46 protein-coding genes (2 of these 46 only partly in view) are annotated in these 57671 nt (G+C 72.2%); 25 read left to right on the top strand and 21 right to left on the bottom strand.

Annotated features, from left to right (window positions below; genetic code table 11):
- On the top strand, positions 1–429 hold the 3' portion of the coding sequence (locus ABZV42_RS01870; protein WP_355977575.1) for a copper homeostasis protein CutC. 276 nt of this gene lie to the left of the window's left edge; 429 of the gene's 705 nt are visible here — the last part of the coding sequence; its start codon lies beyond the left edge, outside the window; it ends in the stop codon at positions 427–429.
- 449 nt (positions 430–878) lie between these two features.
- The gene (locus ABZV42_RS01865; RefSeq protein WP_355977578.1) at positions 879–2093 is read left to right on the top strand and encodes a hypothetical protein; all 1215 of its coding nucleotides are present in this window, start codon (positions 879–881) and stop codon (positions 2091–2093) included.
- Positions 2094–2181: 88 nt separating this feature from the next.
- Here ABZV42_RS01865 and ABZV42_RS01860 read toward each other — a convergent pair whose 3' ends face one another.
- A complete protein-coding gene (locus ABZV42_RS01860) occupies positions 2182–4173 on the bottom strand; it encodes an ATP-binding domain-containing protein (protein WP_356050706.1) in 1992 nt (663 codons plus the stop codon).
- A 494-nt stretch (positions 4174–4667) separates the two neighbouring features.
- Between ABZV42_RS01860 and ABZV42_RS01855 the strand changes: the two genes are divergently transcribed.
- Positions 4668–4862 (top strand): hypothetical protein, encoded by a 195-nt coding sequence (locus tag ABZV42_RS01855; RefSeq protein WP_355977580.1) that lies wholly within the window; start codon positions 4668–4670, stop codon positions 4860–4862.
- Positions 4863–5035: 173 nt separating this feature from the next.
- Here ABZV42_RS01855 and ABZV42_RS01850 read toward each other — a convergent pair whose 3' ends face one another.
- Together ABZV42_RS01850 and ABZV42_RS01845 are read right to left on the bottom strand one after the other, a co-directional pair.
- Positions 5036–6673, bottom strand: a complete 1638-nt coding sequence (locus tag ABZV42_RS01850) for a DNA repair helicase XPB (protein WP_355977583.1) — start codon at positions 6671–6673, stop codon at positions 5036–5038.
- A 144-nt stretch (positions 6674–6817) separates the two neighbouring features.
- Positions 6818–9373 (bottom strand): helicase C-terminal domain-containing protein, encoded by a 2556-nt coding sequence (locus tag ABZV42_RS01845; RefSeq protein ID WP_356050645.1) that lies wholly within the window; start codon positions 9371–9373, stop codon positions 6818–6820.
- 196 nt (positions 9374–9569) lie between these two features.
- Here ABZV42_RS01845 and ABZV42_RS01840 point away from each other — a divergent pair, with 196 nt between their 5' ends.
- Positions 9570–10571, top strand: coding sequence for a hypothetical protein (locus ABZV42_RS01840; protein ID WP_356050643.1), 1002 nt, complete (start codon positions 9570–9572; stop codon positions 10569–10571).
- Between the two features lie 64 nt (positions 10572–10635).
- Entirely contained in the window at positions 10636–11259 is a 624-nt protein-coding gene (locus tag ABZV42_RS01835; RefSeq protein ID WP_356050705.1) for a haloacid dehalogenase-like hydrolase, read from the top strand.
- Between the two features lie 13 nt (positions 11260–11272).
- Here the strand turns inward: ABZV42_RS01835 and ABZV42_RS01830 are convergent, their stop codons facing one another.
- Positions 11273–11524, bottom strand: a complete 252-nt coding sequence (locus ABZV42_RS01830) for a hypothetical protein (RefSeq protein WP_355977591.1) — start codon at positions 11522–11524, stop codon at positions 11273–11275.
- A 198-nt stretch (positions 11525–11722) separates the two neighbouring features.
- Between ABZV42_RS01830 and ABZV42_RS01825 the strand changes: the two genes are divergently transcribed.
- Entirely contained in the window at positions 11723–12106 is a 384-nt protein-coding gene (locus ABZV42_RS01825) for a cold-shock protein (RefSeq protein WP_355977594.1), read from the top strand.
- Positions 12107–12130: 24 nt separating this feature from the next.
- Here ABZV42_RS01825 and ABZV42_RS01820 read toward each other — a convergent pair whose 3' ends face one another.
- The 4 genes from ABZV42_RS01820 to ABZV42_RS01805 form a co-directional block, all read right to left on the bottom strand.
- Positions 12131–12994 carry a 1,4-dihydroxy-6-naphthoate synthase gene (locus ABZV42_RS01820; protein WP_355977596.1) on the bottom strand — a complete coding sequence of 288 codons (864 nt, stop codon included), beginning with the start codon at positions 12992–12994 and terminating at the stop codon, positions 12131–12133.
- A complete protein-coding gene (locus ABZV42_RS01815) occupies positions 12978–13739 on the bottom strand; it encodes a futalosine hydrolase (protein WP_355977598.1) in 762 nt (253 codons plus the stop codon). The genes ABZV42_RS01820 and ABZV42_RS01815 overlap by 17 nt, the downstream gene beginning before the upstream one ends.
- Positions 13703–14209, bottom strand: coding sequence for a DUF2771 domain-containing protein (locus ABZV42_RS01810; RefSeq protein ID WP_355977601.1), 507 nt, complete (start codon positions 14207–14209; stop codon positions 13703–13705). Before ABZV42_RS01810 ends, ABZV42_RS01815 begins: the two co-directional genes overlap by 37 nt.
- Positions 14210–14284: 75 nt before the next feature.
- Positions 14285–15709, bottom strand: a complete 1425-nt coding sequence (locus ABZV42_RS01805) for an MFS transporter (protein ID WP_355977603.1) — start codon at positions 15707–15709, stop codon at positions 14285–14287.
- 414 nt (positions 15710–16123) lie between these two features.
- Between ABZV42_RS01805 and ABZV42_RS01800 the strand changes: the two genes are divergently transcribed.
- From ABZV42_RS01800 to ABZV42_RS01785, 4 genes are all read left to right on the top strand, one after another.
- Positions 16124–17050, top strand: a complete 927-nt coding sequence (locus ABZV42_RS01800) for a DUF3027 domain-containing protein (protein ID WP_355977605.1) — start codon at positions 16124–16126, stop codon at positions 17048–17050.
- A gap of 843 nt (positions 17051–17893) precedes the next feature.
- A complete protein-coding gene (locus ABZV42_RS01795; protein ID WP_356050642.1) occupies positions 17894–21055 on the top strand; it encodes a molecular chaperone Hsp90 in 3162 nt (1053 codons plus the stop codon).
- A gap of 303 nt (positions 21056–21358) precedes the next feature.
- Positions 21359–22168, top strand: coding sequence for a hypothetical protein (locus ABZV42_RS01790; RefSeq protein WP_355977609.1), 810 nt, complete (start codon positions 21359–21361; stop codon positions 22166–22168).
- 257 nt (positions 22169–22425) lie between these two features.
- On the top strand, positions 22426–23298 hold the full coding sequence (locus tag ABZV42_RS01785) for a hypothetical protein (RefSeq protein ID WP_355977611.1): 873 nt from the start codon (positions 22426–22428) through the stop codon (positions 23296–23298).
- Positions 23299–23313: 15 nt separating this feature from the next.
- On the opposite strand, the gene ABZV42_RS01780 is transcribed toward ABZV42_RS01785, so the two are convergent.
- Together ABZV42_RS01780 and ABZV42_RS01775 are read right to left on the bottom strand one after the other, a co-directional pair.
- Complete coding sequence (locus ABZV42_RS01780; protein WP_356050641.1) at positions 23314–25713, bottom strand: cation-translocating P-type ATPase; 2400 nt, start codon at positions 25711–25713, stop codon at positions 23314–23316.
- Positions 25714–25827: 114 nt separating this feature from the next.
- On the bottom strand, positions 25828–26103 hold the full coding sequence (locus tag ABZV42_RS01775; RefSeq protein ID WP_356050640.1) for a DUF2530 domain-containing protein: 276 nt from the start codon (positions 26101–26103) through the stop codon (positions 25828–25830).
- Positions 26104–26340: 237 nt separating this feature from the next.
- Here ABZV42_RS01775 and ABZV42_RS01770 point away from each other — a divergent pair, with 237 nt between their 5' ends.
- Positions 26341–27792, top strand: coding sequence for an NCS2 family permease (locus ABZV42_RS01770; RefSeq protein ID WP_356050639.1), 1452 nt, complete (start codon positions 26341–26343; stop codon positions 27790–27792).
- A gap of 52 nt (positions 27793–27844) precedes the next feature.
- Here the strand turns inward: ABZV42_RS01770 and ABZV42_RS01765 are convergent, their stop codons facing one another.
- On the bottom strand, positions 27845–28027 hold the full coding sequence (locus ABZV42_RS01765) for a hypothetical protein (protein WP_054235178.1): 183 nt from the start codon (positions 28025–28027) through the stop codon (positions 27845–27847).
- Positions 28028–28170: 143 nt separating this feature from the next.
- Between ABZV42_RS01765 and ABZV42_RS01760 the strand changes: the two genes are divergently transcribed.
- The 3 genes from ABZV42_RS01760 to thpR all read left to right on the top strand — a co-directional run bounded on the left by ABZV42_RS01760 (position 28171) and on the right by thpR (position 31231).
- Positions 28171–28608, top strand: coding sequence for a MarR family transcriptional regulator (locus ABZV42_RS01760; RefSeq protein ID WP_355977618.1), 438 nt, complete (start codon positions 28171–28173; stop codon positions 28606–28608).
- A gap of 436 nt (positions 28609–29044) precedes the next feature.
- Positions 29045–30409 (top strand): MFS transporter, encoded by a 1365-nt coding sequence (locus ABZV42_RS01755; RefSeq protein ID WP_355977620.1) that lies wholly within the window; start codon positions 29045–29047, stop codon positions 30407–30409.
- A 231-nt stretch (positions 30410–30640) separates the two neighbouring features.
- Positions 30641–31231 (top strand): RNA 2',3'-cyclic phosphodiesterase, encoded by a 591-nt coding sequence (gene thpR / locus ABZV42_RS01750; protein ID WP_355977622.1) that lies wholly within the window; start codon positions 30641–30643, stop codon positions 31229–31231.
- Positions 31232–31353: 122 nt separating this feature from the next.
- Here the strand turns inward: thpR and ABZV42_RS01745 are convergent, their stop codons facing one another.
- Complete coding sequence (locus ABZV42_RS01745; RefSeq protein ID WP_356050638.1) at positions 31354–32346, bottom strand: aldo/keto reductase; 993 nt, start codon at positions 32344–32346, stop codon at positions 31354–31356.
- Positions 32347–32426: 80 nt separating this feature from the next.
- The gene (locus tag ABZV42_RS01740; RefSeq protein ID WP_355977626.1) at positions 32427–33110 is read right to left on the bottom strand and encodes an SGNH/GDSL hydrolase family protein; all 684 of its coding nucleotides are present in this window, start codon (positions 33108–33110) and stop codon (positions 32427–32429) included.
- A 176-nt stretch (positions 33111–33286) separates the two neighbouring features.
- Here ABZV42_RS01740 and ABZV42_RS01735 point away from each other — a divergent pair, with 176 nt between their 5' ends.
- On the top strand, positions 33287–34285 hold the full coding sequence (locus tag ABZV42_RS01735) for a WD40 repeat domain-containing protein (protein ID WP_356050637.1): 999 nt from the start codon (positions 33287–33289) through the stop codon (positions 34283–34285).
- Positions 34286–34400: 115 nt separating this feature from the next.
- Here ABZV42_RS01735 and serC read toward each other — a convergent pair whose 3' ends face one another.
- The 7 genes from serC to ABZV42_RS01700 form a co-directional block, all read right to left on the bottom strand.
- Entirely contained in the window at positions 34401–35519 is a 1119-nt protein-coding gene (gene serC / locus ABZV42_RS01730; RefSeq protein WP_355977630.1) for a phosphoserine transaminase, read from the bottom strand.
- 174 nt (positions 35520–35693) lie between these two features.
- Entirely contained in the window at positions 35694–36917 is a 1224-nt protein-coding gene (locus ABZV42_RS01725) for a cytochrome P450 (protein WP_355977632.1), read from the bottom strand.
- A 110-nt stretch (positions 36918–37027) separates the two neighbouring features.
- Complete coding sequence (locus tag ABZV42_RS01720; RefSeq protein ID WP_355977634.1) at positions 37028–38248, bottom strand: cytochrome P450; 1221 nt, start codon at positions 38246–38248, stop codon at positions 37028–37030.
- Entirely contained in the window at positions 38245–38850 is a 606-nt protein-coding gene (locus ABZV42_RS01715) for an ATP/GTP-binding protein (RefSeq protein WP_356050704.1), read from the bottom strand. The genes ABZV42_RS01720 and ABZV42_RS01715 overlap by 4 nt, the downstream gene beginning before the upstream one ends.
- Positions 38851–38863: 13 nt before the next feature.
- A complete protein-coding gene (locus ABZV42_RS01710) occupies positions 38864–39220 on the bottom strand; it encodes a DUF742 domain-containing protein (RefSeq protein ID WP_355977638.1) in 357 nt (118 codons plus the stop codon).
- Positions 39217–39624 (bottom strand): roadblock/LC7 domain-containing protein, encoded by a 408-nt coding sequence (locus ABZV42_RS01705; RefSeq protein WP_355977640.1) that lies wholly within the window; start codon positions 39622–39624, stop codon positions 39217–39219. Before ABZV42_RS01705 ends, ABZV42_RS01710 begins: the two co-directional genes overlap by 4 nt.
- Positions 39621–41474 carry an ATP-binding protein gene (locus ABZV42_RS01700; RefSeq protein WP_355977642.1) on the bottom strand — a complete coding sequence of 618 codons (1854 nt, stop codon included), beginning with the start codon at positions 41472–41474 and terminating at the stop codon, positions 39621–39623. The genes ABZV42_RS01705 and ABZV42_RS01700 overlap by 4 nt, the downstream gene beginning before the upstream one ends.
- 439 nt (positions 41475–41913) lie before the next feature.
- On the opposite strand from ABZV42_RS01700, the gene ABZV42_RS01695 reads away from it, so the two are divergent.
- The 5 genes from ABZV42_RS01695 (at position 41914) to ABZV42_RS01675 (ending at position 49761) form a co-directional block, all read left to right on the top strand.
- A complete protein-coding gene (locus ABZV42_RS01695; protein ID WP_356050636.1) occupies positions 41914–44940 on the top strand; it encodes an FAD-linked oxidase C-terminal domain-containing protein in 3027 nt (1008 codons plus the stop codon).
- A gap of 47 nt (positions 44941–44987) precedes the next feature.
- Positions 44988–46112: a peptidoglycan bridge formation glycyltransferase FemA/FemB family protein gene (locus tag ABZV42_RS01690; RefSeq protein WP_355977646.1), complete on the top strand. Its 1125-nt coding sequence runs from the start codon at positions 44988–44990 to the stop codon at positions 46110–46112.
- A gap of 168 nt (positions 46113–46280) precedes the next feature.
- Positions 46281–46412 (top strand): hypothetical protein, encoded by a 132-nt coding sequence (locus tag ABZV42_RS01685; RefSeq protein WP_355977648.1) that lies wholly within the window; start codon positions 46281–46283, stop codon positions 46410–46412.
- Positions 46413–46523: 111 nt separating this feature from the next.
- Entirely contained in the window at positions 46524–48689 is a 2166-nt protein-coding gene (locus ABZV42_RS01680; RefSeq protein WP_356050635.1) for an ABC transporter ATP-binding protein, read from the top strand.
- 115 nt (positions 48690–48804) lie between these two features.
- On the top strand, positions 48805–49761 hold the full coding sequence (locus ABZV42_RS01675; protein ID WP_356050634.1) for an EamA family transporter: 957 nt from the start codon (positions 48805–48807) through the stop codon (positions 49759–49761).
- A 47-nt stretch (positions 49762–49808) separates the two neighbouring features.
- On the opposite strand, the gene ABZV42_RS01670 is transcribed toward ABZV42_RS01675, so the two are convergent.
- Complete coding sequence (locus tag ABZV42_RS01670; protein WP_356050633.1) at positions 49809–50579, bottom strand: NAD(P)H-binding protein; 771 nt, start codon at positions 50577–50579, stop codon at positions 49809–49811.
- A 307-nt stretch (positions 50580–50886) separates the two neighbouring features.
- Here ABZV42_RS01670 and ABZV42_RS01665 point away from each other — a divergent pair, with 307 nt between their 5' ends.
- The 5 genes from ABZV42_RS01665 to ABZV42_RS01645 form a co-directional block, all read left to right on the top strand.
- Positions 50887–51681, top strand: a complete 795-nt coding sequence (locus ABZV42_RS01665; RefSeq protein ID WP_356050632.1) for a TIGR03084 family metal-binding protein — start codon at positions 50887–50889, stop codon at positions 51679–51681.
- Positions 51678–53390 (top strand): acyclic terpene utilization AtuA family protein, encoded by a 1713-nt coding sequence (locus ABZV42_RS01660; RefSeq protein ID WP_356050631.1) that lies wholly within the window; start codon positions 51678–51680, stop codon positions 53388–53390. The genes ABZV42_RS01665 and ABZV42_RS01660 overlap by 4 nt, the downstream gene beginning before the upstream one ends.
- On the top strand, positions 53387–54985 hold the full coding sequence (locus tag ABZV42_RS01655) for a carboxyl transferase domain-containing protein (RefSeq protein ID WP_355977662.1): 1599 nt from the start codon (positions 53387–53389) through the stop codon (positions 54983–54985). The genes ABZV42_RS01660 and ABZV42_RS01655 overlap by 4 nt, the downstream gene beginning before the upstream one ends.
- Before the next feature lie 8 nt (positions 54986–54993).
- Positions 54994–56874, top strand: coding sequence for a biotin carboxylase N-terminal domain-containing protein (locus ABZV42_RS01650; RefSeq protein WP_356050630.1), 1881 nt, complete (start codon positions 54994–54996; stop codon positions 56872–56874).
- Between the two features lie 160 nt (positions 56875–57034).
- Positions 57035–57671, top strand: the 5' portion of a protein-coding gene (locus ABZV42_RS01645; protein ID WP_355977668.1) for an acyl-CoA dehydrogenase family protein. It continues 524 nt past the right edge of the window; 637 of the gene's 1161 nt are visible here — the first part of the coding sequence; it begins with the start codon at positions 57035–57037; the stop codon falls past the right edge of the window.

Below are 57671 nucleotides of genomic sequence, written 5' to 3'. Positions count from 1 at the left end.
GACGAGTTCGTGCTCGGTTTCCTCGACGAGCACGGTGGCCCCGACCTGGCCGCCGTCGAGCGGATCGTCGCCGAACTGGACGGCTGCCGCTGGACGTTCCACCGTGCGATCGACCGCGCCGCCGACCGTGACGCCCTGCGCAAGCAGCTTGCGGACCTGCCCGGCCTCGACGCCTATCTGACCGCCGGGTCCCCGGCGGGTGTCGACGACGGGCTCTCCGTCCTCGCGGCCGAGGCCGCTCGCGGGGCCGAACCGGGGTACGAGCCGAGGATCATGGTCGGCGGCGGTCTGCGCCTCGACCATCTGCCGGAGCTGCGCGCGGCGGGCCTCGACGCCTTCCACATCGGCGGTGCCGCCCGTCCCGAAGGCTGGGCCGGACCGGTCTCCGCCGAGTCGGTACGGGAGTGGCGGACCGCCGTCGACGCGTAGGGCGCCCGGGGCGACGCGAGGGCGCCCCTGGGGGATGCGCGGGACACCGTCCGCCTCGGGGGCTGCGGCGCGGTTCCCTCTTGAGGTGCGGCGGCTGTCGCCCTCTGTCGATGCGTCGTGGCGGCTGCCGTCACTCGGCGAGTGGCGGTTGTTGCCACCCGGCGTGCGGCTGCTGCTGTCCCTCCTGACGTGCGGCGGCCGATGTCCCCTGGCGCGTGGCGGTCGCCGTTCTCGTGGGGCCGTCTCGCTCGGTCGATCCGGTGCGGCAGGTCACGGATCCATCTCCGCAACGTAGTTGTTGTGTTGTGAGAGTCACGAGGCGATCAGCGGGCCGCTTTTTGCGTGCATATTTGATCGCGGCCCGATCGCCCGGGCCATGACAATCACACATGTGTGCGCGCCGGTGACAGCGGTGCGGCAGCACAGCAGCCTCAGGGGGACAGGGCTTCATGCCATCCATACGCAGCCGCACGCTCGCGGCAGCCGCGGCCGTGATCGCGGCCGTCATGATCACCACCACGGCCTGTGACAGCAAGAAGGACGACGCGGGGGCCTCCGCCCGGCCCTCGGCGTCCGCCCAGGCCGGCAAGGGTGTCGACACCGGTCAGGACGACGGCTCCGTCTCGATCGGCGGCTACAAGCTCCCCGACGGCATTCCCACCGAACTCAGCGGCGCCGCCCTGGACAAGTGGAAGAACGGGGGGTGGCAGGACTACAGCCACTGGGCCGCCAAGGCGGAGGACTTCGCCAACCCGTACATCAAGGACTTCTGGTCGCCGGAGAAGATGGCCGAGGCGAAGGCCAGCATCCCGGTCGCCCAGGCGGGCAGCACCAGTTCGGGCTCGGGCAGCGGTGCCACCTCCTACCTGCCCGACGGCAGGGTGACGAAGCAGACCGCCGCCAAGGTCAGGGGCACCTACCACCACTACGCGCCGCCCGTCGGCAAGATGTTCTTCTCCTCGCCCCAGGGCAACATGGTCTGCTCGGCCGCCGTCGTCACCGACCCGGCGCACCCCGGCAAGTCCAACCTGGTGTGGACCGCGGGCCACTGCGTGCACGCGGGCAAGGGCGGCGGCTGGTACCGCAACATCGCCTTCGTCCCCTCGTACAACAACAGCGCGAGCCTGAGCAGTCGTCAGATCACCGATCCGCGCGCCAAGTCGGTCTCCCCGTACGGCGTCTGGTGGGCCGACTGGGCCACGACCTCCTCCCAGTGGATGAAGGGCGGCGCACACACGGGCAACGCGGCCTCCGGGTACGACTACGCCGTGCTCCACGTCAAGCCCGAGAACGGCGGCAAGTCCCTTCAGGAGCAGCTCGGTTCGGCTCTGCCGGTGTGGTTCGGCGCGCCTGCCGCCAACAAGGTCAAGTCCATGAAGGTCCGCGGCTACCCGGCCGAGGCGCCCTACGACGGCTCGAAGATGTACGACTGCCACGGCGCCACCAAGCGGTTCGTGCTCGCGAGCAGCGTCCCCGCCCAGTTCATGATCGGCTGCACGATGAACGGCGGTGCGTCCGGCGGCCCTTGGTTCATGAGCCACAACGGCCGGACCTATCTGGTCTCCAACAACTCCCTGAGCGACCGCAAGACGTTCATCACCGGGCCGCACCTCGGCGACAACGCCAAGCAGGTCTACCTGGCGACCAGCAGGAAGTTCAACTAGGGCTCCACGCCCGACCGTCGACGGCCCCCGGCTTCAGCGCCGGGGGCCGTCGACGTCCGGGCAGGAAGCCGACGGCCCGGTGGGCCGGTCAGGCCGGTGAGCCCGGTCCGGCCGGCTCGGCCAGTTCGGCCGGGAGCGGCGCCGCGTGCGTCACGATCAGCCCCGACACCGCGCGGGTGAGCGCCACGTACAGGCGGCGCAGCCCGGTGCGCTCGTCCGGCTCGCCGTCCACGACCGCGTCCGGCTCGTCCAGGACCACGTAGTCGTACTCCAGGCCCTTGGCGAGCGAGGCCGGCACCAGGGTCAGCCGGGTCTCGGCCGTCGTCTCCTCGCCCGGACCGATATATGTCCGCCCGGCCGCCGTCAGTGCCTCGGCGAGCACGGGGATCCGGGCGTCGGCGGCGATCAGCCCGACCGATCCCTCGTGCCCCAGCAACTCCTCGACCGCGGCCACGACTTCGGCGTCCCCGGTGCTCGCGCGCACCTCGAAGAAGCCCGGGTTCTCCCGTACCGAGGCGACCGGCGCGAGACCGGGCGCGATGTGCGGCAGCAGCCGTGAGGCGTAGGTGATGACGTCCGTGGGGACGCGGAAGCCCGCCGTCAGCTCCTCGACGACCGCGTCGCCCTTGCCCAGATGGGCCAGCGCCTCCGCCCAGCTCCGGGTCGCCCACGGGGTCGTCCCCTGCGCCAGGTCGCCGAGCACCGTCGCCGAGCCCGTCGTGCAGCGCCGCCCCACCGCGCGGTACTGCATCGGCGACAGGTCCTGCGCCTCGTCGAGCACCACGTGCCCGAGCGAGTGCGTGCGCTGGACCAGGTCGGTCGCCTCGTCGATCAGCACGGCGTCGGCGGCCGACCACTTCGCGGACTTCACGCCGCGCACCGGCCTGTCCCAGAGGATCTCCTTCCGCTCGCCCTCGTCCAGCAGCCCCTCCGAGTGCGCGGCCAGGAACTCCGCGTCGGACAGCAGCCGGAGCACGAGCTTCGCGGGGTCGACCTGCGGCCAGATCGCCTTCACGGCGGCCTTCACGGCGGCGTTGCGGGCGACGGCGTCCTGCACCCGGTCGTCGGGCGCCTCCCCGGAGCGTTCCATCTGGACCAGCACGGCGTGCGCGATCCGCTGCGGAAGGGCCTGGTGGGCCGCGCCGTACCGGATGTCCCGGCCGAGCAGCTCCCGGACGATCTCCTCGAGTTCGTACGCCGGGACGCGCCAGCGGCGTGATCCCCTGACCACCACCACCGGCTCGGTCGGGATCGTCACGTGCGAGCGCAGGGCCCGGCGCAGCACCTGGGCCATCCGGGCGTCGCCCTTGAGCACGGCCGCGGTCGCGTCGTCGCCGCCGCGCACCTCGACATGGGCGACGAGATCGTCGACGGTGGCCTGCTTGACCTCCAGCTCACCGAGGGCGGGCAGAACCTGCTCGATGTAGTGCAGGAAGGACTTGTTCGGCCCGATCACCAGGGTGCCGGTGCGGGCGAGCCGCTCCCGGTGCGCGTACAGCAGATACGCGACCCGGTGCAGGCCGACGGCGGTCTTCCCGGTGCCGGGGCCTCCCTGCACACAGACCGAACCGGACAGGCCGGACCGTACGATCTCGTCCTGCTCCGGCTGGATGGTCGCGACGATGTCGCGCATCGGGCCGACGCGCGGGCGCTCGATCTCCTGCTGGAGCAGCTTGCTGGTGGCGGCGGTCTCGGCGGGGTCGGAGAGGTGCTCGTCCTCGTAGGCCGTGAGGTCGCCGCCGGTGTAGCCGAAGCGGCGGCGCAGCCCGATGTCCATCGGGTCCTTCTTCGAGGCCCGGTAGAACGGCTGGGACACCGGCGCGCGCCAGTCGATGACCATCGGGTCGCCGCCGGCGTCGTGGACATGCCGACGGCCGATGTAGAAGCGCTCGCCCTCGGCGCCCTCCGCCAGGTCGGAGCCCGGGGCGTGCAGATAGTCGAGCCGCCCGAAGAACAGCGGGGTGTGGCTGAGGTCGGCGAGGGCCTTGATGCGCTCGGTGATCTGCCGGTGCAGCACCTCGGCGTTCACCCAGTTCGCGGTGACGTCGCGGATGTCGAGGTTCTCGGCGTCCTCGCGCATCGCGCGCAGTGCCGAACGGGACTGGGTGAGGTGGGAGCGCTCTCGGGAGAGGGGATCGCCGGACTCGGACTGCGTGCCGGACGGACCGTCGGACAGGGTGGACACGGGGAATTGCCTCCGGGGAAACCTGCTGCGGGGTGTGCGGGAGTGCTGTGCGAGTGACGCAGAGCGTGACTCTCTGCGGATTTCGTTGGGAATCCGGCCGGAATCCGTGCGGAATCCGGTGTGACTCCAGATGCCGTCCGGTTTCCGTCCGGACGGCGGCACTCCGTGGAGGGAGGCGGGCAAGAGCGAAGATTCTAGGCCAGAGACAGATGCGGGGGCCAATGGTTTTCCGGTGCGGGCCCGCCGTATCGGGGTCGGGCCCGGGGAACCCTAGGGGTCGGTGTCCGCCGTGAGGCGTACGGCGGGGGGCCCGGAGCCGTACCTGAGAGGTGGCGAGGTTCGGTCCACAGACCGACGCCGTTCGAGGCGGAGGGTCGCACCATGGAGATATGAGCGCAGCCACTTTCACCCCAGGACCTGCCCATCCCGGGCCCGTCGCGCGCGGTGCGACGGCCGTCACCTCCACCCGCCACCGTCACCCTCTCGGCGACGCCCTGCGCGCCGTCAAGGTGTACGCCCGAGCCGCGGTCGGCGTCGTCATCCTCGGCGAATACGGCGAGGAAGCGGGCGTCCACCACCGCTGACGCGACGCCCGCCCTCTTCCATCGGGGACCGCCCCCGGTTCGGCGACCGCAGCCCGGCCCCGGCGACCGGACCGCCCCGGCGACCGCCGGCGGACGGCCCGGCCTCATCGGCCCTACCCGTACCCGGGGCTCCGCCCCGGAGCCCGCTCCTCACACGCCGGAGGGGCCGGCCTTCAGCTCAGCACCTCGTCGGCGTCCATGATCCGGTAGGCGTAGCCCTGTTCCGCCAGGAAGCGCTGGCGGTGGGCGGCGAAGTCCTGGTCGATCGTGTCGCGGGCGACGACCGAGTAGAAGTGGGCCTTGTGGCCGTCGGCCTTCGGGCGCAGCACGCGGCCCAGGCGCTGGGCCTCCTCCTGGCGGGAGCCGAAGGTGCCCGAGACCTGGATGGCCACCGTGGCCTCCGGCAGGTCGATCGAGAAGTTGGCGACCTTGGACACGACGAGCACGCTGATCTCGCCCTCCCGGAACGCGTCGAACAGCTTCTCCCGCTGGGCGTTGCTGGTCTCACCCTTGATGACGGGCGCGTTCAGGTGCTCGCCCAGCTCGTCGAGCTGGTCGATGTACTGGCCGATCACGAGGATCTGCTGCCCCGCGAACCTGCGCACCAGTGCCTCGGTCACCTTCCGCTTGGTCGCGGTCGTGGCGCAGAAGCGGTACTTCTCCTCGGCCTCGGCGGTGGCGTACGCGAGCCGCTCGGAGTCGGTGAGGTTCACCCGTACCTCGACACAGTCGGCCGGCGCGATGTAACCCTGCGCCTCGATCTCCTTCCAGGGCGCGTCGAACCGCTTGGGCCCGATGAGCGAGAAGACGTCCGACTCGCGCCCGTCCTCCCGGACCAGCGTGGCGGTCAGCCCCAGCCGGCGCCTGGCCTGGAGGTCGGCGGTGAACTTGAAGACCGGGGCGGGCAGCAGATGGACCTCGTCGTAGAGGATCAGGCCCCAGTCGCGGGAGTCGAAGAGCTCCAGGTGCGGGTAGACGCCCTTCCGCCGGGTCGTCAGCACCTGGTAGGTGGCGATGGTGACCGGGCGGATCTCCTTGCGGGTGCCGCTGTACTCGCCGATCTCGTCCTCGGTCAGCGAGGTCCGCTTGACCAGCTCGTGCTTCCACTGCCGGGCGGAGACGGTGTTGGTGACGAGGATGAGCGTGGTCGCCTTGGCCTGGGCCATGGCCCCGGCCCCGACGAGCGTCTTGCCGGCGCCGCAAGGCAGTACGACCACACCGGACCCGCCGTGCCAGAAGTTCTCCACGGCCTGCCGCTGGTAGGGCCGCAGCGCCCAGCCGTTCTCGTCCAGCTCGATGGCGTGCGCCTCGCCGTCCACGTACCCGGCGAGGTCCTCGGCGGGCCAGCCCAGCTTCAGCAGCGTCTGCTTGATCTGGCCGCGCTCGGAGGGGTGCACGGCCACGGTGTCGGGGTCGATCCGGTTGCCGACGAGCGGAGCGACGCGCTTGGAGCGCAGCACCTCTTCGAGGACGGGCCGGTCGGTGGTGGTCAGGACGAGCCCGTGGGTCGGATGCTTGCTCAGCGTCAGCCGGCCGTAGCGGTCCATCGTCTCGGCGATGTCCACCAGCAGTGCGTGCGGGACGGGATAGCGGCTGAACTCCACCAGCGCGTCCACGACCTGCTCGGCGTCGTGCCCGGCGGCCCGCGCGTTCCACAGGCCGAGCGGCGTCACTCGGTAGGTGTGGATGTGCTCGGGGGCCCGCTCCAGCTCGGCGAAGGGGGCGATGACCCGACGGCAGGCGTCGGCCAGCTCGTGATCGACTTCCAGCAGGAGTGTCTTGTCGGACTGGACGATTAGGGGTCCGTTCACGCTGTCCCTTTCTGCGTGGCGGCACCCGGCGCGGATGCTCGGCCAAACGTCCAGTGTGCACTACCGGCGGGCGATCACGGCGGGTCGCCGGTGAGGGATCACGACCGGCCGCCGGTGGGGATCACGGCTGGTCGCCGGCAGGCATCACGGCTGGTCGCCGGCGAGCTCCGCGACCCCCGTGACCCGGTGCAGCGGATAGGTGCGGACCTCGTCCGCCGTGTGGTCGTACGCCGTGACGAAGCCGCCCTCGACGCGGATCGGGGCGATGACGCGCTGGCTGGCCGCGCCCTCCGCGTTGACGTAGCCGATCCACACCGCCTCGCCCGTCATCACGGCCGCCTGCATGGTCGCGAGGGTCTCGGCGGAGCTGGTGCGGGGCAGCGCGCCGTTGCCGGGACGGCCGGTGGCCGAGTCGTCCTTGCGCGGGGCCGTGGACGCCAGGTCCCCGGCCCGGATCGCCCGGATCGCCGCGCCGAGGAGCGTGGCGTCGGGGACCGGCGGGCCGTCCGGGACGGGCTCGGGGGCGGTGCGCGGCGGGGTGCGGTGGGCGTGCGCCCGGCTGATCAGCACGTCACCCTCCGCCGACTCGGCGGCCGGCGCGAAGCCCATCGCCCTGAGGCCGGTGAGCAGGCCCGCCGGGTCGCTCCGCGCGACCAGCACCGTCGGCGCGATCCGCCGCAGGCGGAACTCCTGCGAACGCTTGTCCGCGAGGATCTCGTTGAGCACCGCCTCGTCGTCGCAGCGGACATACGCCGACGCCGCCCCGATCCGCAGATGGCCGTGCCGGCGCGCCATGTCGTCGATCAGATAGGCCAGCGGCTGCGGGACCGGCGTACGGGAATGGGCGGCGAGGAAGGCGTGCAGGTCGGAGGCCGAACGGCCCGCGTCGAGGGCCCGGCGCACCGAGGCCGGGGTGAAGCGGTACACCGTCGCCCCGCCCTTGGACTCGACGTCCGCGAGCACCCCCAGCGTGTCCGCCAGCGGCCGCTCCAGCGGGCCGGGTGCGACCGCCGTCAGATCCGCCTGGAGCAGGATGTGGTCGAGCGGCTCGGGCAGGAGCGGCGCGAGGAGCCTGGCCGCCCGGGCAGCCGCCGCGGCCTGCTCGGCGGGGGAGCGCGGTACGGGGGCGCTCACGGGAGGGGCCGCCGGGTGGCGCCGCCTGTGGTGGGCGGGAAGCTTGTCGCCCGGGCCCGACGGCTCCGGCGCCTTCGCGCCCGTCGCCGGCAGGCCCAGCAGCGCCCGCCCCTGCGCGGACAGCGCGCCCCGGCCGGTCACCCCGAGCAGCTCCGACTCGGACAGCGTCCAGCGGGCCAGCCGGGCCCGCAGGTCGTCCGGCGAGGGCCGGAGACCGCGCGAGGGGCGCTCCCAGTACAGCCGGGCCAGGAGCGAGTCCGTGTCGGGGGAGGCGCCCTCGGGAAGCTGGGCGAGCAGGGCGAGGACGCGGTGACGGACCTCGGGCGCCGCGGAGCGGTCGAGGCCGGGGCCGAGCGCGGAGAGCGTACGGTCCTTCGCGTCCCGGCCGCCGACCAGGCCGGCCGTGCGGGTCGCCGCGAGCCACGCCGAGGCGAGCCGCGCCCAGCGCTCCGCGGCGGGCAGCTCCAGCCAGGTGTCGTAGGCCGGAGTCGCCGCGAACCGTTCGTCCGCCTCCCCGTCCGACGCCACCAGGCCCGCCGCGTAGGCGAGTTCCACCCAGAAGGCGGCGATCGGTTCGGAGACGTCGAGCGCCACCGCCGTCCGCTTCAGGTCCCGCACGCTCAGGCCGCCCGCGCGCAGCACGGCGGGACCGCCCTCGTGCCAGTCCTTCAGCAGCTCCTCGACCGTCGCCAGCGTCGTGTAGGCCTGACCGGCCGCGGTGCTGTCCACAGCCTGTGGACTGTGCGCGGTCGCGGGCTCGACCGCCGGTGCCAGCGGTTCCGTCACCCGGTGCGCGCGGCCCGCCCGCAGATGCAGGGCGACCTCCCGGGGCAGGACGACCGTGCCCGGAGCGGTCGGGAGCAGCAGCCCCCGGCCGATCAGCCAGCGCAGATGCGACGCGGGCTCGGCCGTCACCTGCCCGTACGGCGGCCCCCACACCAGCCGGGACAGCACCTCCACCGCCTCCGCGGGGGCCTCGTCGAGCAGCGCCGACATCCGGTCACGGTCGGAGAACAGGGCACTGAGCGACGCCACCGCCGACACGGAGTCATGGGTGGACGTCAGTCCCGCCACGGCCACGATCTCCTGGATGCGCCCCGGCGACATGCCGGCCGTCGCCTCGCCGACCGTCGGCCCGAGCCCCGTGGGCGACGGGTGCTGCGGGGACGGGGCGAGCAGTTCACGTGCCGTGCGTACGAGCCGGAGCCGGTCGTCGGCCCCCCACAGGAGCGCCTGCTCGCGGAGCGTGGCGAGCGCGTGCGGGAAGGCCGCCGTGACCGCCGGGTCGCCGTCGTCACCCGCCAGCAGCCCGAGCAGTTCGTCGTACGTCGCCGGTTCCCGCGCCACCGCCAGCGCCTCCGCCGTCTGGAGCGTGAAACGGTCAAGACGCTCCAGGGCACGTACGGCCGACGCGCGGGTGCCCGCCCGTGTGGCCAGCTGGGTGAGGTCCGTGGGGACGGGGGTGATCAGGTCCGGCCGGGACCGCAGGAGGGCGGACAGCGAGGCGTCGTCCCGCGCGCGGAGTGCTTCCGCCAGGGACCGCGGGGCGGTCGTCTCGGGGCTCATCCTGTCAACGGTAGCGGGTGGCACCCTCCGCGGGCCCGGCCCCCGGCCGGTGAACCGCCCGGCGGCCGTACGACCCCGGGGCGCCGGCGGACGTCGTACGGCTGCCCGAGCCCCGGACCGGACGCTCCCGCGCACCGGAGAACCGGTACCTTCTTCACCACGGGGTATCCAACGCACCGGCCCCGGAGGGGACTTCGTGGGGATCGAGAGCGAGCAGCTGGTCCTGGACTATCTGAGCCGGGTCGGCGACCTGGCCCAGCGGCGGCAGTTGCCGTCGGCGACCCGTATGCGCCTGGTCACGGAACTGCGCGAGGAGATCGGGCGCCGCCGGGCCGGAACCGGCAACGACAGCCCCGCCGCCGTCCGCCGCATCCTCGACCGCCTCGGCACCCCCGACGAGATCGTCGCCGCCGCCGGACGGGGCACAGGCGCCCCCGACACCGGCGACCGGACCTGGGCCGCCGTGCCGTCCCAGCGCGCCGCCGCCGAACCGCAGGAGCGCCCCAAGAGGCTGCGCCGCGTCGTCCCGCGCCCCCGGCCGGCCCCGGAGCGGACCGCCGAGAGCGCCGGAGCCGACGCGCCGTCCCCGCCCCATCTGGCGAGCGCCTCCGAACTGGGCGACAGCGCGACCCGGCCCGACTGGTGGCGTGCCACCGACAGCCCCTTCGGACTCGGCGACAGCGTGCCCGGGTTCGTCGGCGGTGTGGAGATCCCCGAACTGCTCAAGCCGCCCCCGGGGGAGAAGGACCACGAAGAGGCGACGCCCGCCGAGGAGACGGCGGCACCGGACCCCGAGGACGAGCCGGCCGCCGAGGCCGCCGTCGCGCGCCGCCTGCCCCGGCGGCTCCTGCCGCGCCTCGGCGGCTGGACCAACCCGCTGCTCCTGATCGCCGCCGCCCTCCTCGTGGCCGGCGCGGTCCTCGGCAACTGGCTGGCCCTCGGCCTCGGCTGGCTGATCGCCTACGGCTCGCGCCGGCTGACCCGGGCGGAGTCGAAGTGGGCCGTCCTCGTCCTGCCGGGGCTGTCCGCCTCGGCCGGCATCGTCTGGCTCTGGGGGCGTTCGAACGGACGCTGGGGCACTCCCGTCGCCACGGGCCACATGAACGAGGCCATGGCCCAGACCTGGCCCTTCGTCGTCCGCGGCGCGGCGGTCGCCTCGGCCCTGTACCTGGTCTGGCGCTCCCAGCGCACGCGCTGAGGCCCGGCACGGGACCCTCCCCGTGCGAAAAGGCCTGGACCGGGGCCCCGGCGGCCTGGGCACAATGGCCCATATGACCTCACCAGCGCTGACCGTCGGATTCGACCTCGACATGACCCTGATCGACTCCCGGCCGGGGATCCACGCCTGCTTCGAGGCCATGTCGGCACGGACCGGGGCGTACATCGACTGCGATCTCGTGGTCACGCGGCTCGGGCCTCCGCTGGAGCAGGAACTGGCCCACTGGTTCCCGGCCGAGGAGATACCGGCGATGGCCGGTCTCTACCGCGAGATGTACCCCGAGCACGCGATCACCGGCACCCTCGCGATGCCCGGCGCGCGCGAGGCCGTCACGGCGGTGCGGGCGGCGGGCGGCCGCGCGGTCGTCGTGACCGCGAAGTGGGAGCCCAACGCCCGGCTGCACCTGGACCACCTGGGCATCGACGCGGACGAGGTCGTCGGCAACCTGTGGGCCGAGCAGAAGGCGGTCGCCCTGCGCGAGCACGGCGCGAGCGTGTACGTCGGCGACCACACCGGCGACGTACGCGGCGCGCGGACCGCGCGGGCGTACAGCGTGGCCGTGGCGACCGGACCGTGCGACGCCGACGAACTGCGCGCGGCCGGCGCGGACATCGTCCTTCGCGACCTCACGGAGTTCCCGGCGTGGCTGGAGAAGCACCGCCCGTAGGAGGCGCGAGCCGTCAGGAGCGGGCGCCGCGGGCTCTGCGGCGGCCCGCGGCGGCGGACTGGAGGACGCCCGCCGCGGCCAGCAGGAATCCCACGCCCATGAGCATGCTCAAGCCGAACATGTAGAACGGAAAAGGTTTCGTACCGAGCAGCAGTGGGGCCACGGTGACCAGTGTGGCCAACGCTCCGACGAAGAACACGATGGCACCGGCACGGATCAGCCGGTCACCGGCTTCCAGGGAATTCGCTTGGGTTTTGTCACGCACCCCACCAGGGTAGTTCCCAGCGCGAAGGAACAATCCAGCGACGTCTTGTCACGAGCCGACGGACCATTAGCCTTGGTACCGGCGGGTCGGCGGACCCGCTGTAGTGCTATCCAGAGGCGTTTCTCGGGCAGTTGCCGACGCGACCGTCCGGGCCCGTTCCCAGAGAAGTTTCCGACGAGTACGAGGACGAGGACAGACGTGCCCACCGGCAAAGTCAAGTGGTTCAATCCAGAGAAGGGCTTCGGCTTTCTCTCCCGCGACGACGGCGGCGACGTCTTCGTCCATTCCTCGGTCCTGCCCGCCGGAGTAGACGCCCTCAAGCCCGGCCAGCGTGTCGAGTTCGGCGTCGTCGCCGGTCAGCGCGGCGATCAGGCCCTCTCGGTGACCCTTCTGGACCCGACCCCCTCGGTCGCGGCCGCCCAGCGCCGCAAACCGGACGAACTGGCGTCCATCGTCCAGGACCTGACGACCCTCCTCGAGAACATCACGCCCACCCTGGAACAGGGCCGCTACCCCGAGAAGACCTCCGGCAAGCAGATCGCGGGCCTGCTGCGCGCGGTCGCCGACCAGCTCGACGTATGACGGGCCCTCAGAGCCTTTGACGGCTCAGGGAAACGCCAGTGCGTCCGGTCCGAGGGGCGGTACCAGCCCCTCGGCCGCCGCGCGGGTGAGCAGCCCGCGGACCGCCGCGTATCCGGGCTCGCCCAGATCGGCCGTGAACTCGTTGACGTACAGGCCGATGTGCTGGTCCGCGACGTTCGGGTCCATCTCCTGGGCGTGCTCCAGGACGTAGGGGCGGGAGGCCTCGGGGTCGTCCCAGGCGGCGCGGACCGAGGCGCGGGCGGCCTCGGCGAGCTCCAGGAGCCGCTCCGCTCCCAGCGACCGCCTGGCGATGATCGCGCCCAGCGGGATCGGCAGCCCGGTGGTCCGCTCCCAGTGCTCGCCCAGGTCGGCGAGCTTGTGCAGCCCGTAGTTCTGGTACGTGAAACGCGCCTCGTGGATGACGAGCCCCGCGTCGACCTTCCCGTCCCGCACCGCCGGCATGATCTCGTGGAACGGCATGACCACGATCTCGCCGACCCCGCCCGGAACCGTGTCCGCCGCCCACAGCCGGAACAGCAGATACGCCGTCGACCGGTCGCTCGGCACGGCGACGGTGCGGCCCGCGAGTCCGGTGCCGGCCTCCTTCGTCAGCACGAGGGGACCGCAGCCCCGCCCGAGCGCGCCGCCGCACGGCAGCAGCGCGTACCGGTCGAGGACGTACGGCAGCACGGCGTACGACACCTTCAGCACGTCGAACTCGCCGCGCTCGGCCATGCCGTTGGTGATGTCGATGTCCGCGAACGTCACGTCGAGGGAGGGCGCGCCCGGGACTCGGCCGTGCGCCCAGGCGTCGAAGACGAAGGTGTCGTTGGGGCAGGGCGAGTAGGCGATCCGCAGGGCCTCGGCGGATTCAGTCAGTGCGCTCATGAGGGTTCCAACTCTCCAGCAGGGGTCCGAGCTTCCCGAACGCCCCGGTGAGGGCCGCGAGGGCGGCGCCGATGTTCCACGCGGCGCGGTCGCGCGGGCCGACGGGATTGGACACCGCGCGGATCTCCAGCACCGGCACACCGTGCGCGCCGGCGGCCTCGGCGACCCCGAAGCCCTCCATCGCCTCGGCGAGGGCACGCGGGTGCCGGGCGCGCAGCTCGGCGGCGCGGGCGGCGCTGCCGGTCACGGTCGACACGGTGAGGACCGTTCCGACGCTGCCGCCGGTGGCCGCCGCGACCTCTCGTACGAGTGATTTCGGAGGCCGGTGGCTGACGGTCCCGAAGCCGAGTTCGGTGACCGGCAGGAACCCCTCCGGCGTCTCGGCGCCCAGGTCCGCCGCGACGATGTCGTCGGCGATCACGAGCGATCCCACGGGCGCGCCGGGCTGGAATCCGCCGGCGATCCCCGCGCAGACGACGAGGCGGTAGGGCGTGCCGTCGAGGGCGGCGGCGGTCAGCGCGGCGGAGACGGAGGCGGCGGCGAGGGCGGGGCCGACACCGGCGGCGAGCAGATCATGCCCACCGGCCCGGTGGAGGGTCGCCCCCGGAAGCCGTATCGCGTGCGCCGTGCCGGACGACGCCGCGGCCACCGCTTCCCTCTCCGCGGAGACGGCGGTGGCCACGAGCACCCTCGGCCCGGCGGCGGCGATCAGTTGTCCGAGTCCTTCTTGAACTTGAAGGACCACAGGCCGGTGACCGTCGTCTTGCCCTCCTTGATGGAGACAAGGGTCGAGTTGCCACTGGCGCCGTACTGCTGGTTGAAGAAGACGCTGCCCGGAATCGTCAGGTACGTCTTCTTGGTGCTCTCGGGCAGCAGCTGCTGCCCGTTCATCAGGATCGTCCAGCCTTTGTCCGCGATCTTCGGGTCCACGCCGAACCGGACGGTCGAGTCGGGGTCGACGTCGATGGACTTGATGTCCTTGGACCGCAGGCAGCTGGTCAGGTCCGCGGGCTTCAGGGCGTTGCCGTCGTTGTAGCAGTCGGCCTCGGAGCTCACCGACTTGTCGCCGACCGTGACGGTGGCCATGGGGGTCGGCTTGTCACAGGCGGACAGGGCGAGGAGTCCGGCGGAAACGGCGCCGACCGTGGCGACGGCGCGGCGACGGCGCGCAGCGCCTTGTCCATTAGCGGCTCTGCCGCGGGGCAGGGAGGTCATGACCGAAGGTTATCGGGCACGCCCACCCGTGCCCCCACGTGGGGTGCGGCGTGCCGTGGTTGGCCCCCGCGCGGCTCAGGAGACGCGGCCGCGGGCCGATCCGCCGCGCCGTGCCACCAGGAGCAGTCCGCGCGCGGTGGCGAGCCATCCCACGGCGACGATCCCGGCCGCCACGGAGAGGCCGAGCGGGCCGTTGAGCGGCATCGCGATACCGATGGCGCCGCCGAGGACCCAGGCCATCTGGAGCAGTGTCTCGGAGCGGGCGAAGGCCGAATTCCGGACAAGTTCGGGGACGTCGCGCTGGATCAGCGCGTCCAGGGACAGTTTGGCGAGGGCCTGCGCGAAACCGGCGATCGCGGCGAGGCAGGCGACCATCAGAGTGCCGAAGAAGAGCGCCGCCGTGACCGCGGCGGCCACCACCAGCGCCACCACGGTCACGATGATGATCTCCGGGGCGCGCTGCTGCAACCAGGCCCCCACGGCCGTGCCGAGCGCGTTGCCCACGCCCGCCGAGACGACCACCAGGCCGAGCGAGACCGCCGCGCTCTTGCCGGTGAGCGGGTGCTCGCGCAGCAGGAAGGCGAGGAAGAAGATCAGGAAGCCGGACAGGCAGCGCAGCGAGGCGTTGGCGCCCAGCGCGTGGGTGACGGCCGTCCCCACGGTCCGCAGTCCGGGGCGCGGGGGTTTCTTCAGATGGGGGCCGTGCAGATGGTCCTCGTCGGCGGCGAGCAGCGCCGTGTCCTCGCCCTTGGCGGAGTCGACCTTGGGCGGCAGGGAGAACGACAGGAACGTGCCCGCGATGAAGATCGTGAAGGCGCCGTAGAGCGGATAGCGGGCCCCCAGGGACTGGAGCACGGCGGCGATCGGCCCGGCCACACCGGTGGCCAGGAGTCCGCCGAGAGTGACCCGGGAATTGGCCTTGACCAGCGAGAACGTGGGTGGCAGGAGTCGCGGTACCACGGCGCTGCGCACCACGCCGTACGCCTTGGAGGCGACCAGCACGCCGAGCGCGGCGGGATACAGCTCGAAGGTGCCGGTGACGACCGCGCTCGCCAGCATCAGGGCGAGCATCGCCCGCGCGAGCATCGAACCCGCCATCGCGGCCCGCCGGCCGTGCGGCAGACGGTCGAGCAGCGGGCCGATCACGGGGGCGAGGACGGCGAAGGGCGCCATGGTGATGCCCAGGTAGAGGGCGACCCGGCCGCGGGCCTCGTCGGTCGGCACGGAGAAGAACACGGTGGAGGCCAGCGCCACCGTGATCATGACGTCGCCCGCGCCGTTCACGGCGTGCAGTTCGATCAGTTTCCCGAGGCCGGACTCGCCCGCCCCGTGCGCGTGCGTCGCCTTGCGGATTCCGCGCGCGGTCCGTGACACCGGGAAGTGCAGGGCACGCCCCACCGCACGGACGGACCCGGTCACCCGGCCCGATCCGCCACTTCGGTTGCTCCCCTTGGCGCCACCGACACCGGTTGCTCCCTGGGGTGACCTCGCGGACGCCACTCCGTCATAGTGCCCCGAGTTCGGGGTGTGTAGTGCGGTTACCGCGCGTACGGGGGCCGAGTGGGGCCACGTCGGGACCACCGGACTGGGCGAGACGGGTGGGTGGCCGGGAACTTCCGGTCCGGATCGGCCGGATCGGCCGGATCGGGCCGGGGAGCCGCAAAGATCCCGGCGCGGAGCACCGAAGACGGCTGCCGGTGTGGGCCCAGGCGCCAGGAGAAGGTAGCGTGCCTAACGCGCCTGCGGCGATTGTTCTCGGCCGCGCGCCTCTCGGCCATCCCGCAGAATGGATGGCGTAGGTGCGCCCGAGTGCGATCGGGCGCGGACGTCGACGCGGCCCAACGGTCCGCTCCGTCCGCACCCCCGCCGAGGACTGGCGCACCCGTGAGACGGCGTAGGAGAGAAGCGATACCTGTGAGCGCAGCGACAACGCGAAGCCGCACCCCAGACCGTTTGTGCGCCGAGGCCGTCGACCTCGCCCGCGCGGCCGCCGAGGAGGCCGCCTACCCCGGCGTCGTCGGCGAGCACCTCGGACTGGTCTCCGAGGGGGACCGCGTTGTCACGCACTATTTCGAGTGCAAGGAACCCGGGTACCGCGGCTGGCGCTGGGCGTCGACCGTGGCCCGCGCCTCCCGGGCGAAGATCGTCACCCTCGACGAGACGGTGCTGCTGCCCGGCACGGACGCGTTGCTCGCCCCGGAGTGGCTGCCGTGGAGCGAGCGGCTCCGCCCCGGCGACATGGGTCCCGGGGACCTGCTGCCCACGGACGCCGAGGATCTCCGGCTGGAGCCGGGCTGGTCCGGCGAGGACGAGCCCGCGCCGAACTCCGCGGTCTCCGAGGACATGGCCGAGCTGGTGGAGGCGGAGGACGCGGAGCTGACCGCGGGGGTGCCCGCCGACCTGCCGATGGCTCCGCGCCGGGGTTCGATCGCCGCCGTGGCCGAGGAGCTGGGGCTCCGCCGGGCCCGGGTGCTCTCGCGGTACGGGCTGCATGTCGCGGCCGACCGCTGGGAGGACTCGTACGGGGCCAAGACGGCGATGGCGCAGGCCGCGCCGGCGACGTGCGTCAGCTGTGGGTTCCTGAACCGTATCGGGGGCTCGCTCGGACAGGCGTTCGGTGTCTGCGCGAATGAGTTCTCGCCGGCGGACGGGCGTGTCGTTTCCCTCGCGTACGGGTGCGGAGGGCATTCGGAGGCCGCCGTCATGCCGACGCCTCCGCGGCCGCCGCTTCCGGTGATCGACGAGACCCAGGTGGACCCCTTCCCGCTCCGGCCGTCCCCCGACTCGGGCTCGGTCCCGGCGACCGAGGACGACTCCCAGGCGGAACTGGGCCACTCGTAGCTTTTCTCTGGCCCCGGGGCCCTTCACGGGTCCCGGCGCCGGGACCGGGGCTGCCACCGTCCCCGGCACGGGTGCGAGCCCCCGCACCGTCCCCGGCACGGGTGCGAGCCCCCGCACCGTCCCCGGCACGGGTGCGCCGCCTGTTCTCGCCCCCTCCGCCCCTACCCTCCCCCAAGGTCTCGGCTTCGCTCGACCAGGGGGGACCCCCATCACCCCTGGGGCTCCGCCCCAGACCCCGCTCCTCAAACGCCGGAGGGGCTGATTTTCCCCCGGCCAGGACGGAAATGCGCCCCACAGTCGAAGGACGGGCCGAAGGCCCCGAAGGCCACGCCCGTCAGGCGCTGCACCCAAGCCACGACGCACCCGCAGTCGGCATCCGGCGGGAGGGGCCGCACCCAAGCCGCCGCACACCCGCGGCCGGGATTCGGCGGGAGGGGCCGCACCCAAGCCGCCGCACACCCGCAGCCGGCATCCGGCGGGAGGGGCCGCACCCGAGCCACCGCACACCCGCAGCCGGCATCCGGCGGGAGGGGCCGCACCCGAGCCACCGCACACCCGCAGTCGGGATTCGGCGGGAGGGGACGGGCCGGTACATCAAATGCCCGCAGGCCGGACGGATCATCATCCACCCGCACTTCGCAACACCGGTGGGATCCGTTCGGATGCGGGCGGATGTACCGGCGCGGCCCCGACCCACCCACCGGACCCGAACCGGAAGCGGAGCCGAACCGCGAACGCCGGCGCGAGCGACCCCGCCGAATGCGGGAGAGCGCGCGCGGTACCTTCATGCCGCGACCCGGTGCAGCATTCGCGGTCGCGTCAGGCGAGAGGGAGAGTGAACCCGTGAGTAAGTTCGTGCGGCCGGCTGCCGAGGGCGCGGACCCGTTCGGCACGGCGCGCCTGCGCCGCGGAGTGCTGGACGCCTGGGCGACCAGCCCGGCCAGGTTCCGCGAGGACGCCAACGCCGAGGAGGACCTCGTCCTCGGCGGCTACCGCGACCGCCTCGTCGTGGAACTGGCCCAGAACGCAGCCGACGCCTCGGCCCGCGCAGGCACCCCGGGCCGCCTGCGTCTCACGCTCCGCGACGGAGTCCTCGTGGCGGCCAACACCGGCGCCCCCCTCGACGCGGCCGGTGTCGAGTCCCTCGCCACCCTCAGGGCCTCCGCGAAGCGGGACGCCCCCGACACGGCCGTGGGCCGTTTCGGCGTCGGCTTCGCCGCGGTGCTCGCCGTCACCGACGAGCCCGCCGTCGTCGGCCGCGGCGGCGGCGTCCGCTGGTCGCTCGCCGAGGCCCGCGACCTCGCCGCAGGCACCGCCGAGGACAGCCATGGCCTCGGGGACGAGATCCGCCGCCGGGACGGCCATGTGCCGCTGCTGAGGCTGCCGTTCGCGGCCGAGGGCACCGCCCCGGCCCCGTACGACACCGCCGTGATCCTGCCGCTGCGCGACACCGCCGCCGAGGATCTCGCCGAGCGACTCCTGCGCACCATCGACGACGCCCTCCTGCTGGCCCTTCCCGGCCTGGAGGAAGTGGTCGTGGAGATCGGCGACGCCGAGGTCCGCACCCTGCGCCGTACGGCCGCCGAGCACGGCACCGTCATCGACGACTCCCGCGACGGCACGACCGGCTACCGCACCGTCGCCGCGCACGGCCCCCTCGACCCTGCCCTGCTCGCCGACCGCCCGGTCGAGGAACGGCTGCGTCCGCAGTGGTCGGTGACCTGGGCCGTCCCGGTCGGCGCCGAGGGCGCCCCGGCCCGCCCCCGTACCAACCCCGTCGTGCACGCGCCGACGCCGAGCGACGAGGCCCTCGGCGTGCCCGCGCTCCTCATCGCCTCCTTCCCGCTCGACCCCACCCGCCGCCACGCCGCCCCCGGTCCGCTGACGGACTTCCTGGTGGAGCGCGCGGCGGACGCCTACGCCGAACTCCTCGCCTCCTGGCGGCCGGTGGACACCGGGATCATCGACCTGGTGCCCGGCCCGCTCGGCAAGGGCGGGCTCGACGGAGCGCTGCGCCAGGCGATCCTGGACCGGCTGCCGCGCACCGCGTTCCTGCCGCCCGCCGCGCCGCCGGAACGGCTGCCGACGGTCGACGCCCCCGAGGACTGGCCCGGGAGCAGTGCCGCGGAGAACCCCGCCGCCCTGCGGCCGCGAGACGCCGAGGTGGTGGAGGGCGCGGGCGCCGAGACCGTCCGGGTGCTCGCCGAGGTGCTGACCGGCCTGCTGCCCGCCGGGCTCGAACGGCGGGTCGAACTGCGCACGCTGGGCGTCGCCCGGGTTCCGCTCACCGAGGCCGTGGACCGGCTGGCCGGCCTGGAGAAGGACCCGGAGTGGTGGCACCGCCTGTACGACAGCCTCGCCGGGGTCGACCCGGACCGGCTGTCCGGGCTGCCGGTGCCGCTCGCCGACGGCCGTACGACGATCGGGCCCCGCCAGATCCTGCTGCCCACCGCGGAGGGGTCCCTGGTGGCCCTCGGCACGCTCGCCCGGCTCGGCCTGAAGGTCGCGCACCCGGACGCGGCCCACCCGCTCCTGGAGAAGCTGGGCGCTCTCCCCGCCTCGCCCCGGGCGGTGCTCACCACTCCGCAGGTGCGGGTCGCGGTGGCCGCCTCCCTCGACGACGAGGGCGGGGCCTGGGACGAGGACACCCTGGACGCGGAGGAGCTCGCGGACACCGTCCTCGCGCTGGTCCGTGACGCCGCGCTCGAACCGGGCGACGAACCCTGGCTCGGCGCGCTCGCCCTCCCGGACGAGGAGGGCGAGCTCGTGCCCGCCGGTGAACTCGTGCTGCCCGGCAGCCCGTTCGCCCATGTCATGCGCGAGGACGAACTCGCCTTCGTCGACGCCGAACTGGCTGACCGCTGGGGCGAACAGCCGCTTGCCGCCTGCGGGGTGCTCGCGGGCTTCGCCCTGGTGCGCGCCACCGACGTCGTCCTCGACCCGGACGAACTGGAGCCGCGCGAGGGGGACTTCGCCGAACCCGACGACGCGGGCCTGCTGGACGCGGTCGACGTGTGGTGCGAGGACGTCCTGGACCGGCTGCCCGACTCTCCGGTGCCGCCCGTCGCCACCGAGATCGTCGCCGTACGGGATCTGGACCTGGTGGACGACGACCGGTGGCCCGAGGCCCTCGCGCTGCTCGCCCGGCCGCCGCTGCGGGACGCGATCACCCAGCAGGTGCGCATCCTGCTGCCCGACGGCACGCACGAGGTCGTCCGGCCGTACACGGCGTGGTGGCTGCGCGGGCATCCGGTGCTCGACGGTCGCCGTCCGGCCGGTCTGCTCGCCGCCGGCGGCGATCCGCTGCTGCGCGGCCTGTACGACGAGGCCGACGCGACCGGCTTCGACGACGAGCAGGTCCTGCGGGCGCTCGGTGTCCGTACGTCCGTGGCCGCCCTGCTCGACGAGCCCGGCGGCGCCGCCGAGCTCCTCGACCGGCTCGCCGACCCCGAGCGCCGCGTCTCCGGATCCCAACTGCACGCCCTTTACGGGGCGCTGGCCGATCTCGACCCCGAGCGGGTGACGCTGCCCGACGAGCTGCGGGCGGTCGTGGACGGCGAGGTGCGGGTCGTGGACGCGGCCGACGCGGTGGTCGTGGACTCACCGGATCTGCTGGCCTTCACCGGCGGGATGCCGCTGCTGCCGGTGCCGCCGGCGCGGGCCGCCGAGCTCGCCGACCTGTTCCAGGTGCGGCGGCTCAGCGAGTCCGTCACCGGCGAGGTCACCTCCGAGGGCACCGAGCACGACGTACCGGAGTCCGTACGGGTCCTGCTGGGCCCCGCGACCCCCGCCTCGTACGTCGAGCACGAGGAGCTGGTGGTCGACGGCACCGAACTCGACTGGCGCCGCACCCGGGACGGGGTGCTGCACGCCGCCACGCTGGAGGGTGTCGCCGCCGGACTCGCCTGGTCGGCGGGCCAGTGGCCGCGCCGCTTCGAGGTCGCCGCGCTGCTGGAGGACCCGTCCCGCACGGAGGAGCTGGCCCGGGACCGCTGGTTCGACTGACAGGGCCGCCCGTCCGACCGGAACGCACGCCAGGAGCGCCTGCGCCCGCTCAGCGGGGACGCACGCTCGGAGCGCCTTCGCCCGGCCCTGGATTCCCGGGGCCGGGCTTCTCTCCGTCCTGCGCCGTCCCCGCGTAACGCGAACCTAAAAAAACGACTCCCCCGCCCCACCCGTACAACCAATCGCACCCCTCACTGATCTCACCCCTCGAGTCAGCAGACTCACCGATCACTTGGGTCCCGCGCAGACGACGAGCCGTGAGGAACGACCAGCGCCGGGACCCCTCTCTCCACCTGGGGAACCATGCGTATACGAGCCACTGTGGCCGCTGTCACCGGCGCCCTGGCCCTTTCCGCTCTCGCCGTGCCGGCCGCGCAGGCCGCGGGCAACCCGCTGTCCGGCGTCACCTTCTCCAACGTCGTGATCAACAGCGGCAAGAACATCGTGGTCGGCGCCTCCGCGCAGGTCACGGTCAGCGCGACCTACACGGTGACGCACCCGGCGAGTGTCAGTGCGAGCTCGTTCGACAGTGGTCCGGTGCTCTACCGCGGCACCACGATCACCGCGCCGTCCGACCTCATCGGCGGCGACGACCCCGGCACCTGCACCGCCTCCTCCTCCACCGTGCTCAAGTGCACGGCCAAGATCCAGTTCCGTCCGGCCTCGTCCGACGACAGTCAGGACCTGTTCAGCGCCGAGGCCGGCGCCTGGAAGGTCGGTGCGGTCGCCGTCGACGCCAGCGGCACCAGCAACAACATCAAGTGGCAGGGCGACCTGGGCACCAAGAACGTCCAGCGCTACTCCAAACTGACGGTCGACGCCGCGCCGGAGCCGGTCAAGAAGGGCAAGATTGTCACGGTCACCGGCGCGCTGACCCGCGCGAACTGGGACACCGGCAAGTACGCGGGGTACACCGTCCAGCCGGTGAAGCTTCAGTTCCGCAAGAAGACCAGCACCACGTACACCACGATCAAGACGATCAAGACGGACAGCTCCGGCAAGCTGAAGACGACCACGACGGCCACCGTCGACGGTTACTTCCGCTACAGCTTCGCGGGCACCTCGACCACCCCGGCCGTCAGCGCCGCGGGTGACTACGTCGACGTTCAGTAACACCTGACGCGACCAGAGTTCCCCGGCCCTCTTCAGGGCCGGGGATTTTTCGTGCGGCTCGCTGCCCGGTGGCGCCGCTCGCCCCGTCGCGCCCGGGTCACGCCCGCACAAAGATTTAATCTCGCGTACAACCATTCGTGCGTGTCGGTGATCAGATCATCCGAGTCAACAGACTCAACGATCACTTTGGGCCCCCTGCGACGACGAGCCGTAAGGAACGACCACAGTCGGGGCCCCTTTCTCCACTTGGGGATCGCATGCGTATACGTGCCACTGTGGCCGCCGTCTCCGGCGCCCTGGCTCTCTCCGCCGTTCTCATGCCTGTAGCGCACGCAGACGGTGCGGACTCGTCCTACCGCGCCTCGGCCGGGAAGGTGCTCGGCACCTCCGGCAGGACCACGTTCACCGGCTCCGCCCCCGTGGGGGACCTGGACGTCAGCTTCTCGAACTTCAAGATCGCCAGCGCGATCAAGGTCGGCACGACGAACCACGTCTCCACGACGGTCACCTACACGCTGACCCACGGCCCGAGCGTCGACATCACCTCGGACGACTTCGCCAACGGCCCCCTCATCTACAAGGGCTCGATCGAAAGCCCGGACAACGCGCTGCTCGGCAACGACCCGGCCACCTGCACCGCCACCTCGGCGACCACCGCCAGCTGCACGGGCCTCATCGACATCTACCCGGGCCCGGGGGACAACGAACTGCTCAACGCCGAAGCCGGCACCTGGTCGGGCGGCGGCCTGGCGCTCAACTACGCCACCGAAGGCAGCACGGTGCAGGGCGACCTCGGCACCACCAAGGTCCAGCGCTACTCCAAGCTGACCGTCAACGCCGCGCCGGAGCCCGTCAAGAAGGGCAAGACCGTCACGGTCACCGGCAAGCTGTCGCGCGCCAACTGGGAGGACAACCTCTACCACGGCTACACCGGCCAGTCGGTGCAGCTCCAGTTCCGCAAGAAGACCAGCACCACGTACACCACGATCAAGACGATCAAGACGGACAGCACCGGCAACCTGAAGACGACCACGACGGCCACCGTCGACGGTTACTTCCGCTACAGCTTCGCGGGCACCACGACCACCCCGGCCGTCAACGCCACGGGTGACTACGTCGACGTGCAGTAACCCATGAAGTAGCCCCTACGCGGGAACGCGGCGGTCGACCCACCTCCAGAGGAACTCCAGGACGGCCGCCGCCACCACCGAGATCAGGACCGCGATCCACGGCATCGTCGTGCCGACCAGCTTCAGCGCGAAGAAGTGCTGAAGCCCCGGCACCACGAGCACCAGCAGGAACGCCCCGCCCATCGAGGCGACGAGGCAGATCCGCCACCAGGTGTAGGGCCGGGCGATGATCGCGAGCACCCACATCGAGACCAGGAACAGCGTCAGCGTCGCGGCGCTCGTCTCCGCCTCCAGCGAGCCCGCGCCCGTGTAGTGGTGGCGCGCGATCAGATACATCAGGAAGGTCGCCGTTCCCGCCACGACCCCGCCCGGGATCGAGTACCGCATCACCCGCCGCACGAAGTGGGGCTGGGCCCGCTCCTTGTTGGGGGCGAGGGCGAGGAAGAACGCCGGGATGCCGATCGTCAGGGTGGACAACAGGGTCAGGTGACGTGGCAGGAAGGGGTATTCGACCTGCCAGCACACCACCAGCACGGCCAGCAGCACCGAGTAGACCGTCTTCACCAGGAACAGGGTGGCGACCCGGGTGATGTTCCCGATGACCCGGCGGCCCTCCCCGACCACCGAGGGCAGCGTCGAGAAGCTGTTGTTCAGCAGCACGATCTGGGCCACGGCGCGGGTCGCCTCGGAGCCCGAGCCCATGCTCACCCCGATGTCCGCGTCCTTCAGGGCCAGGACGTCGTTCACACCGTCACCGGTCATCGCCACCGTGTGCCCGTGGGACTGGAGGGCGCCGACCATGTCCCGCTTCTGCTGCGGGGTGACCCGCCCGAAGACCGTGGCCTTCTCCAGGGACTCCGCCATCTCCGCGGGTTCGGCCGGCAGCTCGCGTGCGTCCACGACCTCGCCGGTGAGGCCCAGTTTCCCGGCGACCGCGCTCACCGACACCGCGTTGTCGCCCGAGATGACCTTGGCCTTGACGTCCTGCTCGGCGAAGTAGCGCAGGGTGTCGGCCGCGTCCGGGCGCAGCCGCTGCTCCAGCACGACCAGCGCGGCGGGCCGGGCGGTCTCGGCGACGTCGGGGTCGTCGAGATCCTTGGTGGTCCTGGCGAGCAGCAGCACCCGAAGTCCCGCCTCGTTGAGCCGTGCGGTGTCGGTGAGCGCCGCGTCCCCGGCGGGCAGCAGGACATCGGGAGCGCCGAGCAGCCAGGTGCTCGACTCGCCGTTGCCCTCGCTGAAGCCGGCGCCGCTGTACTTGCGGGCGGAGGAGAAGGGCAGGGACTGGGTGCAGCGCCACTCCTCGCTGTCCGGGTAGGCGGCGATGATCGCCTGGAGGGAGGCGTTCGGCCGGGGATCGGAGTCGCCGAGCGCGCCGAGGACCGTACGCAGATACGACTCGTCGGTGCCGTTCAGCGGCCGCAGCTCGGTGACGTCCATGCCTCCCTCGGTGAGGGTGCCGGTCTTGTCGAGGCAGACGGTGTCGATGCGGGCGAGGCCCTCGATGGCGGGAAGTTCCTGCACGAGGCACTGTTTCCGGCCAAGGCGGATGACGCCGATCGCGAAGGCGACGGAGGTGAGCAGGACCAGCCCCTCCGGGACCATCGGCACGATCCCGCCGACGGTCCGCGCGACGGAGTCCTTGAAGCCGTGCTGCTTGACGACGAGCTGGCTGATGATCAAGCCGATGGCGGTCGGGATCATCATCCACGTCACGTACTTGAGGATCGTGGAGATACCGGTGCGCAGTTCGGAGTGGACCAGCGTGAACCGCGAGGCCTCCTCGGCCAGCTGTGCCGCGTACGCCTCCCGGCCCACCTTCGTCGCCGTGAAGGCGCCGCTGCCCGCGACCACGAAGCTGCCCGACATCACCGCGTCCCCGGCGTGCTTGACCACGGGGTCGGCCTCGCCGGTCAGCAGCGACTCGTCGATCTCCAGACCGTCGGCCTCGGCGCAGGTGCCGTCGACGGCGACCTTGTCGCCCGGCCCGATCTCGATGAGGTCCCCGAGCACGATCTGCGACGAACGGACCTCGGCGGCGACCCCGTCCCTGCGGACGGTCGGTCTCACCTCGCCGATCACCGCGAGCGAGTCCAGCGTCTTCTTGGCCCGCCATTCCTGGATGATGCCGATCCCGGTGTTGGCGATGATCACGTAGCCGAACAGGCTGTCCTGGAACGGCGCCACGAACAGCATGATCAGCCACAGGACGCCGATGATCGCGTTGAACCGGGTGAACACGTTCGCCTTGACGATCTCGCCCACGGAGCGGCTGCTGCGCACCGGGACGTCGTTCACCTCGCCGCGCGCGACCCGCTCGGCCACCTCGGCGGCCGACAGTCCCTCGGCCCGTCTGGAGACGGGTATGGGCACGGGGTGAACGGGATCGAGTCCGGCGCCCGCGTCGGTGTGGCTCATGCCATCGACGGTACGTGCGGATATGCGGCTTCACCCGCCGAGTGGGCCGAAGTTCCGACTTGGGGAGGAGCGGAAGCGGCGGGGAATGCTGCCGTGGGTGGAGAAGGCGGGCCCTTACTCCGTCACGGGGGCTACCGGGGAACCGTCCGCCAGGGCGCGCCTGATCGCCGCGTCGCGCTTGCGGACGTACCAGATGCCGATCAGCCCGAGGCCCGCGCCGGCCAGGCAGGTCCACAGCCACCACAGGTGCCCGTGGTCGTCGAACCAGCCGTAGAACGGCAGCTGCACCAGGAAGAGGACGAACCAGAGGATCGTGCCGCCCGTGATGGTGGCGACGACGGGGCCCTCCAGGGGCTCCGGCGCCTCGTGCTTGGGGGTCCACTTCGCCATGTGCACAGCTTACGAGGGTCGGCGACCGGTTGTGTTCGCACCCTGACGACCCTTGTGCAGCACGGGTCTACGCGCGGAGATAGCGATTTCGGACTCATATGTTCATACTGAAACCGTCCGAGTCTGGCCAGTTGTATTCGTAGAAAACACCAACAGCGACCTGGGGGAACCTGCTGGTGAGCGACCACTGACCGGGCTCGATCACGTCCCCGTCCCCCCGCACGTTTGAGGACCCGCATGTCCACCTCGGCCGCCACCAAGGCCCCCGCCCCGCAGGAGCCGGAGTCCCGGCCCGCGCAGAGCGCCCTCGACCGCTACTTCAAGATCTCCGAGCGGGGCTCCAGCCTCCCGCGCGAGATCCGCGGCGGTTTCGCCACCTTCTTCGCGATGGCGTACATCATCGTGCTGAACCCGATCATCCTGGGCAGCGCGAAGGACATGTACGGGCACCACCTCGACAACGGGCAGCTGGTCACCGCGACCGCGCTGACCGCGGCCTTCACCACGCTCCTCATGGGCGTCATCGGCAACGTGCCGATCGCGCTCGCCGCGGGCCTCGGTGTGAACACGGTCGTCGCCCTCCAGCTCGCGCCCCGGATGTCCTGGCCGGACGCCATGGGCATGGTGGTCCTCGCGGGCTTCGTCGTGATGCTGCTGGTCGCCACCGGTCTGCGCGAGCGCGTCATGAACGCGGTGCCGCTCGGCCTGCGCAAGGGCATCGCGATCGGCATCGGCCTGTTCATCATGCTGATCGGCCTGGTCGACTCCGGCTTCGTCACGCGCATCCCGGACATCGCCCAGACGACGGTCCCGCTCCAGCTCGGCACCGACGGTCACCTGCACGGCTGGCCCGTGCTGATCTTCATCCTCGGCACCCTGCTGACCCTCGCGCTGATGGTGCGCAAGGTGCCCGGCGCCATCCTCATCTCGATCGTCACCATGACGATCGCCGCGGTGATCATCAACGCCGTCACCACCGTCCCGTCCTGGGGCCTGACCACCCCGAAGTGGCCCGGCAACCCGGTCGCCAGCCCCGACTTCGGGCTCGTCGGCCAGTTCAGCCTCTTCGGCGGGTTCAGCAAGGTCGGCGTGCTGACCGGCATCCTCTTCGTCTTCACCGTGCTGCTGTCGTGCTTCTTCGACGCGATGGGCACGATCATGGGCATCAGCGACGAGGCCAAGCTGACGGACGCGCAGGGCAACATGCCCGGCATCAACAAGGTCCTCTTCGTCGACGGCATCGCCGTCGCCGCGGGCGGTGCCAGCTCCTCCTCGGCCACCACGTGCTTCGTGGAGTCCACGGCAGGCGTCGGCGAGGGTGCCCGCACGGGCTTCGCGAACGTGGTCACCGGCGCGCTGTTCGCCGTCGCCCTGTTCCTGACCCCCGTCGCCACGATGGTCCCGTCCCAGGCGGCCACCCCCGCACTGATCGCGGTCGGCTTCCTGATCATGTCCCACTCGGTCAAGGAGATCGACTGGGCGGACTACACGATCGCCATCCCGGCCTTCGTGACCATGATGATGATGCCGTTCACCTACTCGATCACCAACGGCATCGGGATGGGCTTCATCACCTTCGTCGTGCTGCGCCTGGCGGCGGGCCGCGGCCGTGACATCCCGGTCGCCATGTACGTGGTGTCGGCCGTGTTCACCTTCTACTACCTCATGCCGGCCCTCGGCCTGACCTGAGCCGAACCAGCCGTGACGGCGCCCGCCGCGGCGGCATCGGCCGTACGGGGTCTCACGTGACCCCGTAGAACTTCTCCGTCTCCTCGACGGCGGTCTGGAACCGCTCGTCGAAGTCGTCGCGAATGAGCGTCCGGACCACATAGTCCTGGACGCTCATTCCGCGTTTTGCGGCATGGTGGCGGAGCCGGTCGAGCAGCTCCCCGTCGATACGCAGGCTGAGCACGCTGGTCCCCATGCCGTCGAGGGTCGCCGCTTCCCGACCGGATTCGGGTCACTTTCCGGTGCTATCTCACTCGTATGAGTGATCCGCGTGGCCGATGGCGCGTTTCACAGGGGCCCCATTGTTCTTTAGCGAGGGTAATGAGTTACGCTAAAGACATGCCTGACCTCACCCATGGCGACGACGAGGCCGCCGTGAACGCCTTGCGCTCCGCAGTGATGCGGTTGTCGCGTCGACTCAAGCACCAGCGGGTCGACGAGTCGCTGAGCCCCACCGAGATGTCGGTGCTCGGCACCCTCGCCCGTTGCGGCAGCGCCACGCCCGGCGAACTCGCCCGCAAGGAACACGTACAGCCGCCGTCGATGACCCGCATCGTCGCGCTGCTTGAGGCCAAGGAGCTCGTCAGGCTGGAGCCGCATCCGGAGGACCGGCGCCAGAAGGTGGTGACGCAGACCGACAAGGCGGAGGCGATGCTCGAGGAGAGCCGCCGCAAGCGGAACGCGTTCCTGGCCGGACTGGCCGAGGTACTCGACGAGGACGAATGGGCCAAGCTGCGCGAGGCCGCCCCCGTCCTCGAAAAACTCGCGCACATCTGACCATTGGCGGCCCTCTTCCGATCCCCGAGCCTCGGCGCCCGATCCGAGGCGCCCGAAATGGGATCACCGATCTCGGTTCGGATCAGTGATCTCGGTCTGGATCACCGATCTCGATTCGGATCAGCGATCGCAGTCCGGATCACTGATCCCGGTGGCCCGGTGGCCCGGTCGCCCGGTCCGAGTCGGACATCGGGTGCGGTCCAGATCACCGATCTCGGTCCAGATCACCGGTCACAATCCGGATCACTGGTCTCGACTCGGATCACCGATCTCGGTCCGGAGCACTGGTCTCGACACTCGGATCGCCGATCTCGACTCGGATCACCGGTCGCAGCCCGGATCACCGATCTCGGATCACCGAGGGTCCGCCCTCTCCCCGTCAACGCCGGCGCCCTCATGGCGCCGACGTCCCCTACAGCCCTGGAGGCGAGCCCTTTTGAGTACGGGACCCGGAGCACACTCCGCCCCCGCACCAGCCACCCACGACCCCACAGCCCCCCGCGACTCCCCCCGCTCCTCCTCGATGTTCAGCTCGCTGAAGATCCGGAACTACCGCCTGTTCTTCCTGGGCCAGGTCGTCTCCAACACCGGCACCTGGATGCAGCGCATCGCCCAGGACTGGCTGGTGCTCAGCCTGACCGGCTCCTCCGCCGCGGTCGGCATCACCACCGCGCTCCAGTTCCTGCCGATGCTGCTCTTCGGCCTGTACGGCGGTGTTCTCGTCGACCGGCTGCCCAAGCGGCCCACGCTGCTCGTGACCCAGACGGCGATGGCCCTCACCGGCCTCGCGCTCGCCTTCCTCACCCTCTCCGGCCATGTCCAGGTCTGGCACGTCTACCTCGTCGCCTTCGCCGTCGGTATGGCCACCGTCGTCGACAACCCGGCACGCCAGTCCTTCGTCTCCGAGATGGTCGGCCCCGGCCAGCTCCAGAACGCGGTCAGCCTGAACTCGGCCAACTTCCAGTCCGCGCGACTGGTCGGGCCCGCCGTCGCGGGTCTGCTGATCACGGGCGTGGGAACCGGCTGGGCCTTCCTGCTGAACGGCCTGTCCTTCGTGGCCCCGCTGGCGAGCCTGCTGCTGATGCGGTCCCGTGAACTGCACGTCGTCCAGCGGGCGCCGCGCGCCAAGGGCCAGCTCCGCGAAGGCCTCCACTACGTCGCCGGCCGCCCCGAACTGATCTGGCCGATCGTGCTCGTCGGCTTCATCGGCACGTTCGGGTTCAACTTCCCCGTCTGGCTGTCGGCGTACGCGGACGACATCTTCCACTCGGGGGCCGGCGCCTACAGCCTCTTCAACACGCTGATGGCGCTGGGTTCGCTGACCGGAGCGCTGCTCGCCGCCCGGCGCGGCACGGCCCGGCTGCGCGTGCTGATCGCGGCCGCGATCGCCTTCGGCGCGCTGGAGGTGGTGGCCTCCACGGCACCCACGCTCTGGCTGTTCTCCCTCCTGATGGTCCCGATCGGCATCTTCGGGCTGACGGTGAACGTCACCGCGAACACCTCGGTCCAGATGGCCACCGACCCGGCCATGCGCGGCCGCGTCATGGCGCTGTTCATGATGGTGTTCGTGGGCGGCTCACCTCTGGGCGCGCCGCTCATCGGCTGGGTCACCGACGTCTACGGTCCCCGGGTGGGCTTCGCGCTCGGCGGACTGGTGTCGATGGCCGCCGCGACGGCGATCGGTCTGGTCCTGGCCCGCCTCGGCGGCCTTCGGGTCTCCCTGGGGTGGCATCACGGCCACCCCACGGTCCGCTTCGTCCCGCGCGTGCGTGCCGAGGAGCAGCTGGCCACCGCGGTGTGACCGGAAGCTCCTGAGGCGGTCGGCCCGCTCACGCGGCCGGCCGCCTCTCGCGTACCCGCGGGCCCATCCGCCGCGGGCCCGTCCGCCGCGGTACTCCCGTACCCCCGTTACTCCCGTACCCCCGTTACTCCCCTACCCCCGTTACTCCCGTACCCCGGTTACTCCCGTACTCCGTACCCCCGTACTCCGTACTCCCGTGTGCCGATCGCCGTTCCCTGGAAGGCTGGCCGGATGAGACTCTTCGCGGCGGTACTGCCCCCTGCCGATGCGGTGCTTGAACTCGCTCCGGAAGTGGACGCGTTGCGGCGGATGCCGGGTGCGGACGCCTTGCGCTGGACGGGCCGCCCCGGCTGGCACTTCACCCTCGCGTTCTACGGAGAGGTGGCCGACGACCTCGTCCCGGACCTCGCGGAACGGCTGCTGCGGGCCGCCCGTCGCACCGACCCGTTCCCGATGTCCCTGCGCGGCGGCGGCCACTTCGGCGACCGCGCCCTGTGGGTCGGCGCGGCCGGGGACGTGGGGACCATGCGGCTGCTGGCGGACCGGGCGGAGGCCGCGGGCCGCAAGGCGGGCGTCACGATGGAGGAGCACCGCCACTACCGTCCGCATCTGACGGTGGCCCGCAGCCGCGACTCCACGGACTTCAAGCCGTACGTCGCCGCCCTGGACGCGTTCGCAGGGAAGCCCTGGACGGTGGGTGAGCTGTGTCTCGTCCGCAGCAACCTGCCGACGTCCGGAGTGCCCCGTGAGCAGCCCCGATACGAAACGGTGGCGAGCCGGCCGCTGGGGGCGGGCGACGGGAACGCGCGAACGGCCGGTTAACCTCGATGACGTGAACCCGAAGACCCGTAACCGGATCATGGCCGGTGTGCTCGTGCTGATGTTCCTCGTCGTCGCCATGGCGGCGGCGGTCAGGTAACGACCGCCACCGCCGGACGGTCCCGCTACCAGGCGAAAGCCTCGGGGGAGGGGCCCGGGCCCGGGAAGATCTCGTCGAGACCCTCCAGGACCTCCTGGGACAGCTCCAGCTCCACCGCGCGCAGCGCCGATTCGAGCTGCTCCGCGGTGCGCGGGCCAACGATGGGTCCGGTGACCCCCGGACGGGTCAGCAGCCAGGCCAGCGCGGCCTCTCCGGGCTCCAGACCGTGCTTCTCCAGCAGATCCTCGTAGGCCTGGATCTGGGCGCGTACGGCCGTGTTGGCGAGGGCGTCGGCGGACCGGCCGCTCGCCCGGCGGCCGCCCTCGACCTCCTTCTTGATCACACCGCCCAGCAGTCCGCCGTTCAGCGGCGACCAGGGGATGACGCCGAGCCCGTACTCCTCGGCGGCCGGGATGACCTCCATCTCGGCGCGGCGTTCGGCGAGGTTGTAGAGGCACTGCTCGCTGACCAGCCCGATGGTCCCGCCCCGGCGGGCGGCGATCTCGTTGGCCTGGGCGATCTTGTAGCCGGGGAAGTTGCTGGATCCGACGTAGAGGATCTTCCCCTGCCGCACCAGGACGTCGATCGCCTGCCAGATCTCCTCGAAGGGGGTGGACCGGTCGACGTGGTGGAACTGGTAGACGTCGATGTAGTCGGTCCGGAGCCGCTTGAGGCTCGCCTCGGCCGCCCGCCGGATGTTCAGGGCGGAGAGCTTGTCCTGGTTGGGCCACGGAGCACCCTCGGCGCCCATGTTCCCGTACACCTTGGTGGCGAGGACCGTCCGGTCCCGGCGGTCGCCGCCCTTGGCGAACCAGTTGCCGATGATCGATTCCGTACGGCCCTTGTTCTCGCCCCAGCCATACACGTTCGCGGTGTCGAAATAGTTGATTCCGGCGTCCAGCGCCGCGTCCATGATGGCGTGGCTGTCGGCCTCGTCCGTCTGCGGTCCGAAGTTCATCGTGCCGAGGACGAGCCGGCTGACCTTGAGCCCCGTGCGTCCGAGCTGTGTGTACTTCATGGTTCACCAGCCAACGGCGTGGAGTGCGCTCTAGGCAAGAGCGGCCCGGCCGGCGGCCGCCGGGCAGCGTCCGGGATCCGTCAGGCGGACACGGCCGTGTACGGCTCGCCCAGGTCCCACGCCTGGTACATCGCCTCCGCGAAACCCTCCGCGATCTTGTGCTCGCCGCTCGCGTTCGGGTGGGTGCCGTCGTAGGTGTCGAAGTCGAGGTCGTACGAAGGGGGCGTGGACGCGAGCAGCAGCGGGGAGCGCGGCTCGTCGAGGTCGGCGGCCGTCTTGGCGAGGAGCTCGTTGAACGCGGCCACCTCGGCGGCGAAGGGGGCGTCGTTCCGGGCCCGGACGTTCGGTATCACCGGGAGGAGGACCATACGGACGCGCGGGTTCGCGGCGCGGGCCTCCTCGACGAAGGCGCGCGCGTTGTCCGCGGTCTGGACGGCGTTCGTGTAGAAGCCGAGGTCGATGAGCCCGAGCGAGACCAGCAGGACGTCGGCGCGCTGCGCGCGGACCGCCTCGCGGATCAGCGGGACCATGTGCAGCCAGCCCTCGCCCCAGCCGGCCAGATGGGCGCGGGGGAACTCCGGGTCCGCGTACTCGTAGGAGTCGGGGGACTCCGTCGCCTTGTCGTACAGCGTCTCGCGCGGGCCGACGATCTTGAACGGGCCCCCGTGCGTCGCGCGCAGGTGCTGCCACATCCGGTAACGCCACGTGTGTTCGCCCGCGCTACCGATCGTCATGGAGTCGCCGACGGGCATGAACCTGAGCATCCGATCATCATGGACGATCGGCCCAGGTGCCATGAGCCGGTGCGGTGTGAAGCTGGACACGCCGGCGCGCGGTCCGGCGCGGCTCACGCGGCCGGGCGGGCGCCGGTGGTCAGGTGGTACGGGTCCGGGTGGGCCGCGCCGACGTGAACGGGCCGGTGGGATGGCAGGCTTGGGGCATGCGCCGATCGCACTCGTTCGTGTCCGGAGCCGCCGCCGGAGCCCTCGCCGGAGCGGCCCTCGTCCTCGCCCTGGGGGCGCCCGCCCTCGCCGACGGAGGCGACGGGGGATTCACCATCAAGGACCCCCGGATCAAGGAGTCCAGCGGCCTCGCCGCCTCGCGCATCCACCCGGGCATCTACTGGACCCACAACGACAGCGACGACGGTCCCTATCTGTACGCGGTCGACAGCAGGACGGGCCGCACCGTCGCCACGATCACCATGAGCGGGGTCGGCGCGCCCCGGGACGTCGAGGCGATCTCCATCGGCCCCGACGGCGATCTCTACGCCGGTGACATCGGCGACAACCTCGGCGGCAAGTGGGACCACGTGTGGATCTACAAGCTTCCCGAGCCGAAGGTGCTCAAGGACCAGACCGTCCGCGCCACCCAGTACGTCGTGAAGTACTCGGACGGTCCCCGCAACGCGGAGGCGCTGATGGTGCATCCCAAGACGGGGCGCGTGTACATCGCCGACAAGAACGAGGACGGCGGCCACCTCTACGAAGGCCCCGCCGAGCTCTCCGCCACCACGACCAACGTCTTCAAGCCCGTCGCCACCATCGACCTGTGGGTCACGGACGGCGCGTTCTCCCCCGACGGCCGCCAGCTCGCCGTGCGCGGGTATTTCGGCGGGATCGCCTACGCCTGGAACGACGGCCGGATCAAGCGCCAGGAGCGCCTGAACGTGCCCCTCCAGGGCCAGGGGGAGTCGATCACCTACACCCCCGACGGATCGAAGCTCATGTACGGCAGCGAGGGCGCGGACAGCCCCGTACAGCCGGAGGACGCGCCGGGCGCCGCGGGGTCCGGGTCCAACTCGTCCTCCAAGGGCGGCGGTTCGGCCGCGGGGGAGGGGAGCGGCAGCGGAATGAGCGGCGGGGCGAAGGTCGGCGCCGTCGCGGTCGCGGCCCTCTTCGCCGTGGTCTTCGCCTTCAAGCGCCTGCGCCGCCGCTGACCGGAGGCCGGGGGCCCGAAAACGGCACGGGACCTGGAAACAGCCGAGGGTCTGGAAACGACCGAGGGGCGCCCCGCGCGCTCGCGCGCCGGACGCCCCTCGCTCGTAGGAACGGTTACAGCTTCTCGATCACGTAGTCGATGCAGTGCGTCAGCGCCTCGACGTCCGCCGGGTCGATCGCCGGGAACATGGCGACGCGCAGCTGGTTGCGGCCGAGCTTGCGGTAGGGCTCGGTGTCGACGATGCCGTTGGCGCGCAGCACCTTGGCGACGGCGGCGGCGTCGATCTCGTCGGCGAAGTCGATCGTGCCGATGACCTGCGAGCGCTTGGCCGCGTCGGTCACGAACGGGGTCGCGTACTTGCTGTCCTCGGCCCAGCGGTACAGACGGGTCGAGGAGTCCTTCGTACGGGCCGAGGACCAGGCGAGACCGCCCTGGCCGTTGATCCACTCCAGCTGCTCGTTGAGCAGGAAGATCGTGGCCAGCGCCGGGGTGTTGTACGTCTGGTTCTTGCGGGAGTTGTCGATCGCGGTGGGCAGCGAGAAGAACTCCGGGATGTGCCGGCCGGAGGCGTGGATCCGCTCGGCGCGCTCGATCGCGGCCGGGGAGAACACGCCGATCCACAGGCCGCCGTCGGAGGCGAAGGACTTCTGCGGGGCGAAGTAGTAGACGTCGGTCTCGGCGATGTCGACGGGCAGGCCGCCGGCGCCGGAGGTGGCGTCCACCAGGACGAGGGAGCCCTCGTCGGCGCCCGCTACCCGCTTGATGGGGGCGGCGACACCGGTGGAGGTCTCGTTGTGGGTGAAGGCGTAGACGTCGGCGCCCGCCTCGGCGACCGGCTCGGGGTGGGTGCCCGGGTCGGAGGAGACCACGGTCGGCGCGGCGAGCCACGGGGCGAGCTTGGCCGCCTTCGCGAACTTGGAGGAGAACTCGCCGAACGTGAGGTGCTGCGACTTGTTCTCGATCAGGCCGTGCGTCGCGACGTCCCAGAACGCGGTGGAGCCGCCGTTGCCGAGGACGACCTCGTACCCGTCGGGCAGGGAGAACAGCTCGCGCACGCCCTCGCGCACCTTGCCGACCAGGTTCTTGACCGGGGCCTGGCGGTGGGATGTGCCGAGCAGAGAGTCACCGGTCGCGGCCAGCGCGTCCAGTGCCTCCGTCCGCACCTTGGAGGGGCCGGCGCCGAATCGTCCGTCGGCGGGCTTGAGGTCAGCGGGGATCTGGATATCAGCCACGCCAGGAGCCTAGCCGTTCGGGGAAACACCGGTGAAACGTCGTCCGTCGGCTGAGACGGGGTGTTGACGGCGGCGACGGCCGGAGGCCCGTCACGGGTCCTCCGGCCGTCGCCGGGCCGGTCGGTTCAGCTCACCCAGCTCACCCAGCTCACCCGGCTCACTGGCTCGTTCGGCTCACTTGGCGGTGAGCCGGACCGGCAGCTCGAACAGGTCGTTCTGCGTCACCACCGGCTTGTTGCGGAGTTCCGGCACCGGGACGGCGAGGTCGAGGGACGGGAAGCGCTCGTACAGGGCGGGCAGCGCTACGCCCGCCTCCAGGCGGGACAGGGCCGCGCCGGGGCACACGTGCGGCCCGTGGCCGAAGGAGATGTGCCGGTTCTGGCTGGTGCGGCTGATGTCGAACTCGCCCGCGGTGGGCCCGTGGGCGTTCTCGTCGCGGCCGATCGCGCCGTACGACACGATGAGCGCGTCGCCCGCCGGGATCACCTTGTCGCCGACCGGGACGTCCTCCGTGGCGAACCGGATGAGGACGTGGGAGGTCGGGGTGGAGTGGCGCAGGGTCTCCTCGACGACCGCGGACCACTCGACCTCGCCGGACAGGACGAGGGCGCGCTGGTCGGGGTGGGCGGAGAGGCCGACGACGGCGTTGACGATGAGGGAGATCGTCGTCTCGTGGCCGGCCGCGACCATCAGCTGGAGGGTGGAGACGATCTCGGCGTCGGTGAGGTGGTCGCCGTCCTCCGAGGCCAGGATCAGCGCGCTGGTCAGGTCGTCGCCGGGCTCGGCGCGCTTGGCGGCCACGGTCTCCGCCATGATCCCCGCCAGTTCGGTGAGGGTCGCGATGACCTCGGCGGGCGGGGTCTGCGTCGAGAAGAACTTCTCGAACAGCTCCTTCAGCCGCGGCAGCCGGGACTCCTCGATGCCCATGAGGTCGGCGATGACGTACATGGGCAGCGGGTAGGCGAAGTCGGCCTTCAGGTCGACGACGTCCCCGGTGAGGTTGTCGAGCAGGCCCTCCGTCAGCTTCGCGATCCGCTCCCGCATCTGCTCCACCCGGCGCGGGGTCAGCGCCTGCGCCACCAGGGTGCGCATCCGCCGGTGGTCCGCGCCGTCCACGGTGAGCATGGAGCGGCCGGGGTTGGCGAGTCCGATCAGCGGCCAGTCGGGGGCGATCTCACCGCGCCGCCAGGCGCCCCACACGTTGATGTCCTTCACCAGACGGGGGTCCGTCAGCAGGGCGCGCGCCTCGGCGTGGTGGGTGACCGCCCAGACGGGCACACCGCCGGGCAGTTCGACGGCGGCGAGCGGCCCCGCGGCACGCAGCGCGGCGCTCTCGCCGTCCAGGTCGGTGACGAAGGGGTCCAGGGCTATGCGGGTCTCTTCGGTACCGGTGGTCATGCGGGGGTGCCTCCAAGGGCTGGGTGGGGTGACGCGTCTTCCCGAGTGCATGGGGACAGCCCCGGGCCCCGGCCGGCGACGGGGTGTGCCGGCCGGGCGCAATCGGTGTCTCAGAGGACGGGTACGGGCGTGAACCGTACGGGCAGTTCGCTCAGGCCCCGCAGCCACGGGGAGGGGCGCCGGGTGAGCGACTCGGCGGGTGCCGCGAGGTCGATGTCGGGCAGCCGGTCGAGGACGACCTCGATCCCGGTCCGCGCGATGACCTCGGCGACCTCCTGGGCCGGGAAGGGGCAGCGGTGCTCCCCGTGGCCGAAGGAGAAGTGGGCGTTGTTGCCGCCGGTGAGCGCGGAACTGTCGGTGCGGACCTGGGGGTCGGAGTTGGCGCCCTGGAGACCGAGCAGCAGCAGGTCGCCGCCGCGGATCCGGCGGCCGCCGAGCTGGGTGTCGCGCGAGGCCCAGCGCCCGGCCACGTTCTGGGTGGGGGTGTCCTCCCACAGCACTTCGTTCATGGCCTCGGCGACACTGTGCCGGCCGCCGAACAGCGAGGCCGCGAACCGCTCGTCGGTGAGCATCAGGCGCAGCGAGTTGCCGATCCAGTCGGCCGTCGGCTGGTGGCCGGCGGCCATCATGACCATCAGGTCCTGGACGATCTCCATGTCGTCGAAGCCCGAGGTGTTCGCGAGCATCCGGGAGACGACGTCGTCGGCCGGCGTCTCCTTGCGGGCGGCGATCAACCCGGCCATGGAGGAGGCGAGATGCTGCTGTCCGGCCAGCGCGCCCTCGCGTCCGTTGATCATGTCGTTCAGGGCGGTGACCAGGCCGGGGCCCTGTTCGTCGGCGAAGCCGTAGAGCGTCGCGAGGACCCGTACGGGCAGCAGGGCCGCGTAGTCGCCGATGAGGTCCGTCTCGCCCTTGGGGCAGATCGAGTCGATCAGTTCGTCGGCGAACTTCTCGGCCTGGGAGCGCAGTTCGAAGGGGTCGACGGCTTCGAGGGCGTCGCTGATCATCGCGGCGCGCTCGCGGTGGCGCTCGCCGACGGTGTAGAGGATGGAGGGCTGTCTGCGGCCGATCATCGGCAGCAGCGGCCAGTCGTCGGGGATGCGGTCCCACTGGCTCCACAGTTCCGAGTCCCGGCTGAACAGCTGCGGATCTCCGGTGACCTGGTGCAGTTCGCGGTAGCCGAGCACGAGCCAGGCCGGGATGCCGCCGTCGAGGACGACCGGCACGACGGAACCGTGGTCGCGTCTCATCTCCCGGTAAAGCTCGGCGGGTTCGGTCTGGAACCGCGGCCCGCCGAGGGGGACGGGCGCGGATGCGGAGGCGGGGGTCACAGCGCGGGCTCCGGTGATTGAAGGGCGCCTTCCGCGGCTGCGGCGCCGTGACGGGCGTAGAGGGACTGGAGGTGCTCGACCAGCGTGATCAGCACCTGCTTGCTGGACTCCCGGGAGCGGGCGTCGCAGTCGAGCAGCGGTACGTGCGGGTCGAGGTCGAGGGCCTCGCGGATCTGGGCGGGGGTGTGCGTGGGGCCGCCGAAGTCGTTGCAGGCCACGATGAACGGCGTGCCGTGGTGCTCCAGCCGGTCGATGGCGTACCAGGACTCGTCGATACGACGGGTGTCGACGAGGACGATCGCGCCGAGCGTGCCGGAGAACAGGCGGTCCCACAGGAACCAGAACCGCTCCTGCCCGGGTGCGCCGAACAGGTACAGGATGTTGCGGGTGTCCAGCGTGATGCGCCCGAAGTCGAAGGCGACGGTGGTCGCGGACTTGCCGCGGACCTCGCTGATGTCGTCGACGGCCTCGCCGGCCTGCGTCATCGTCTCCTCGGTGTTGAGGGGACGTATCTCGCTGACCGAGCGGACGAGGGTCGTCTTGCCGACACCGAAGCCGCCCACGATCACGATCTTGAGGCCGTTGTCGGCGGACGCGGACAGCGGCGCACGAGCGTCAGAGGTTACGGAGTCCAACGAGCACCTGCTCCAGGATGTCGGGATCGGGAAGACCGGAGGGAACAGTGGTGTGCGGGTGACGGGCGCTGACCCGGCCCGTGGAGAGCAGGTCGGAGAGCAGGACACGGGTGATCGACACCGGCAGCCTCAGCTCCGCCGCGATCTCCACGACCGCCGTCGGCCGCTCGCACATCCGCAGGATCGCGGAGTGCTCGGACTGCATGCCCGCCACCGGATCGCACTCGGCGACCACCAGTGTCACGAGGTCGAAGGGGGTGTCGGGGCCGGACCGGGTGCGCCCCCCGGTGAGGGTGTACAGCCGGTCGGGCGCGTCGTCCCTGCCAGGACGGCTCATGACGACCGGGGCGGCGAGGTCAGGTGCTCGCCGAGTTGTTCCACCAGTTCGCTCATGTTGTGTCCCACCAGTCCGGCGTCGGCGTCCTCGGCGGTGACGACGGCGAGGTGCGCGCCGTCGCCGGCCTCCACGATGAACAGCACCCCTCCGTAGAACTCGGCCATCGCCGAGCGCACGCCTCCGCTGCCGTCGCCGAACTCCACGGAGGCGCCGTGGGACAGCGACTGGATGCCGGCGGCGATGGCGGCGAGCTGGTCGGCCTGGTCGACCGACAGTTCCGGGGTGCGGCACAGCTTCAGTCCGTCGCGGGAGAGCACGAGCGCGTGCCGTGCGCCCGGGGTGCGCTCAAGGAGGCTCTCGATGAGCCAGGTGAGCTTCTCGTCGGCGGTGAGGGTGCCGGTCATGGGGTGGTGTCGCCTTCCGGGAGCGAGTGCGCGGCGGGGGTCGTGGGGGTGGGTGAGGAACTGGTGGCTGCGGGTGTGTGGTCCTCGGGCCGTGCCGGGCCCTCGGCCTCGGGCGGACCGTCGGCCGCCGGGGCCCCGGGAGTGTCCGTCGCGGTGCCGCGAACCGCCTGGCGGAAGGTGCCGAAGCGGGCGGCCGACCGGTTCTTGGGGTCGTCGCCGGTACGGGGTTCGGAGGCGGCCGGGGGCGTGGCGTGCGAGCGGCTGCGCTCGGCGTGGGCGAGGGTGCGTCCGCGGCGGCGCTTGGGGAGGCCGCCGGTGGGCGCGAGGCCCTGCTCGTGCCGGGGCGAGTCGTGGGTCGGGACGGGGTCCGGGTCGAGGTCGCCGGCCGCGCGGGCGGCGGCGTACGACGCGCCGGATGCCGGAGACGCGGGGTGTGTGTGGGACCCGGGAGACGCGAGGGATTCAGGAGATGTGAGGGACCCAGCTGATTCCTGGGGTGCGAGGGAGTCGTGCGAACCCGGCGCTCCCTCGGGCTCCGCCGGTTCCCGGCCGTCCGCGGACCTCGGCGCCGACGTGTGGCCGTCGACGCCGGTCGGGGCCGAGGAGACGGGCTCGGGGCCTGTCGTCAGCGGCGCCGCGACATGGGGAAGGCTCGGCTGGGTGAGGATGTCCTGCGGGATCAGGACCAGGACACCGGTGCCGCCGCGGGCGGAGGGCCGGAAGGACACCTTCAGGCCGTGCTTGCGGGCCAGCCGGCCGACCACGGAGAGGCCGAGGCGGGTGCCGGTCAGGCCGCCGAGACCGGACCGGGGCCCGACCGCGCCGGAGACGGCGCGTTCGGCGCGCCGCAGCTGCACCTCGCCCATGACCAGGCCGCTGTCCTCGACGGAGACGATGACACCCGCGGGGACCTCCTCGACGTACACATGCACTTCGGCGGTGGGCGGCGAGAAGTTGGCGGCGTTGTCGAGGAGTTCGGCGAGCGCGTGCATGACGCCCTCGGCGGCGTGCCCGGCGACGGCGGCCTCGCTGGCGGAGTGGACACGCACCCGCTGGTAGCCGCCGATGCGGCCCATGGCGCCGCGCAGGATGGACTCCATGACGATCGGGCGGGCCCAGCGGCGCCCCGAGCGCGCGCCCGTCAGGACGGCGACGGAGTCGGCGAGACGGCCCGCCTGCGCGGTGCGGTGGTCGAGGTGGAGGAGGTCGGCGAGGACGTCCTCGTCGGAGTGCCGCTCCTCCATGGCCCGCAGGTCCGCCAGCATGCCGGTGGACAGCGCCTGCATACGGCCGGCCGCGTTGGCGGTCGCCGAGATCGCGGCGGCGCGGTCGCCGACGGCCCGCCGGCTGCGCTCGGAGAGTTCGGCGTTGCGCTCGGTGAGCCGGTCGCGGTCGCCGGTGAGCAGCTTCCGCTCCTCGGCGAACTCCTCGGTGAGGCGCGTGCGTTCGCGGGCGGCCGTCTCGGTCAGACGGACCCGGTCCTGGGCCGCGGCCTCGGCCGTGCGGGCACGTTCACGGGCGGCCTCGTCGGCGAGCCGGGCCCGTTCCCGGCCGAATTCCTCGGCCAGCCGGGCGCGTTCCTGGAGCAGCCGGCCGGCGTCCTTGGCCACGCTGTCGAGGCGCCGGAGGGCAAGTCGCTTGGCCTGTACGGCGTGGGCGGCCACCGTGACGGCGACGCACAGCAGTAGCGCGGCGGCGCCGGTGCCCCAGGCGAGAGGCACTCGGGCCGGTTCGGGGGCCAGCAGGACGGCGGCCACCACCGCGGCGGCGGCCGGGACGGCGGCGGTCAGCGCGGCTTTGGCCGTGGCGCGCGGGGTGGGTCGTTCGCCGGAGGGCAGGGGCGGGGTCATCAATCGGTCCTCGGTCGTGTTCCTGGGGGGAGAACGTGTCCTCGGTCGTGTCCTCGGTCGGTCCTGGGCGAGAAGCGACACATGATGCTCAACTCGCCGTCACTATATGAGAGTTCGTGATCCGATTGGGAGCCTTCGAAAAGCGGTTTCATGATCGCCCCCGCATATCGGGGCCTTTCGGGTGCATCTCCGGAGGGCCGCCGCCGGTGCCCGGCGGCATCCTGGAGACATGACGGATCAGGGCGGACGGCCGGAACGAGGACCCGACGGGCAGCCGGAAGGACAGCGGGGAGGGCGACCGCAAGGGCAGCCTGTAGGGCGGCCGCAAGGACAGCCGGGCGGACGGTCGGGAGAGCAGCCTGTAGGACTGCCGGAAGGACACTCGGGAGGACTGCCGGAAGGGCTTGCCGGCCGGCTTCGGTCCGAGCTGGCGCGGGCCGTGCGCGGCGAGGTCTCCTTCGGCGTGACGGCACGGGCGCTGACCACCATGGACGCCTCCAACTACCGGCGCGTACCCCTCGGTGTGGTGGCCCCGCGCGACGCCGACGACGTGGCCGCCACTCTCGCCGTGTGCCGCGAACACGGGGTGCCGGTCGTGGCGCGGGGCGGCGGCACCTCGATCGCCGGACAGGCCACGGGCACCGGCGTCGTCCTGGACTTCACCCGCCACATGAACCGGATCCTCGCGCTGGACCCGGAGGCCCGCACGGCCGTCGTCCAGCCCGGTGCCGTCCTCGACCGCCTCCAGGAGGCCGCCGCCCCGCACGGCCTGCGCTTCGGTCCCGACCCCTCCACGCACAGCCGCTGCACCCTCGGCGGAATGATCGGCAACAACTCCTGCGGCTCCCACTCGGTCGCCTGGGGCACCACGGCGGACAACGTGCGGGAGCTGTCGGTCGTCGGCGCGGCCGGGGACACGCGCCGGCTCGGCCGCGGCTGGCAGGGCGCCCCGGACGGCCTGCAGGCCCTGGTCGAGGGCGAGTTGGCGCTGCTGCGGACCGGCTTCCCGGACCTCCCGCGGCGGATCTCCGGGTACGCCCTCGACGCGCTCCTGCCCGAGCGGGGCGCGGACGTGGCCCGCGCGTTCTGCGGCTCCGAGGGCACCTGGGGCATCCTCACCGAGGCGGTCGTACGACTGGTCGAGGCACCCGGGGCGACGGCGCTCGCCGTCCTCGCCCACCCCGACGAGAGCGCCGCCGCGGACGCCGCCGCCGGTCTGCTGCCGCTCGGGCCGCTGACCGTGGAGGGGATGGCCGCCGATCTCGTGCCCGCCGACGCGGGGCTGCCGCGCGGCGGGGCCTGGCTGTTCGTGGAGACGGGCGGCGCGACGCCGGCCGAGGCACGCGCGGCCGCGGACGCGATCGTGCGGGCGGCGGACGTACGGGACGCCCTGGTGGTCACCGACCCGGCGGGGCAGCGGGCGCTGTGGCGGCTGCGGGAGGACGCGAGCGGCACGGCGACCCGGATGCCGTACGCCGGAGGCGGCTCGCTGCCCGGCCGGGGCCGCGGGCTCGGCGGCGAGGCCTGGCCCGGCTGGGAGGACTGCGCGGTGCCGCCCGCCCGCCTCGGCGCGTATCTGCGGGACTTCCGGGCCCTGCTCGCGGCCCACGGGCTGCACGGCACCCCGTACGGGCACTTCGGCGACGGCTGCGTCCACGTACGCATCGACTTCGACCTGATCTCCACGGCGGGCGTCGCCCGCTTCCGGCGCTTCTCCGAGGAGGCCGCCCACCTCGTCGTCTCCCACGGCGGCTCGCTGTCCGGCGAGCACGGCGACGGGCAGGCGCGCGCCGAACTGCTGCCGGTCATGTACGGCGCGGAGATGGTCCGCGTCTTCGAACGGGCCAAGGACCTCTGGGACCCGGCCGGCCTGCTCAACCCCGGCATGCTCGTGCGCCCGCACCGGCTGGACGAGAACCTCAGGTTCGCGGTGCTGCCGCACCGCCCGGTGGACGTGGAGTTCGGCTATCCGGCGGACGGCGGCGACTTCTCGGCGGCGGTGCGGCGCTGCGTGGGTGTCGCCAAGTGCCGTACGGAGTCGGTGCCGGGCGGCACGGACGTCATGTGCCCCTCCTTCCGGGCGACCGGCGAGGAGGAGCACTCCACGCGCGGACGGGCCAGGCTCCTGCACGAGATGCTCGCCGGCGGGATCGTCACCGACGGATGGCGCTCGACGGAGGTCCGTGACGCGCTCGACCTCTGTCTGTCGTGCAAGGGATGCAGGTCCGACTGCCCGGTCGGCGTCGACATGGCCACCTACAAGGCGGAGTTCCTCCACCACCACTACGCCGGCCGCCGCCGTCCCGCCGCGCACTACGCCCTGGGACGGCTCCCCTTCTGGCTCGCGGCGGTGACCCGCACCCGCTCGGCCCGGCTCGTCAACTCCCTCGCGTCCCTGCGCCCGTTGGCCGCGGTCGCCAAGCACCTGGCCGGTGTCGCCCCCGGACGGGAGATCCCACGGCTGGCCCCGCGGACGTTCAGCCAGTGGTGGTCGGCCCGGTTCCGCGACCGGGCGCGGGCGCACGTGCGCGAGCGGCGCCGGGGCGAGGCGGAGCGACCCGGCGGGGCAGGGAGCGGGAGCGGCGGCGCGAACGGGGCGAGGCCGCTCACGGACCGGCTGTTCCCGGGCTTCGGCGGGAAGACGGTCCTCCTGTGGCCGGACACCTTCACCGAGCACCTGGAACCCTCCGTCGGCCGCGCGGCCGTACGGGTCCTGGAGGCCGCGGGACTGGCCGTACTGCTGCCCCCGACGACGGTGTGGAGGCACGGGCCCATCGGCGACGGGGTCACCAAGGGACCCCTCCGCCTCACCTCCCTGCTCCCGCGCCGCCGTCACCGCGTCTGCTGCGGACTGACGTACGTCTCCACCGGCCAGCTCGACCGCGCTCGCGCCGTCCTGAGCCGCACCCTGGACCTCATGGAGCCCTACCTCGCCATGGACGGCGTCCCGGTCGTCGTGCTGGAGCCGAGCTGCGCCGCTGCCCTGCGCACGGACCTGCCCGAGCTGCTGCCGGGCGACCCGCGCGCGGCGCGGCTGGCGGCGGCGGTGACCACCTTCGCGCAGGCACTGGAGCGGTACGCGCCCGACTGGACGCCGCCCCGCCTGGACCGTCCGGCGGCCGGCCAGACGCACTGCCATCAGCACGCGGTCCTCGGCGACGGAGCCGAACGCCGGCTGCGTGACGCGGCGGGCCTGACCGGCACCCTCGCGGGCGGCTGCTGCGGCCTCGCGGGCAACTTCGGCTTCGAGAAGGGGCACGAGGAGGTGTCGCGGGCCTGCGCGGAGGAACAACTGCTCCCGGCGGTCCGGGCGGCCGGGAGCAGCGCGGTGATCCTCGCCGACGGTTTCTCCTGCCGCACCCAGCTGGCCCAGCTCTCCGGCAGCCGGGGCCGCCACCTGGCGGAGGTACTGGCCGAGGCGCTGGAGAACGCGCCGCCGAAGGACGGGTCCGCGGGAATCGCGTAAGTACGCTGGGATTTCACCGGCCGAAGGACTTCGAGGAGCGACGCAGCATGACCCTCCGACTGAAGGCGATCACCCGTGACGAACACCTGGCGTTCGTGCGTTCGCGGCCCTCGGCCAGCCATATGCAGGTGCCGTCCTGGGGGGACGTGAAGCCCGACTGGCGGGCGGAGAGCCTCGGCTGGTTCGACGCGGACGGCCGCCTCCAGGGGGCCGGCCTCGTACTGCTGCGCCCGCTGCCGAAGCTCAAGCGGTACCTCGCGTATCTGCCCGAGGGCCCCGTCATCGACTGGCACGCCCCGGACCTCGTCGAACGCTGGCTGCGGCCGATGGTGGCGCATCTGAAGTCGCGCGGCGCGTTCACCGTGAAGATGGGCCCGCCCGTGGTCACCCGCCGCTGGAGCGCGGACACGGTCAAGACGGCCATCGCCGACCCGGCGGCGCGGCGCCTCGGCGAGGTGACGGCGACCTCGTACGAGCCGGGCGCCGCCGGGATCGCCGAGCGGCTGCGGGGCATGGGCTGGCAGCGCACCGAGCCGGGCGGCGAGGACGGCTTCGCCGCCGGGCAGCCGCGCTACGTCTTCCAGGTCCCGTTCGCCGGACGGTCCCTTGAGGAGATCCACAGGGGCCTCAACCAGCAGTGGCGGCGCAACATCAAGAAGGCCGAGAAGGCCGGCGTCGAGGTGGTCCGGGGCGGCTACGACGACCTGCCCGCGTTCTACGAGCTCTACGCGGAGACGGCGGAACGCGACCGCTTCATCCCGCGCCCGCTGCCCTACTTCCAGCGGATGTGGACCTCGCTGACGGCCGAGGACCCCGACCGCATGCGGCTGTATCTCGCCCGCCACGAGGGCGACGTCCTCGCCGCGGCCACCATGCTGACCGTCGGCAGCCACGTCTGGTACTCCTACGGCGCCTCCACCGGCCGTAAGCGCGAGGTCCAGCCCAACAACGCCATCCAGTGGCGGATGATGGCCGACGCCCACGCGCTGGGCGCCGCCGTCTACGACTTCCGCGGGATCACCGACACCCTCGACGAGAGCGACCACCTCGTCGGCCTCCTGCGCTTCAAGGCGGGCGCGGGCGGCGAGGCCGCGGAGTACCTCGGCGAGTGGGACTTCCCCATCAACCGGCTGCTGCACAAGGCGCTGGACGTCTACATGTCCCGGCGCTGAAGAAATTCTCAGCGGACCACGGAAACACCCAGCTTTCCCCAGGGTATTCACAGCGGTCCTTTGCCATTTTTGCCGTTGTGGGGCGCGGGGGTGCGTGTAGGTTCGTTGGTATCGGGAGCCGGACGCGGAATTCTCGGACCAATGGACTGACAAACACCAGGAGTCGGAATGAGTTTCAGGAAGCTTGCCCCGCTGCCCCCCAAGCCCAAGTCGAAGCAGCTTCCCCCGCCCCCGCCGCCGAAGCCGAAGAAGCGGGCGCACAAGCCGCTGCCCAAGCCGCTGCCCGGCCAGGACGGCTGATCCGCCGCTGACCGGACGAGGGGGCCGATGGTGCGCCGTCGGCCCCCTCCAGCGTTTCCGAATTCACATGGCGATCGGATTTCGGCGAAGGAATGGCGAGGGGAATGCGAAATGGGTGATGGCGGGAGCAGGAATGCGGAACTCGAATACGAGGGGACCCCGGCCATTTCGGCCCGCACGGCCTTTCGCCGTTTCTGGCCGCTGACCAAGGGACTGCGCCGCCCGCTGCTGATCGTCTGGCTGTGCACGGTGATCGCCGCGCTGGCCGAGACCGAGGCGATCCTGCTCTTCGGCGACCTCACCGACCACGCCCTGCGGAAGGGTTCCCTCGACGCGTTCTGGAGTCCGGCCGCCAAGTGGCTGGGCATCGCCGTCGTCGGCGCGATCGTCGCGTACGCGGGAAACTCCCTGGCCGCCTGGGCGACCGAGCGCTTCGTGATGCGGCTGCGCGAGCATGTCTTCGACCATGTGCAGCGGCTGCCCCCGCACTTCTTCCAGCGCCACCGCCAGGGCGATCTGCTCTCCCGCCTGACCGGTGACGTCGAGGCGATCGAGACGATGGTCGTGTCCGGTCTTGTGGGTGCCGCCTCGGCCGTCTTCAGCGCGCTCTTCTACGCGGCCGCCGCCTTCTGGCTGCGCTGGGACCTGGCCGCCGCCACCTTCGTCCTCGCCCCCCTGTTCTGGCTGGCGGCCCGCCGGTTCTCCGGCTCCATCAAGGACGTCTCGCGCGCGGGACGGGTCGCCGACGGCGCGATCACCTCCGTCGTCGAGGAGTCGCTCGGCAACATCGTGCTGACGCAGGCCTACGACCGCCGGGACGCGGAGCGCCGCCGGCTGGGCGAGGAGGCGAACGCCTGGTTCCGGGCCTCCGTGCGCTCGACGCGCCTCAACGAGGCGTACGAGCAGCTGGTCCAGGTCATCGAGACGGTGTGCGTCCTCGCGGTGATCGGCATCGGCGCCTGGGAGATCTCCACCGGCCGCATGACCCTCGGCCAGCTGCTCGCCTTCTCGGCCTTCCTCGGCTATCTCTATCCGCCCGTGCGCGGACTCGCCCAGCTCGGCCTCACGGTCACGGCGGCCACGGCGGGCGCCGAGCGGCTCATCGAGATCCTCGACGTCGCTCCGGCGGTGAGCGACCCCCGGCACGCCACGGAGACCGGCCGCCCCGACGGCACGGTGGAGGTCAGGGACGTGGTGTTCGGCTACCCGGGCGCCGAGAGCCCGGCGCTCGAGGGCCTCTCCTTCACGGTCGCCCCCGGTGAGCTCGTGATCATCACCGGCCCGAGCGGCGCGGGCAAGTCCACGGTGTCCAAGCTCCTCCTGCGCTTCTACGACCCCGACGCGGGCGAGGTGCTCCTGGACGGCGTACCGCTGCGGGACTTCCCGCTGGCCCGGCTGCGCGAGTACGTCACCCTGCTCCCGCAGGAGACCCTCGTCCTGCACGACACCGTCCGCGCGAACATCGCCTGCGGCCGCCCCGGCGCCAGCGAGCGGGCGATCGTCGAGGCGGCCCGGGCGGCCGACGCGCACGACTTCATCGAGCGGCTGCCCGACGGCTACGACACCAGGGTCGACCCCAACTCGGCCCGGCTGTCCGGTGGCCAGCTCCAGCGCCTCGCCATCGCCCGCGCGATCCTGCGCGACGCCCCGGTCCTGGTCCTGGACGAGCCGACGACGGGCCTGGACGCCATCGCCGCGCGCCGGGTGGTCAAGCCGCTGCGCCGGCTGATGGCGGGCCGTACGACCATCATGATCACCCACGACCTCAACCTCGCCCCCGACGCCGACCGCATCCTCGTCGTCGACCGCGGCCGGATCGTCGAGACGGGCCGCCACGAGGAACTCCTGGCCCGGGGCGGGGCCTACGCTCGGCTGCACCGCTCGCAGAACAACGCCATGACGGACACCGCCGAGCTGCGGCTGCCACTGTTCGGGCAGGACCAGGGAGCACCGCCGTACGCGCACAGGCCCGACGCGCACGCATCCGAGTACGCGCACAGGCCCGACGCGCACGCACCCGATTACACGCACACGCCAGACGTACACACACCCGACTATGGCTACGCCCCCGACTACGGGTCCGTCCCCCAGTACGCGTACGCCCCCGAGTACGCGTACTCGTACGCCGCCGGGCAGGGCGGTGGCGGTTCGCCCGAGCCGTACCCCGCCGCCGGATTCCGGACCCCGCCGGCCCCCGACTCCCACGGAACCGTTCCCGCCGCGTTCCCGGACGGCCGCCCGCTGTTCCGCGACGAGAATCCATGGCAGGGCAGCTGAGTCTCAGCATCCAGGACAGCTACATAAGCGGTTCACACTCCTGACGAAGTCCACTACCCTGGACTCGGTAGTGCATCGTGATGAACACCCGACCGAGCCAGCCCCAGGACCGCCCGTGAGCACCCCCAGCGCCACCACCTCGTCGTCCTCGCCCGTCGCCGGGACGGACCACGTCCCCGTGTCCGAGGGCGCCGCGCCCGGACGCCTCGGGCCCGTCGGGCTGGTGCTGGCCGGAGGGATCTCGGTCCAGTTCGGCGGCGCCCTCGCGGTGACCCTCATGCCGAGGGCCGGCGCGCTCGGCGTGGTGACGCTGCGCCTGCTCGCCGCCGCGGTGATCCTGCTCGTGGTCTGCCGCCCCCGGCTGCGCGGCCACTCGCGCGCCGACTGGGGGACGGTCGCCGTCTTCGGCATCGCCATGGGCGCGATGAACGGCCTCTTCTACGAGTCGGCCGCGCGCATCCCCCTCGGCGCCGCCGTCACCCTGGAGGTGCTCGGCCCCCTCGCCCTCTCGGTGCTGGCCTCCCGCCGCGCGGTCAACGCCGTCTGGGCGGGCCTCGCGCTGTGCGGCGTCTTCCTGCTGAGCGGCGGAGGATTCGGTGGCCTGGACCCGGCGGGCGTGGCCTTCGCGCTCGGGGCGGGCGCGATGTGGGCGGCGTACATCCTCTTCAGCGCCCGTACGGGCCGACGGTTCCCACAGGCCGACGGCCTGGCGCTGGCCATGGCGGTGGCCGCGCTGCTGTTCCTGCCGATCGGGATCGTCTCGTCCGGCACCCGGCTCCTCGACCCGACCACGGTGGCCCTCGGCTCGGCGGTGGCGGTCCTCTCCTCGGTCCTGCCCTACACGCTCGAACTCCTCGCCCTGCGCCGCCTGCCCGCCTCCACCTTCGCGATCCTCATGAGCCTGGAGCCGGCCATCGCCGCGACAGCGGGCTTCCTCATCCTCCACCAGTCCCTGTCCGCCATCCAGGCGGCCGCGATCGCCCTGGTCATCGGCGCGAGCATGGGCGCGGTGCGGACCCAGGTGGGGCGGGGGAAGGCCGCCGTCCCGGTCGTCCCGGTCGACGCCCCCTGAGGCCCCGCGCGGTGCGGCGCACCCTGGGGCCCCGTCGCGCGCACGCCTCAGGACGCCGTTTTCAGCCACTCCGCGAACGACGGGCCCGTGAGCCGGGCGTCCGGGCCCGGGAGCAGGCCGCCGTTCTCGAAAAGGTCCCGCTCCGGGTTGCCCGGGTCGCTCACGGCGACCACCTTCACGGCCGGGTCCCGGCGGGCCATCAGCAGCCGCGCCGCCTCCTCCAGGCTCTCCTCGAGCGGACCGGCCACCTCCGGGAACGGGGCCCGCGCCCCCGGCGCCTCCTCGGCCTCCGCCAGGTCCACGAGCGCCTCCGCCACGGCCCGCGCCGCGACCAGCTGGGTGCGCATCTTCGGTACGTGGACCGTGTCGCCCTGCCGCCCCCACTGAGCCAGCTGCTCCACGAACTCGTGGAACTGCGCCGCCCGCAGCACCCGCACCGGCACCGGCCCGGCCAGCACCGCGCGCTCGTGCTCCAGCTTGGCCGCGTTGTAGCCGGCGACCGAGGCGTCGATGCCGATGATCGACACGACCACCATCCGGCCGACCCCGGCCTTCTGTCCGGCCTCGTGCAGATTGCGGGCCGCGGCCGTGAAGAACTCCGTGGCCACCTGCCGGTCGGGCGAGGGAGTGCTGGCCGCGTCGATCACGATGTCCACACCCTCCAGCGCCTCGGCCAGTCCGGCGCCGGTGACGATGTCGACCCCGGTCGCCCGGGACATCGGCACGACGGAGTGTCCGCGCTCCGTCAGCACGTCCACGACCTGCCGCCCGAGCCGTCCGGTCGCCCCGGCCACCGCGATCTTCTTGGTCTCGCTCATGTTCACGTCTCCCTCTGCGTCCCTGGTTCGTGTCGTCATCGGTATGACGGACGCGGAACGAGAGATGTGACGGCTCGGCGGGAGGAATTCTCGACCAACGACCGAGGTGAAGCTCTCGATGCCCTCGCGCCCTCGCGCCCTCGCGCCCTCGCGCCCTCGCGCCCTCGCGCCCTCGCGCCCTCGCGCCCTCGCGCCCTCGCGCCCTCGCGCCCTCGCGCCCTCGCGTTTTCGGTGCCGCGGGCCGCGGGAGAAGAAATTGATGCAAGCATGCTTGATTGTTTCTGGGGCCGCTGGCATGCTCCCCCCCATGTCCGATCCGACGCCCGTGTTCGACGATCTGCGTGACGAAAGCGAAGAACTCGACCGGCTCGTGGCCGAGTCGAGCCCGGCCCAGTGGGCGCTCACCACGCCCGCCTCCGGCTGGACCGTCGCCCATCAGATCGCCCACCTCGCCTGGACCGACCACTCGGCCCTCCTCTCCGTCACGGACGCCGAGGCGTTCCGCGGCCTCGTCGAGAAGGCCCTCGCGGCACCTGAATCCTTCGTGGACGACGGAGCCGACGAAGGAGCCAGGCTCCCGTCCGCGGAACTGCTGACGCGCTGGCGCACGGGGCGCGCCGCGCTGGACCGCGCCCTGCGCGCGTCCGTGCCGGGCACCCGCTTCCCCTGGTACGGCCCGCCCATGTCCGGCGCCTCCATGGCCACCGGCCGCCTCATGGAGACCTGGGCCCACGGCCAGGACGTCGCCGACGCCCTGGGTGTGGTCCGTACCCCCACCGACCGGCTCCGGCATGTGGTCCGCATCGGTGTGCGCACAAGGGACTTCGCCTTCGGCGCGAACGGCCTCGCCGCGCCCGCCGAGGAGTTCCGGGTGGAGATCATCGCGCCCTCCGGCGACACCTGGGCCTACGGTCCCGAGGACGCCCCCCAGCGCGTCACCGCCCCCGCCCTCGACTTCTGTCTGCTGGTCACCCAGCGGGCGAACCGCGCCGACGTCGCCGTGCGGGCCGAGGGGCCCGACGCCGACCGCTGGCTCGACATCGCCCAGGCCTTCGCGGGTCCGGCCGGCGACGGGCGTCCGCCGAAGGGGGAGACGGAGTGACGCTGCGCATCGGCAATGCCTCCGGCTTCTACGGCGACCGGTTCGACGCGATGCGCGAGATGCTCACCGGCGGCGAACTGGACGTCCTCACCGGCGACTACCTCGCCGAGCTGACCATGCTGATCCTGGGCCGGGACCGGCTCAAGGACCCCGCCGCCGGATACGCCCGCACCTTCCTGCGACAGCTGGAGGACTGTCTCGGCCTGGCGCACGAGCGGTCCGTGAAGATCGTGACGAACGCCGGCGGCCTCAACCCGGCCGGGCTCGCGGACGGGGTGCGCACCCTGGCGGCCCGGCTCGGCATCCCGGTGCGCGTCGCCCACGTCGAGGGCGACGACCTCACCGCGCACCTCCCCCGAGCTCTCGACTCCGCTCGACCAGGGGGGACCCCCATCGGCAGTCTCGCCGCCCACGCCTACCTCGGCGGCTTCGGTATCGCGGAGTGCCTGCTGGCGGGCGCGGACATCGTGGTCACCGGGCGGGTGACCGACGCGGCCCTGGTCACCGGGCCCGCCGTCGCCCACTTCGGCTGGCAGCCCGGGGACTACGACCGGCTCGCGGGAGCGGTCGTCGCCGGGCACGTGCTGGAGTGCGGAACCCAGGCCACCGGCGGCAACTACTCCTTCTTCGGCGCCGGCGACGTGCGCCGGCCCGGCTTCCCGCTCGCGGAGATCCACGAGGACGGCAGCTGCGTCGTCACCAAGCACCCCGGCACCGGCGGCTTCGTGGACGTCGGCACGGTCACCGCACAGCTGCTGTACGAGACGGGGGGCGCCCGGTACGCGGGACCCGACGTCACCGCCCGTCTGGACACCGCCCGGCTGAGCCAGGAAGGACCGGACCGGGTGCGGATCGAGGGCGTGCGCGGCGAGGCCCCGCCCCCCACTCTCAAGGTCGGCATCAACAAGCTCGGCGGCTTCCGCAACGAGGTGACCTTCGTCCTGACCGGACTCGACGTCGAGGCCAAGGCCGCGCTGGTGCGGGAGCAGATGGGCGACGCGCTCGCCAAGTCGCCGCCCGGGGACGTGCGATGGGAACTGGTGCGCACCGACCGGGCCGACGCGGACACCGAGGAGACGGCGAGCGCCCTGCTGCGGCTCGTCGTCCGCGACCCCGACCAGTCCACCGTGGGGCGTGCGTTGAGCGGGGCCGCCATCGAGCTGGCGCTCGCCAGCTACCCCGGATTCCATGTGCTGGCGCCACCTGGGAAGGGAGCTCCCTATGGGGTCTTCGAGGATGTGTACGTTCCCCATGGCGCCGTCGACCATGTGGCAGTCCTCCACGACGGAAGCCGCCTCACCGTGATCCCGGCCCAGGACACCCTCGTACTCGACGACGCACCCGTGCCGTCTCTCCCGGAGCCCCTTCCGGCCGGGCCCACCCGCCGCGCCCCCCTCGGGCTGATCGCCGGTGCCCGCAGCGGTGACAAGGGCGGCAACGCCAACGTCGGTGTCTGGGTCCGCACCGACGAGGCCTGGCGCTGGCTCGCCCACGAGCTGACGGCCGACCGCTTCCGGCAGCTGATCCCGGAGAGCGACGGGCTGAGGGTCGTCCGGCATCTCCTGCCCCGTCTCCGTGCCGTGAACTTCGTGATCGAGGGGATCCTCGGCGAGGGCGTCGCCTCCCAGGCCCGCTTCGACCCGCAGGCCAAGGCCCTCGGCGAATGGCTCCGCTCCCGTCACCTGGATATTCCGGAGGTCCTGCTATGACGGTCCTTTCGTCCGCCCTGGACGTGGGCGGCCAGGACTACCGGGCCAACCGCGAGGTCATGCTCGCCAAGCTCGCCGACCTGGACACCGAGCACGCCAAGGCCCTCGCGGGCGGCGGCGAGAAGTACGTCGAGCGGCACCGGGGGCGCGGCAAGCTGCTCGCCCGCGAGCGCATCGAGCTGCTCCTCGACCCGGACACCCCGTTCCTGGAGCTGTCCCCGCTGGCCGCCTGGGGCAGCGACTACGCCGTCGGCGCGTCCCTGGTCACCGGCATCGGGGTGGTCGAGGGTGTCGAGTGCCTGATCACCGCCAACGACCCGACCGTGCGCGGCGGCGCCAGCAACCCCTGGAGCCTGAAGAAGGCGCTGCGGGCCAACGACATCGCGCTCGCCAACCGGCTGCCCTGCATCAGCCTGGTCGAGTCGGGCGGCGCGGATCTGCCCTCCCAGAAGGAGATCTTCATCCCCGGGGGCGCGATCTTCCGTGATCTCACCCGGCTGTCGGCGGCCGGGATCCCCACGGTGGCCGTGGTGTTCGGGAACTCGACCGCCGGAGGCGCGTACGTCCCCGGCATGTCCGACCACGTGATCATGGTCAAGGAGAAGGCGAAGGTCTTCCTCGGCGGTCCGCCGCTGGTGAAGATGGCCACCGGCGAGGAGAGCGACGACGAGTCGCTGGGCGGCGCCGAGATGCACGCCCGCGTCTCGGGCCTCGCGGACTACTTCGCCGTCGACGAGCGGGACGCGCTCCGCCAGGCCCGGCGGGTCGTCGCCCGGCTCAACCACCGCAAGGCGCACGGCGATCCGGCCCCGGCCGCGCCCCCCAAGTACGACGAGGACGAGCTCCTGGGCATCGTCCCGGGGGATCTCAGGCATCCGTTCGACCCGCGCGAGGTGATCGCCCGGATCGTCGACGACTCGGACTTCGACGAGTTCAAGCCGCTGTACGGGACGAGCCTGACCACCGGCTGGGCGAGCCTGCACGGCTACCCGGTCGGCATCCTCGCCAACGCCCAGGGCGTGCTGTTCAGCGCCGAGTCCCAGAAGGCCGCCCAGTTCATCCAGTTGGCCAACCAGCGCGACATCCCGCTGCTCTTCCTGCACAACACCACCGGCTACATGGTCGGCAAGGAGTACGAGCAGGGCGGCATCATCAAGCACGGCGCGATGATGATCAACGCGGTGAGCAACTCGCGGGTCCCGCATCTGTCGGTGCTCATGGGCGCCTCCTACGGAGCCGGCCACTACGGGATGTGCGGGCGCGCCTACGACCCGCGCTTCCTGTTCGCCTGGCCCAGCGCCAAATCGGCCGTGATGGGCCCGCAGCAGCTCGCGGGCGTCCTGTCGATCGTCGCCCGCCAGTCGGCCGCCGCCAAGGGGCACCCCTACGACGACGACGCCGACGCGGCGCTGCGCGCCATGGTGGAGCAGCAGATCGAGTCCGAGTCGCTGCCGATGTTCCTGTCCGGGCGGCTGTACGACGACGGGGTCATCGACCCGCGCGACACCCGCACCGTCCTCGGCCTGTGCCTGTCCGCGATCCACACGGCGCCCTTCGAGGGCGCGCGCGGTGGCTTCGGCGTCTTCCGGATGTGAGGGATCACATGATTTCGAGTCTGCTGGTCGCCAACCGGGGCGAGATCGCCTGCCGGGTCTTCCGCACCTGCCGCGAGGCCGGGGTGCGTACCGTCGCGGTGTATTCGGACGCCGACGAGAACGCCCTGCACACGCGGGAGGCGGACGCGGCGGTGCGGCTGCCGGGCGCGACCCCCGCCGAGACGTATCTGCGGGGCGACCTGATCGTGCGGGCCGCGCTGGACGCGGGCGCGGACGCCGTGCACCCGGGGTACGGGTTCCTGTCGGAGAACGCCGGGTTCGCACGGGCGGTGATCGACGCGGGTCTTGTGTGGGTCGGTCCGTCTCCCGAGGCGATCGAGGCGATGGCGTCCAAGACCCGGGCCAAGAAGCTGATGGGGCTCGCGCCCCTGGAGCGGGTCACCGCGAAGGACCTGCCGGTGCTGGTCAAGGCCGCGTCGGGCGGCGGCGGACGCGGGATGCGGATCGTCCGCGAACTGGCCGACCTGGACGCCGAGTTGGAGGCGGCCCGGGCGGAGGCCCTGAGCGCCTTCGGGGACGGCGAGGTGTTCGTCGAGCCGTACGTGGAGGGCGGCCGGCACGTCGAGGTGCAGATCCTGGCCGACGCGCACGGCACGGTCTGGCCGCTGGGCACCCGTGACTGCTCCCTCCAGCGCCGCCACCAGAAGGTGATCGAGGAGGCGCCGGCTCCCGGACTCGGCGACGAACTCACGCGCACGCTGTACGAGTTGTCGGTGCGCGCCGCCCGGGCCGTGGACTACGTCGGCGCCGGCACGGTCGAGTTCCTGGTCGCCGACGGCACCGCGCACTTCCTGGAGATGAACACCCGCCTCCAGGTCGAACACCCGGTGACGGAGGCGGTGTTCGGGGTCGACCTGGTGGCCCTGCAACTGCGGGTCGCGGAGGGGGAGCGGCTGGAGGGCGAGCCGCCGCCCGAGCGCGGCCATGCGGTGGAGGCCCGGCTGTACGCGGAGGACCCGGCGGGCGGCTGGGCGCCGCAGACGGGCATCCTGCACAGGATCGCCGTCCCGGACGGCGTCCGGCTGGACACGGGCTTCACCGACGGGGATTCCGTCTCCGTCCACTACGACCCGATGCTCGCCAAGGTCGTCGCGCACGGCGCCACGCGTGCGGAGGCCGTGCGGAAACTGGCCGGCGCCCTGGAGCGGGCCACGGTCCACGGCCCGGTCACCAACCGGGATCTGCTCGTACGGTCGCTGCGGCACGAGGAGTTCGCCGGGGCCCGGATGGACACGGGCTTCTACGGACGCCACCTCGCCGCGCTGACCGAGCCCGCCCCCGACCCGTACGCCCCGCTGGCCGCCGCCCTGGCCGACGCGCACGGGCGTTCGCGGTTCGGCGGCTGGCGGAACCTGGCCTCGCAGCCGCAGACCAAGCGCTACCGGATGCACGGCACCGAGCACGAGGCCGCCTACCGGCACACGCGCGAGGGGCTCGCGGCCGACGGAGTGCGTGTGGTGCACGTCGACGCGGGCCGCGTCGTCCTCGAAGTGGCCGGTGTACGGCGGACGTTCGAGGTCGCGCGGTACGCCGGCGGGCAGGTCTTCGTGAACGCGGCCGCGCTGACCGAGCTCCCCCGCTTCCCCGATCCGACCGCGGACCGGGCCCCCGGTTCGCTGCTCGCGCCGATGCCCGGCACCGTGGTCCGGGTGGCCGAGGGGCTGGCCGAGGGTGCGGCCGTGCGGGCCGGGGAGCCGCTGCTCTGGCTGGAGGCGATGAAGATGGAGCACAGGATCTCGGCTCCGGCGGCGGGGACGCTCACCGCTCTGCACGCCGTCGTCGGACAGCAGGTGGAGGTGGGCGCGCTGCTCGCCGTCGTACGGGAGGAAACGGAGCCCGCCGAAGCACCGGCGGACGACGCCCGGTGATCGGGCACCCGGCTCCGGGGCGTCCGGCTCCGAGGCATCCGGCTCCGGGGCACCTGGCTCCGGGGTGTTCGGCCGCAGCACCGCGCGGGTGTCCGCCGCGCGGGTCCGACAGCTACGTACAGGCCCTATTTTCCGTACTTCTCCGTACCGAGGAGCCCTCATGAGCCCTGTCACAGAGACCGACGAACACAAGGCGCTCCGTTCCGCGGTCGCCGCTCTCGGCAAGCGCTACGGGCGCGAGTACCTCACCAGGGCGGTCGCCGCGGGCGGTCACCCCGACGAGCTCTGGGCCGAGGCGGGCAAGCTCGGCTATCTCGGGGTGAACCTCCCCGAGGAGTACGGCGGCGGAGGCGGTGGCATCGCCGAACTGTCCATCGTGCTGGAGGAGTTGGGCGCGGCGGGCTGTCCGCTGCTGATGCTCGTCGTCTCGCCCGCCATCTGCGGCACGGTCATCGCCCGTTTCGGCACCGAGGAGCAGAAGCGGACCTGGCTGCCCGGCCTGTCGGACGGCACCCGCACGATGGCGTTCGGCATCACCGAGCCCGACGCCGGCTCCAACTCGCACCGCATCACCACCACGGCCCGCCGCGACGGCGCCGACTGGGTGCTGAACGGCCGCAAGGTGTTCATCTCCGGCGTCGACATCGCCGACGCGACGCTCATCGTGGGCCGCACGGAGGACGCGCGCACCGGCAGCCTCAAGCCCTGCCTGTTCATCGTCCCGCGTGACGCCGAGGGCTTCGGCCGGCGCCAGATCGACATGGAACTGGCCAGCGCGGAGAAGCAGTTCGAGCTCA

This window comes from Streptomyces sp. NPDC005281 (assembly GCF_040607495.1).
GTDB lineage: Bacteria > Actinomycetota > Actinomycetes > Streptomycetales > Streptomycetaceae > Streptomyces.
Note: the sequence above shows the minus strand (reverse complement) of the source record. Positions and strands in the feature narration are given on the sequence as shown.

Excerpts from the sequence above, each read along its gene's own strand:
- ABZV42_RS01760 (WP_355977618.1), top strand. The coding sequence starts at position 28,171 with ATGCCTGACCTCACCCATGGCGACGACGAGGCCGCCGTGAACGCCTTG.
- ABZV42_RS01725 (WP_355977632.1), bottom strand. The coding sequence starts at position 36,917 with ATGACCACCGGTACCGAAGAGACCCGCATAGCCCTGGACCCCTTCGTC.
- ABZV42_RS01690 (WP_355977646.1), top strand. The coding sequence starts at position 44,988 with ATGACCCTCCGACTGAAGGCGATCACCCGTGACGAACACCTGGCGTTC.
- ABZV42_RS01735 (WP_356050637.1), top strand. The coding sequence starts at position 33,287 with ATGCGCCGATCGCACTCGTTCGTGTCCGGAGCCGCCGCCGGAGCCCTC.
- ABZV42_RS01790 (WP_355977609.1), top strand. The coding sequence starts at position 21,359 with ATGCGTATACGAGCCACTGTGGCCGCTGTCACCGGCGCCCTGGCCCTT.
- ABZV42_RS01705 (WP_355977640.1), bottom strand. The coding sequence starts at position 39,624 with ATGACCGGCACCCTCACCGCCGACGAGAAGCTCACCTGGCTCATCGAG.
- ABZV42_RS01685 (WP_355977648.1), top strand. The coding sequence starts at position 46,281 with ATGAGTTTCAGGAAGCTTGCCCCGCTGCCCCCCAAGCCCAAGTCGAAG.
- ABZV42_RS01650 (WP_356050630.1), top strand. The coding sequence starts at position 54,994 with ATGATTTCGAGTCTGCTGGTCGCCAACCGGGGCGAGATCGCCTGCCGG.
- ABZV42_RS01855 (WP_355977580.1), top strand. The coding sequence starts at position 4,668 with ATGAGCGCAGCCACTTTCACCCCAGGACCTGCCCATCCCGGGCCCGTC.
- ABZV42_RS01680 (WP_356050635.1), top strand. The coding sequence starts at position 46,524 with ATGGGTGATGGCGGGAGCAGGAATGCGGAACTCGAATACGAGGGGACC.
- ABZV42_RS01780 (WP_356050641.1), bottom strand. The coding sequence starts at position 25,713 with ATGAGCCACACCGACGCGGGCGCCGGACTCGATCCCGTTCACCCCGTG.
- ABZV42_RS01775 (WP_356050640.1), bottom strand. The coding sequence starts at position 26,103 with ATGGCGAAGTGGACCCCCAAGCACGAGGCGCCGGAGCCCCTGGAGGGC.
- ABZV42_RS01770 (WP_356050639.1), top strand. The coding sequence starts at position 26,341 with ATGTCCACCTCGGCCGCCACCAAGGCCCCCGCCCCGCAGGAGCCGGAG.
- ABZV42_RS01710 (WP_355977638.1), bottom strand. The coding sequence starts at position 39,220 with ATGAGCCGTCCTGGCAGGGACGACGCGCCCGACCGGCTGTACACCCTC.
- ABZV42_RS01785 (WP_355977611.1), top strand. The coding sequence starts at position 22,426 with ATGCGTATACGTGCCACTGTGGCCGCCGTCTCCGGCGCCCTGGCTCTC.
- ABZV42_RS01845 (WP_356050645.1), bottom strand. The coding sequence starts at position 9,373 with ATGAGCCCCGAGACGACCGCCCCGCGGTCCCTGGCGGAAGCACTCCGC.
- ABZV42_RS01700 (WP_355977642.1), bottom strand. The coding sequence starts at position 41,474 with ATGACCCCGCCCCTGCCCTCCGGCGAACGACCCACCCCGCGCGCCACG.
- ABZV42_RS01860 (WP_356050706.1), bottom strand. The coding sequence starts at position 4,173 with ATGCGCGAGGACGCCGAGAACCTCGACATCCGCGACGTCACCGCGAAC.
- ABZV42_RS01765 (WP_054235178.1), bottom strand. The coding sequence starts at position 28,027 with ATGGGGACCAGCGTGCTCAGCCTGCGTATCGACGGGGAGCTGCTCGAC.
- ABZV42_RS01745 (WP_356050638.1), bottom strand. The coding sequence starts at position 32,346 with ATGAAGTACACACAGCTCGGACGCACGGGGCTCAAGGTCAGCCGGCTC.
- ABZV42_RS01665 (WP_356050632.1), top strand. The coding sequence starts at position 50,887 with ATGTCCGATCCGACGCCCGTGTTCGACGATCTGCGTGACGAAAGCGAA.
- thpR (WP_355977622.1), top strand. The coding sequence starts at position 30,641 with ATGAGACTCTTCGCGGCGGTACTGCCCCCTGCCGATGCGGTGCTTGAA.
- ABZV42_RS01740 (WP_355977626.1), bottom strand. The coding sequence starts at position 33,110 with ATGCTCAGGTTCATGCCCGTCGGCGACTCCATGACGATCGGTAGCGCG.
- ABZV42_RS01810 (WP_355977601.1), bottom strand. The coding sequence starts at position 14,209 with ATGACCTCCCTGCCCCGCGGCAGAGCCGCTAATGGACAAGGCGCTGCG.
- ABZV42_RS01670 (WP_356050633.1), bottom strand. The coding sequence starts at position 50,579 with ATGAGCGAGACCAAGAAGATCGCGGTGGCCGGGGCGACCGGACGGCTC.
- ABZV42_RS01655 (WP_355977662.1), top strand. The coding sequence starts at position 53,387 with ATGACGGTCCTTTCGTCCGCCCTGGACGTGGGCGGCCAGGACTACCGG.
- ABZV42_RS01865 (WP_355977578.1), top strand. The coding sequence starts at position 879 with ATGCCATCCATACGCAGCCGCACGCTCGCGGCAGCCGCGGCCGTGATC.
- ABZV42_RS01820 (WP_355977596.1), bottom strand. The coding sequence starts at position 12,994 with ATGAGCGCACTGACTGAATCCGCCGAGGCCCTGCGGATCGCCTACTCG.
- ABZV42_RS01835 (WP_356050705.1), top strand. The coding sequence starts at position 10,636 with ATGGCCCATATGACCTCACCAGCGCTGACCGTCGGATTCGACCTCGAC.